This is a genomic window from Micromonospora sp. PTRAS2 (genome assembly GCF_054052245.1).
The window spans coordinates 1-57,671 of sequence record NZ_JBSWBU010000005.1 but is presented as its reverse complement, the minus strand read 5'-3'; the positions used below and the strand labels follow the sequence as shown (position 1 = coordinate 57,671).

The 57,671-nt window shown below is 75.6% G+C and carries 17 protein-coding genes (1 of these 17 running past the window's edge); 6 read left to right on the top strand and 11 right to left on the bottom strand.

Annotated features, from left to right (window positions below; all coding sequences use genetic code 11):
* From ACVMYR_RS18390 to ACVMYR_RS18370, 5 genes are all read right to left on the bottom strand, one after another.
* On the bottom strand, positions 1-4,666 hold the 5' portion of the coding sequence (locus ACVMYR_RS18390) for a type I polyketide synthase (RefSeq protein ID WP_457122317.1). It extends 10,238 nt beyond the left edge of the window; 4,666 of the gene's 14,904 nt are visible here — the first part of the coding sequence; the start codon lies at positions 4,664-4,666; the stop codon falls past the left edge of the window.
* A gap of 42 nt (positions 4,667-4,708) precedes the next feature.
* Complete coding sequence (locus tag ACVMYR_RS18385) at positions 4,709-15,115, bottom strand: type I polyketide synthase (protein WP_457122316.1); 10,407 nt, start codon at positions 15,113-15,115, stop codon at positions 4,709-4,711.
* A 228-nt stretch (positions 15,116-15,343) separates the two neighbouring features.
* Entirely contained in the window at positions 15,344-16,567 is a 1,224-nt protein-coding gene (locus ACVMYR_RS18380; protein WP_457122315.1) for a helix-turn-helix domain-containing protein, read from the bottom strand.
* Positions 16,554-16,859 (bottom strand): hypothetical protein, encoded by a 306-nt coding sequence (locus ACVMYR_RS18375; RefSeq protein ID WP_457122314.1) that lies wholly within the window; start codon positions 16,857-16,859, stop codon positions 16,554-16,556. The genes ACVMYR_RS18380 and ACVMYR_RS18375 overlap by 14 nt, the downstream gene beginning before the upstream one ends.
* Positions 16,852-17,268 (bottom strand): DivIVA domain-containing protein, encoded by a 417-nt coding sequence (locus ACVMYR_RS18370; RefSeq protein WP_457122313.1) that lies wholly within the window; start codon positions 17,266-17,268, stop codon positions 16,852-16,854. Before ACVMYR_RS18370 ends, ACVMYR_RS18375 begins: the two co-directional genes overlap by 8 nt.
* A gap of 197 nt (positions 17,269-17,465) precedes the next feature.
* Here ACVMYR_RS18370 and ACVMYR_RS18365 point away from each other — a divergent pair, with 197 nt between their 5' ends.
* From ACVMYR_RS18365 to ACVMYR_RS18355, 3 genes are read left to right on the top strand one after another with little or no spacing between them, the layout of a single operon-like run.
* Positions 17,466-18,344: a helix-turn-helix domain-containing protein gene (locus tag ACVMYR_RS18365; RefSeq protein ID WP_228986966.1), complete on the top strand. Its 879-nt coding sequence runs from the start codon at positions 17,466-17,468 to the stop codon at positions 18,342-18,344.
* Complete coding sequence (locus tag ACVMYR_RS18360; RefSeq protein ID WP_457122312.1) at positions 18,341-18,610, top strand: DUF397 domain-containing protein; 270 nt, start codon at positions 18,341-18,343, stop codon at positions 18,608-18,610. The genes ACVMYR_RS18365 and ACVMYR_RS18360 overlap by 4 nt, the downstream gene beginning before the upstream one ends.
* Before the next feature lie 19 nt (positions 18,611-18,629).
* Positions 18,630-18,830: a DUF397 domain-containing protein gene (locus ACVMYR_RS18355; RefSeq protein ID WP_457122311.1), complete on the top strand. Its 201-nt coding sequence runs from the start codon at positions 18,630-18,632 to the stop codon at positions 18,828-18,830.
* Positions 18,831-18,956: 126 nt separating this feature from the next.
* Here ACVMYR_RS18355 and ACVMYR_RS18350 read toward each other — a convergent pair whose 3' ends face one another.
* The 3 genes from ACVMYR_RS18350 to ACVMYR_RS18340 all read right to left on the bottom strand — a co-directional run bounded on the left by ACVMYR_RS18350 (position 18,957) and on the right by ACVMYR_RS18340 (position 21,031).
* Positions 18,957-19,592: a hypothetical protein gene (locus ACVMYR_RS18350; RefSeq protein ID WP_457122310.1), complete on the bottom strand. Its 636-nt coding sequence runs from the start codon at positions 19,590-19,592 to the stop codon at positions 18,957-18,959.
* Between the two features lie 173 nt (positions 19,593-19,765).
* Positions 19,766-20,161: a hypothetical protein gene (locus ACVMYR_RS18345; RefSeq protein WP_457122396.1), complete on the bottom strand. Its 396-nt coding sequence runs from the start codon at positions 20,159-20,161 to the stop codon at positions 19,766-19,768.
* An 81-nt stretch (positions 20,162-20,242) separates the two neighbouring features.
* Entirely contained in the window at positions 20,243-21,031 is a 789-nt protein-coding gene (locus tag ACVMYR_RS18340) for a class I SAM-dependent methyltransferase (RefSeq protein ID WP_457122309.1), read from the bottom strand.
* A 61-nt stretch (positions 21,032-21,092) separates the two neighbouring features.
* Here ACVMYR_RS18340 and ACVMYR_RS18335 point away from each other — a divergent pair, with 61 nt between their 5' ends.
* The 3 genes from ACVMYR_RS18335 (at position 21,093) to ACVMYR_RS18325 (ending at position 21,789) form a co-directional block, all read left to right on the top strand.
* Positions 21,093-21,254: a hypothetical protein gene (locus ACVMYR_RS18335; RefSeq protein WP_457122308.1), complete on the top strand. Its 162-nt coding sequence runs from the start codon at positions 21,093-21,095 to the stop codon at positions 21,252-21,254.
* Positions 21,255-21,275: 21 nt separating this feature from the next.
* The gene (locus ACVMYR_RS18330) at positions 21,276-21,485 is read left to right on the top strand and encodes a DUF397 domain-containing protein (RefSeq protein WP_077937020.1); all 210 of its coding nucleotides are present in this window, start codon (positions 21,276-21,278) and stop codon (positions 21,483-21,485) included.
* A gap of 79 nt (positions 21,486-21,564) precedes the next feature.
* Positions 21,565-21,789, top strand: a complete 225-nt coding sequence (locus tag ACVMYR_RS18325) for a GntR family transcriptional regulator (RefSeq protein WP_457122307.1) — start codon at positions 21,565-21,567, stop codon at positions 21,787-21,789.
* Between the two features lie 84 nt (positions 21,790-21,873).
* On the opposite strand, the gene ACVMYR_RS18320 is transcribed toward ACVMYR_RS18325, so the two are convergent.
* The 3 genes from ACVMYR_RS18320 to ACVMYR_RS18310 form a co-directional block, all read right to left on the bottom strand.
* Positions 21,874-22,974, bottom strand: a complete 1,101-nt coding sequence (locus tag ACVMYR_RS18320; protein WP_077937018.1) for a hypothetical protein — start codon at positions 22,972-22,974, stop codon at positions 21,874-21,876.
* A gap of 117 nt (positions 22,975-23,091) precedes the next feature.
* Positions 23,092-53,112, bottom strand: a complete 30,021-nt coding sequence (locus ACVMYR_RS18315; RefSeq protein ID WP_457122306.1) for a type I polyketide synthase — start codon at positions 53,110-53,112, stop codon at positions 23,092-23,094.
* A gap of 25 nt (positions 53,113-53,137) precedes the next feature.
* A partial coding sequence (locus tag ACVMYR_RS18310) for a type I polyketide synthase (RefSeq protein WP_457122305.1) occupies positions 53,138-57,671 on the bottom strand: 4,534 nt, incomplete at its 5' end.

Here is a 57,671-nt window from a genome sequence, read left to right as displayed (position 1 = left end):
AGGAGTACACGACGAACAGGTCGAGGTCCCGCCCGGCGGTCGCCTCGTGCAGGTGCCACGCGGCGGCGGCCTTCGGGGCGAGCACCCCGGCCAGCCGCTCGGGGCTGATCGCGGTGACCACGCCGTCGTCGAGCACGCCGGCGGTGTGCACGACGCCGGCCAGCCGGCCGCCGACCCCGGCGACGAGGGCGGCCACCCGGTCGGGGTCGGTGACGTCGGCGGCGACCACCTCGACGCGGGCGCCCAGGCCGGTGAGCCGCTGCGCCAGCGCGTCCGCGCCGGGGGCGGCCGGGCCCTGCCGGGAGACCAGCAGCAGCGACCGGGCCCCGTACGCGGTGACCAGGTGCTCGGCGACGAGCGCGCCGAGCGCGCCGGTGCCGCCGGTGACCAGGACGGTGCCGTCGCCGAGGGCGGGGGCGGCCGGGGCGGCGGCCGGGGCGGCGGCGCGCACGAGGCGCGGGGTGAGCACGGCGTCGCCGCGCAGCGCCACCTGCCCGCCGGTGGCGGCGGGGTCGTCGGCCACCCGGGCGAGCACCGCCAGGGCGGTGGCGTCGACACCGGCGGCGTCGGGGTCGGCGGCGGTCGGATCGGCGGCCAGGTCGGCGAGGACGATCCGGTCGGGGTGCTCGGACTGCGCCGAGCGCAGCAGGCCCCACACGGCGGCCCCGGCGAGGTCGGTGACGGGGTCGTCGTCGCGGGTGGCCACCGCGCCCCGGGTCAGCACGACCAGCCGGGTGTCGGCCAGCGCGTCGGCGGCCAGCCACGCCTGGACCACGCCGAGCACGTCGGCCGCGACGGCCCGCACGACGTCGGGCAGGCCGGCTGCGGGAGAGGCGGCGGGCGCGGGGAGGACCGGGAGCACGAGGGCGCGGGGCAGCCCCTCCCCCGCCTCGCCGGCGGCGGCCAGCACCGCCGCCACGTCCGCGAAGACGGGCAGGTCGAGGGCCCACACCGGGCGGGAGGGGGTCAGCAGCGCCCAGCCGGTGGGCTCCTCGGCGGGCGGCACCTCCTCGGCCTGCCAGGCGACCTCGAACAGCGAGCGGGCGGCGACGCCGGGGGCGGTCAGGCCCGTCATCTCCCGCAACGCGAGGGCGTCCACCGACACCACGGGGGTGCCCGCGCCGTCGGTGGCGACGAGCCGCACCGCCGAGCCGTCGCGGGTCAGCCGCACCCGCAGCGCCGTCGCCCCGGACGCGTGCACCTGCACGCCGGAGAACGCGAACGGCACCCGGGGGCCGCCGTCGGTGTCGGCGAGCAGCGCCCCCACGGGGTGCAGGGCGGCGTCCAGCAACGCCGGGTGCACGCCGAACGCGGCGGCGGGCCCGGCGGCCTCCTCGGGCAGGGCGACCTCGGCGTACACCTCGCCGTCGCCGGTCCACAGCCGACGCAGCCCCCGGAACGCGGGCCCGTACGCCAGGCCGCGCCCGGCGAGGGCGTCGTACCACTGGGCGAGGTCGACCTCGGTGGCCGCGACGGGCGGCCACACGCCGAGGGCGGGCTCGTCGTCTGCGGCGGGTTCGAGGACGCCCTCGGCGTGCCGGACCCAGCCGCCCTCCGGGTCCTCCTCGGCCTGGGCGTGCACGGTCACCGCGCGGGCGCCGGTGTCGTCGGCCGCGCCGACGCGCACCTGCACGCGGACGCCGCCGGCCTCGGGCAGGGTCAGCGGGGTGGCGACGGTCAACTCCCGCACCCGGGACGCGCCGACCTCGTCGCCGGCCCGCACGACCAGCTCGACCAGGGCCGCGCCGGGCACCACGACGACGCCGGAGACGGCGTGGTCGGCGAGCCAGCCGTGGGTGGCCAGGGACAGCCGGCCGGTGAGCAGCACCATGTCCTCGCCGGCCACGGAGACCGCCGCGCCGAGCAGCGGGTGCCCGGCCGCGCCGAGGCCGGCGCCGGTGACGTCGGCGATCCGGCCGACCGGCTCCAGCCAGTACCGCTCGTGCGCGAACGTGTACGTGGGCAGGTCGACCCGGCGCGCGCCGGCCCCGGCGAGCAGGGCGTCCCAGTCGACGGGCAGGCCGTCGGCGTGCAGCCGGGCCAGGGCCTCCAGCAGGGCGCGCGGCTCGGGGCGGTCCTTGCGGGCCAGCGGCACGAGCACGGCGGTCGGGTCGGTGAGGCAGCTCTGCGCCATCGCGGTGAGCACCCCGTTGGGGCCCAGCTCGACGTACGTGCCGACGCCGGCCTCGGCGAGCCGGTCGACGGCGTCGGCGAAGCGGACGGCCTCGCGGACGTGCCGCACCCAGTAGTCGGGGCTGCACAGCAGCTCCGGCCCGGCGACCCGGCCGGTCAGGTTCGACACGATCGGCACGGTGGGCGGGGAGAACGTCAGCCCGGCGGCGACGGCGGCGAACTCGGCGAGCATCGGGTCCATCAGCTCGCTGTGGAACGCGTGGCTGACCCGCAGCCGGTGGATGGGGGTGCCCCGCTCGGCCCAGTGGGCGGCCACCTCCTCGACGGCGGCGGCGTCGCCGGAGACGACCACGGCGGCGGGGCCGTTGACGGCGGCGACGCCGATGCGGCCGGTCACCCCGGCGAGGGACTCGACCACGGACGCCTCGTCGGCGGCGACGGCGAGCATCGCCCCGCCGGCCGGCAGGGCCTGCATGAGCCGGCCCCGGGCGGCGACCAGCGTCGCGGCGTCGGCGAGGGTGAGCACCCCGGCGACGTGCGCGGCGGCCAGCTCGCCGATGGAGTGGCCGACGAGGTAGTCGGGGGCGAGCCCGAACGACCCGGCGAGCCGGAACAGCGCGACCTCGACGGCGAACAGCCCGGCCTGGGTGAACACGGTCTGGTGCAGCAGGTCGGCCTCGGGCGTGCCGGCGGCGGCGAACAGCACCTCGCGCAGCGGCCGGGGCAGGTGCGGGTCGAGCGCGGCGCACACCTCGTCGAGGGCGGCGGCGAACACGGGGAACGCCTCGGCCAGCTCGCGGCCCATGCCGGGGCGCTGCGCGCCCTGCCCGGAGAAGAGGAACGCGACCCGGCCTCGGGGCGCGGCGGTGCCGGTGACGACCGGCGCGGCCGGCTCGTCGGCGGCGAGGGCGCGCAGCCCGGCGAGCAGCTCGGCGCGGTCGGCGGCGAGGACGACGGCCCGCCGGTGCAGCCCGGCGCGGGCCAGCGAGGACGCGGCGACGTCGAGGGGCCGGGCGTCGGGGTCGGCGTCGAGGTGGTCGGCCCAGCGGCGGGCCAGCGCGGCGAGGGACTCCGGGCTGCGGGCCGACAGCAGGACCGGCGACAGCGGCGGGACGACGGCCGGCGCGGCCGGGTCGGGCTCCTCGGCGGCGGGGGCCTGTTCGAGGATGACGTGGGCGTTGGTGCCGGAGATGCCGAACGACGACACGGCGGCCCGGCGCGGCCGGTCCACCGCCGGCCAGGCCCGGGGCTCGGTGAGCAGCGACACGGCCCCGGCCGACCAGTCGATGTGTTGAGACGGCGCGTCGACGTGCAGGGTGGCGGGGAGCCGGCCGTGCCGCAGCGCCTGCACCATCTTGATCAGCCCGGCGACGCCCGCGGCGGCCTGGGTGTGGCCCAGGTTGGACTTGACCGAGCCGAGCCACAGCGGCTCCGCCCCGGCCCGGTCCTGCCCGTAGGTGGCGAGCAGCGCCTGCGCCTCGATCGGGTCGCCGAGGGTGGTGCCGGTGCCGTGCGCCTCGACGGCGTCCACGTCGGCGGGGGCGAGCCGGGCGTTGGCCAGGGCCTGCCGGATGACCCGCTCCTGGGAGGGGCCGTTGGGCGTGGTGAGGCCGCTGCTGGCTCCGTCCTGGTTGACGGCGCTGCCCCGGATCACCGCGTAGACGCGGCGGCCGTCGCGCTGGGCGTCGGAGAGCCGCTGGAGCAGCAGCACGCCGACGCCCTCGGCCCAGCCGGTGCCGTCGGCGGCGTCGGCGAACGACTTGCACCGCCCGTCGGGGGCGAGGCCGCGCTGCCGGGAGAACTCGGCGAACACGCCGGGGGTGGACAGCACGGTGACGCCGCCGGCCAGGGCCAGGTCGCAGTCGCGCTGGCGCAGCGCCTGCACGGCGAGGTGCACGGCGACCAGCGACGACGAGCAGGCCGTGTCGACGGTGACGGCGGGCCCTTCGAGCCCGTACGTGTAGGCGACCCGGCCGGAGACGAGGCTGCCGGAGTTGCCGGTGCCGAGGTAGCCCTCGACGCCCTCGGGCAGGTCCAGCACCCGGGAGGCGTAGTCGTGGTACATGACCCCGGCGAAGACGCCGGTGCGGCTGCCGCGCAGCCGCTGCGGGTCCAGGTCGGCGGACTCGAACGCCTCCCACGCGCTCTCCAGCAGCAGCCGCTGCTGCGGGTCCATGGCCAGGGCCTCGCGGGGGCTGATGCCGAAGAAGGCCGGGTCGAACTCGGTGGCGTCGTAGAGGAACCCGCCCTGGTCCGTGTAGGAGGTGCCCGGGTTGTCCGGGTCGACGTGGAACAGCCGCTCCAGGTCCCAGCCCCGGTCGGTGGGGAAGTCGCCCAGCCCCTCGCGGCCGGCGTCGACGAGGTCCCACAGGTCGTCCGGGCCGCGTACGCCGCCGGGGAACCGGCAGGCCATGCCGACGACGGCCATCGGCTCGCGGTCCTTCGCCTCCACCTCGCGCACCCGCCGCCGCGCCTCACGCAGGTCGGCCGTGGCACGCCGGAGGTAGTCGAGGAACTCCGCCTCAGTGGGCATCGGGCCACTCCGTATCGGGATCAGACGTCCGGGACATCCGGGTCAGGCCGTTCCGAGCTCGTCGTCGAGCAGGTGGAAGATCTCCTCCGCCGTGGCGGAGGCGAGCCCGCCGTCGCCGGTGCCGTCGTCGTCGGCGTCGGCGTCGGCCTCGGTGTGCGTCCACGCCGACAGCAGTTCCCGCAGCCGGTCGGCGACGGCGGCGCGGTCGGTGTCGTCGGCGGCGACGGCCCGCATGACGGTCTCCAGCTTGCTCAGCTCGCCGAGCACCGACAGCGCGGACGTGCTGCGCTCGGCGAGCAGCGCGCCCCGCAAGTAGCCGACGAGGGCGGTGGTGGTGGGCCGGTCGTAGACGAGGGTCGACGGCAGCCGCAGCCCGGTGGCGGCGGTGAGCCGGTTGCGGAACTCCACCGCCGTCAGCGAGTCGAAGCCCAGCTCCACGAAGCCCTTGTCGGCGTCGATGTCGCGCAGCGACGCGTACCCGAGGACCGCCGCCGCGTGGGTGCGGACCAGGTCGGACAGCACCCGGTCGCGCTCGGCCTCCGCGGTGGCGGCGAGGGTGTCGCGCAGCGCCGCCGCCGCGTCGGCGGCCGGGGCCGCCGCCGGTGCCGCCGCGCCGGCCGGGCGGACCAGGCCGTGCAGCAGCCGGGGCAGCGCCGGCCCGAGCCGGCCGAGCACCCCCAGGTCCAGGGCGACGGGTACGACCACCGGGTCGGCGTGGCGCAGCCCCTCGGTGAACAGCTCCATGCCCTCGTCGGCGTCGAGGGGGCGGAAGCCGACCCGGCTCATCCGCCGCTCGTCGACGTGACCGGGCCGCCCGCCGGGCAGGTCCGGGTTGGCCCACGGCCCCCACGCCATCGACGTGACGGTGAGCCCGCGCGAGCGCCGATGCTGGGCGAGCGCGTCGAGGAAGGCGTTCGCGGCGGCGTGGTTGGCCTGCCCGGGGCCGCCGAACAGCCCGGACGCCGACGAGAACAGCACGAACGCGGCGAGGTCCAGCTTCTCGGTCAGCTCGTGCAGGTGCCAGGCGGCGTCGACCTTCGGCCCGAGGACGGCGTCGAAGCGGGCCGGGGTGAGCGCCGGCAGCACCCCGTCGTCGAGGACCCCGGCGGCGTGCACGACGCCGACGAGGGGCCGGTCGGCGGGTACCTCGTCGAGCAGCACGGCGAGCGCGTCGCGGTCGGTGACGTCGGCGGCGACCACCTGCGCGGCGACGCCGAGGCCGGCAAGCTCGGCGACGAGGTCGGCCGCGCCGGGGGCCTCGGGGCCGCTGCGGCTGACCAGCAGCAGCCCACGTACCCGGTGCCGGGTGGCCAGGTGCCGGGCGACGAGCCGGCCGAGCGCGCCGGTCGCGCCGGTGACCAGGACCGTGCCGGCGGACAGGTCGGGGGCCGCCGCCTCGGCCGGCGGCGGGCCGAGCCGGGCCAGCCGGGGCGCGCGGAGCTGCCCGGCGCGCACGGCGAGCTGCGGCTCCCCGGTGGCCAGGGCCGCCGGCAGCGCCGCCGCCGACCGGGGGTCGTCGTCGAGGTCGAGCAGGACGATCCGGCCCGGGTGCTCCGACTGGGCGGAGCGCACCAGGCCCCACACGGTCGCGGCGGGCAGGTCGGTGAGCCGGTCGTCGGCGGCGACGGCGACCGCGCCCCGGGTGACCACCACCAGCCGGGCCGCCTCCAGCTCCGGCCGGGCCAGCCAGTCCTGCGCCAGGGCGAGGGCCTCGTGGGCGACCAGGTGCGCGGCCCGCGCCGGACCCGGCTCGTCGGCGCGCTGCCCGGTCACGGCGGCGAGCACCGCGTCGGGCCGGGCCGCGCCGCCGGCCACGGCCGCCGCCAGGTCGTCCAGGCTCGGGTACGCGTCGACGCCCGGCCACCCGTCGTTTCCCCCGGAGGCTGCGACGCCCGGCCATCCGTCGCCGAGCGCGGCGAGGGTTACGGGCCGGCCGGCGGCCGGTTCCGGGGTGACCCAGTCGAGGCGGTGCAGGGACCGGTTGGCGGTGCGGCGGGCGGCGCTGAGCTGGTCGGCGGTGATCGGCCGCAGCACGAGGGCGTCGAGGGAGGCGACGGGCACGCCGCCGGTGTCCGTGACGGTGGCCGCCACCGACCCGTCGGCGGCGGTGAGCCGCACGCGCAGCTCCCGGGCCCGGGTGGGCGCGATCGCCACCCCGGTCCAGGAGAACGGCAGCCCCGGCTGCGCGCCGCTGCCCGTGCTGTCGCGGTCGGTGCTGTCGCTGTCGGCCTCGCGGTGGGCGCTGTCGGCCTGGCTGCCGGCGTCGGCGCGGCCGAGGGCGCTCGCGCCGATGGCGTGCAGGGCGGCGTCGAGCAGGGCCGGGTGCACGGTGAACGGCGCCGCGTCGCCCGGCGCGTCGGCGTCGAGGGCGACCTCGGCGAGGAGATCGTCGCCGTGCCGCCAGGCGGCGCGCAACGCACGGAACACCGGACCGTAGTGGTAGCCCTGCTCGGCGAGGTGCGGATACAGGGCGTCGAGGGCGATCGGTTCCGCCCCGGGCGGGGGCCACGCGGCGGCCGGGGCGACGGTCACCGGCCGGGTGGGGGCGAGCAGGCCGTGGGCGTGCCGCTGCCACTGCCGGCCGGCCGCCCCGGGCTGGTCGCCGCCGTCGCCGCCGGACGGGTGGGCCTCGCCGACGGACGAGTGGACGGAGACGGGCCGCAGGCCGTCCTCGCCGGCCGCGCCGACGCGGACCCGCAGGTCGACGCTCCCCTCCTCCGGCACGGCGAGCGGGGCCTCCAGGACCAGCTCGGTGACGTGGGCGGCGTCGAGGTGCCGGCCGCTGAAGGAGGCCAGCTCGACCAGCGCGGTGCCGGGGAGCAGGACGGTGCCGAGCACGGCGTGGTCGGCCAGCCACGGGTGGGTGGCCAGGGAGATCCGGCCGGTGAGCAGCAGGCCCTCGTCGCCCGGCAGGTCGGCCACGGCACTGAGCAGCGGATGGTCGGCGGCGTCGAGGCCGACCGACGGCAGCCCGGCCCGGCTCGCGCCGCTGCCCTGCAACCAGTAGCGGTCCCGCGCGAACGGGTAGGTGGGCAGGTCGACAGTGCCGGTCGCGGCGAGGACCTTCGTCAGGTCGACGGGCAGGCCGATCGCGTGCGCGGTGGCCAGGTTGGTCAGCAGCCGCATCGGGTCGTCGTCACCCCGCCGCAGGCTGCCCAGGGTGTAACCGGTGACCCCGGCGTCGTCGAGGATCGCCGTCACCGGCATCGTCAACACCGGATGCGGACTGATCTCCACGAACGTGGTGTGCCCGGCCGCGACAGCGACCCGCACGGCCGCGTCGAACTGGACGGTCTGCCGCAGGTTGTCATACCAGTAGTCCGCCGTCATGCTCTCCGGCTCAACCCAGTCACCGGTCAGCGTCGACACGAGCCGGATGTGGCCCGGCTGCGGGGCGACGTCGGCCAGATCGGCGCGCAGCCGCTCGGCCACGTCCTGCACGGCGGCGGAATGCGACGCGTAGTCCACCGGAATCAGCCGCGCCCGGATCCCGTCGGCCTGACACGCGTTTACCAGGTCCGCCACGGGCTGCGGCGGACCCGAGACGACCACGGTGGACGGGCCGTTCACGGCGGCCACACCCACACCCGGGAACGCGTGGAGACGCTCGGCCACCGCATCGGCGGACAGGTCCACCGAGGCCATCGCACCGCTACCCCGCAGCACGGCCAGGGCCCGCGACCGCAGGGCAACCGTCTTCGCCGCATCCTCCAGGGACAGGATCCCGGCGACACACGCCGCGCCGATCTCACCCTGGGAGTGGCCGACCACCGCCGCCGGCGAAACGCCCGCGTGCTCCCACACCGCCGCCAGGGCAATGCCCACCGCCCACAGGACCGGCTGCACCACCTCCACCCGCTCCAACCACGACTCGTCCCCACCGGTCAACACCGACACGAGATCCACGTCGAGGAACGGGGCAAGGGCACGCTGACACTCGGCCAGCCGCGCGTCGAACACCGGCGCACGACCCACCAGACCGGCGGCCATCCGTGCCGACTGCGCACCCTGACCCGGGAACACGAACACCGGCCCGGAACCGTGCCCCGACGCCACACCGGCGACCACGTTGCCCGCCGGCAGACCACTCGCCAGGGCGTCCAGACCGGCGAGCAGCTCGGCCACGCCCGACCCGACCACCGACGCGCGCTGGTCGAACGTGGCGCGGGTGGTGGCGAGGGACCAGGCCAGCGCGGCAGGGTCGAGGGCGTCGCGGTCGCGTACGTGGTTGGCCAGGCGGGCGGCCTGGTCGCGGAGCGCCGCCGCCGACCGGGCCGACACCGGCCAGACGAGGACGTCCGCGTCGACCAGTCCCGGCGCGGGGTCCGCGACGGGGGCGTCGGCGGGTTCCTCCGGCTGCTCGACGATGACGTGGGCGTTGGTGCCGGACATGCCGAACGACGACACCGCCGCCCGACGCGGCCGGTCCACCACCGGCCACGGCCGCGCCTCCGTCACCAGGTCCACCGCGCCCGCCGACCAGTCGATGTGCGGCGACGGCTCGTCCACGTGCAACGACGCCGGCACCACACCGTGCCGCATCGCCTGCACCACCTTGATCACACCCGCCACACCCGCCGCCGCCTGCGCATGACCGATGTTCGACTTGATCGACCCCAGCAGCAGCGGCGCGGCATCGCCCCGACCCTGCCCGTACGTCGCCAGCAACGCCTGCGCCTCGATCGGGTCACCCAACGTCGTGCCCGTGCCGTGCGCCTCCACCACGTCCACATCCGACGTGGACAGGCGCGCATTCGCCAGCGCCTGCCGGATCACCCGCTGCTGCGACGGACCATTCGGCGCGGTCAGACCGTTCGATGCGCCGTCCTGGTTCACCGCGCTGCCCCGCACCACGGCGAGGACCCGGTGCCCGTTGCGGCGGGCGTCGGAGAGCCGTTCGACGAGGAGCATGCCGACGCCCTCGGACCAGCCCGTCCCGTCGGCCGACGCCGCGAACGACTTGCACCGGCCGTCGGCGGCGAGGCCCTGCTGGCGGGAGAACTCGGCGAACGTGCCGGGGGTGGCCATCACGGTGACGCCGCCGGCCAGGGCCAGGTCGCACTCGCCCCGGCGCAGCGCCTCGCCGGCCAGGTGCAGCGCGACGAGGGACGACGAGCAGGCGGTGTCGACGGTGACGGCCGGCCCTTCGAGGCCGAGCGTGTACGCGACCCGCCCGGAGATGATGCTGTGCGCGGCGCCGGTCATCAGGTATCCCTCGGTGCCCTCGGGCACCTCGGTGAGTCCTGTCCCGTAGCCGGAGGTGGACGCGCCGACGAACACGCCGGTGCGGCTGCCCTTCAGGCTGCCGGGTTCGAGCCCGGCGCGTTCCAGGACCTCCCAGGACGCTTCCAGGGTGAGCCGCTGTTGCGGGTCCATGGCGAGGGCCTCACGCGGCGAGATGCCGAAGAACGCGGGGTCGAAGGCGGGGACGTCGTAGAGGAAGCCGCCGGCCGGGGCGTAGCCGCTGTCCGGGGTGGGGGTGTCCCAGCCCCGGTCGGTGGGGAAGTCGCCGATGGCGTCGACGCCGTCGGTGACGAGCCGCCACAGCTCCTCGGGGCTGCGGGCGTCGCCGGGATAGCGGCAGGCCATGCCGACGATGGCGACGGGCTCGTCGGTGCCGGCGGCGACGCGGGCCTCGGCGGGTGCGGCGGCGGTGCCGCCGAACGCGGTCTCGCGCAGGTGCCGGGCCAGGTCGGCGGGGGTCGGGTGGTCGAAGACGAGGGTGGACGGCAGGCGCAGCCCGGTGACCTCGTTGAGCCGGGTACGCAGGTCCACGGCGGTGAGCGAGTCGAAGCCGAGGTCGGCGAACGGCCGGCCGCGCAGGTCGTCGGCGGTGGCGTGGCCGAGGACGCGGGCGGTCTGCGCGTTGACGATGGCGAGCAGTTCGCGTTCCTGCTCGGCCTCGGGCAGGTCGGCGAGGTGGCGCAGGGCGTCGGCGACGCCGGCCGGCGCGGCGGCGGCCTCGGCGTCGGCTTCGGCGAGGGCCCGCACCTGGGGCAGCTCGGACAGCAGCGGGCTGGGCCGGGTGAGGGTGAACGCCGGGTGGAAGCGTCCCCAGTCGACGTCGGCGACGGTGACGCAGGGGGTGGGTCGGCGCACCGCCCGGTCGAGGGCGACGAGGGCGTGCTGCGGGTCGATGGTGGGCAGGCCCATCCGGTGCAGCGCCTCGGTGGCGGTGTTCTTGGCGGCCATGCCGTCGGCCCCGCCCCATGCGGTCCAGGACACGGCGGTGGCGGCGAGGCCCCGGTCGCGGCGGTGCACGGCGAGCGCGTCGAGCAGCGAGTTGCCGGCCCCGTACGCGCACTGGCCGGCGCTGCCCCACACGCCGGAGATGGAGGAGAACAGCAGGAACGCGGTGAGCGGCCGGTCGGCGAGGCAGTCGTGCAGGTGCAGCGCTCCGAGCACCTTGCCGGCGACGACGTGGGAGAACTCGTCGAGGGTGGTGCCGGTGAGCGGGGTCAGCTGGTCGGTGCCGGCGGCGTGCACCACGGCGGTCAGGTCGGGCAGCGTGTCCAGCAGCGCGGCGACGGCGGCCCGGTCGGTCACGTCGCAGGCGGCTGCGGTGACCCGCCCGTCGTCGGCGTACCCGTCGAGGAGGCCGGGGGTGGCGGCGCCGCGCCGGCCGACGAGGACGACCCGGCGGGCCCCCTTGTCGAGCAGCCAGCGGGTGACGTGGCCGCCGAGCGCGCCGGTGCCGCCGGTGACCAGGACGGTGCCGTCGGCCCACCAGTCGGCGGCGGGCCGGTCGGGGGCGGCGGCCGGGGCGAGGCGGCGGCCCCAGACGCCGCCGGGGCGCACGGCGACCTGGTCCTCGCCGCTGCCGCCGGCCAGGACGGCGGCGAGCCGGCGCAGCACGCTCTCGTCGGGGTTGGCCGGCACGTCGACGAGGCCGCCCCAGCGGTGCGGCTGCTCGACGGCGGCGGCCCGGCCGAGGCCCCACACGAGGGTCTGGAGGGGGTGGTCGACCCGGTCGGCGGGGCCGGCCTTGACGGCCCCGCTGGTGACGCACCAGACGGGTGCGGCGACGTCGAGGTCGGTGAGGGCCTGGAGCAGCACGAGGGTGGTGGCGGCGGCGACGCTCGTGCCGGGGTGGGCGGGCAGCAGCGCGTCCTGGCCGGCGACGAGGTGCAGCACCCCGGCGACGGGCTCGTCGCCGACGGCGGCGCGCAGCCGGTCGGCGAGCGCGGCCCGGTCGAGGTCGTCGGCTCCGACGCGCAGGGTCGCCGGTTCGTCGCCGCCGGCCCGCAGCAGGCCGGCGAGGCCGTCGGCCCAGGCGGGCGCGGCGTCGGCGGGCAGCACGAGCAGCCAGCGGCCCGCCGGCCGGTCACCCTCGGCGACCGGCACGGGCTTCCACACCACCTGGTACGACCAGCCGTCCGCCACGCCCGAGTCGTGCCGGTCGCGTCGCCAGGCGGCGAGGACGGGCAGCGCGGGCAGCAGGGCGTCCACGGGGTCGGTGTCGCCGGCCGGGGCGGTGCCGAGCTGGTCGCGCAGCGCGTCGACGTCGGCCCGTTCGACGGCCGCCCAGAACGCGGCGTCGGCGGTGGACTCCGTGCCGGCGGGGGCGGGCAGGGCCGTCAGGTCGGGCCAGTAGCGCTCGCGGTGGAACGCGTACCCGGGCAGCCGGACCCGGCGGGGGTCGGCGCCGGCGAACAGTTCCCGCCAGCCGACGGGCACGCCGGCGACGTGCAGCTCGGCGAGCGCGGTGAGCAGGGACGCCGGCTCGGGGCGGTCGCGGCGCAGCAGCGCCACGGCGGCGGCGGGGTCGGCGTCGGGCCCGAGGATCTCCCGGGTCAGCGCGGTGAGCACCCCGCTGGGGCCGACCTCGAGGTACGTGCCGACGCCGTGGGCGCGCAGCCGCTCGACGCCGTCGGCGAAGCGGACCGCCTCGCGGACGTGCCGCACCCAGTAGTCGGTGCTGCGGATCGCCTCCGGGTCGGCCAGGTCACCGGTCAGGTTGGACACGATCGGCAGGGCCGGCGCGCGCAGGTCGAGCCCGGCGACGACGGCCGCGAACCCGGCCAGCATCGGCTCCATCAACGGGCTGTGGAACGCGTGGCTGACGGTCAGCCGCTTGGTCTTCACCCCACGCACGGCCCACAGGTCGGCGAGTTCGTCGACGGCGGCCTCGGCACCGGAGACGACCACGGCGGCCGGGCCGTTGACGGCGGCGATCCCCACCCGGCCGGCGTGCTCCTCCAGGCTCGCCGCCACCTCGCCCTCGGGCGCGGCGACGGCCAGCATCGCCCCGCCGGCCGGCAGCGCCTGCATCAGCCGCCCCCGGGCGGCGACCAGCGTCGCAGCGTCGGCGAGGCTGAACACGCCGGCGACGTGGGCGGCGGTGATCTCGCCGATCGAGTGGCCGATCAGCACGTCGGGGGTGACGCCCCAGGATTCCAGCAGCCGGTGCAGCGCCACCTCGACGGCGAACAGCCCGGCCTGGGTGAACACGGTCTGGTCGAGCAGCGCGGCCTCGGGCGTGCCGGCGGCGGCGAACAGGACGGTCTTCAGCGGCTTCGACAGCCGGGGGTCGAGGTGCCCGCACACCTCGTCGAGCGCGTCGGCGAACACCGGGAACGCCGCGGCCAGCTCGCGGCCCATGCCGGGGCGCTGGGCACCCTGCCCGGAGAACAGGAACGCCACCTGCCCGCCGCGCGGGGAGCCCGTGACGAGGCCGGGGGCGGTGTCGCCGGCGGCGAGCGTACGCAGGTCGCGCAGCAGGTCGGCGCGGTCGGCGGCGAGGACGACGGCCCGGTGTTCCAGCGCGCCCCGGGTGGTGACCGACGACCAGCCGAGGTCGGCCAGCCGCGCCCCGGCGTCGGTCCCGGTGCCGGCGGCTTCGGTGCTGGCGTCGGGGTCGGCGGCAGCGCCAGGGTCGGCTTCGGTGGCGAGCCAGTCGGCCCAGCGGGTGGCCTGGGCGGCGAGGCCGGCGGCGTCCCGGGCGGACAGCAGCACCGGGACCAGGCCGGCGGTCGCCACCGGGGCGGGGCCGGCCGGTCGGGTCGCCGGGGTGGCCTCGGCGGGCGGGGTCCCGGGGGCCGCCGGGGCGGCGTCCGGCGGCTCCGCCGGAGCCTCCTCGATGATCACGTGGGCGTTGGTGCCGCTCATCCCGAACGAGGAGACGCCCGCGCGGCGGGGCCGCTCCCCCGCCGGCCAGGGCTGTGCCTCGGTGAGCAGGGACACCGCGCCGGCCGTCCAGTCGACGTGCGGGGTGGGCTCGTCGACGTGCAGGGTGGCGGGAAGCTGGCCGTGGCGCAGGGCCAGCACCATCTTGATGACCCCGGCGACACCGGCGGCGGCCTGCGTGTGGCCGATGTTCGACTTGACCGACCCGAGCCGCAGCGGCCGATCCGCCGGGCGACCCTGCCCGTACGTGGCGAGCAGGGCGGTGGCCTCGATCGGGTCGCCGAGGCTGGTGCCGGTGCCGTGGGCCTCGACGGCGTCCACGTCGGCGGGGGTGAGCCGCGCGCCGGCCAGCGCCTGGAGCACCACCCGCTGCTGGGCGGGGCCGTTCGGGGCGGTCAGCCCGTTGGACGCGCCGTCCTGGTTGACGGCGGAGCCCCGCACGACGGCGAGGACGGGGTGACCGTTGCGGCGGGCGTCGGACAGCCGCTCGACGAGCAGCACGCCGACGCCCTCGCCCCAGGCGGTGCCGTCGGCGGCCCCCGCGAACGCCTTGACGCGGCCGTCGAAGGCGAGGCCGCGCTGCCGGGAGAAGCCGATGAACGCGGCCGGGGTGGACATGACGGTCGCGCCGCCGGCCAGCGCGAGGGTGCACTCCCCCTGCCGCAGGGCGTGGCAGGCCAGGTGCAGCGCCACCAGCGACGACGAGCAGGCGGTGTCGACGGAGACGGCGGGTCCCTCCACGCCGAGCACGTACGAGATGCGGCCGGAGACGACGCTGGCGGCGGTGCCGGTGAGGACGTACCCCTCGACGCCGGGCGGGGGCGACTGGAGCAGCGCCGCGTAGTCCTGGCCGGTGGTGCTGGCGAACACGCCGACCTGGTGGCCGCGCAGCGTCGCCGGGTCGATGCCGGCGTGCTCGAACGCCTCCCAGGAGGTCTCCAGCAGCAGCCGCTGCTGCGGGTCCATGCCCAGCGCCTCGCGCGGGGAGATGCCGAAGAAGCCGGCGTCGAACTCGGTGGCCGAGTCGAGGAAGCCGCCCTGCCCCACGTACGAGGTGCCGGGGTGGTCGGGGTCGGGGTGGACGAGCCGGTCGACGTCCCAGCCCCGGTCGGCGGGGAAGTCGGAGATGGCGTCGCGGCCGTCGGCGACGAGCCGCCACAGGTCCTCGGGGGACCGCACGCCGCCCGGGAACCGGCAGCCGATGCCGACGATGGCGATGGGCTCCCGGTGGGCCGCCTCCAGCTCCCCGAGTTTCCTCTTCGTCTGGTGGAGATCCGCGGTAACCCATTTCAGGTATTCCCGGAGAGTGTCCTCAGTCGCCATTGCCGCCACCTCTTCGGGCCGGAAAAACCAGGCGGCCCAATACCGTCGACAGACGCCTCAAGCCGCAAAAACCAGAGCCCACGAACCGACCAGAAATTGCCAGACAAACACCACTGCAACACAGACCAGGTCCTACGTACCGGAGGAAGGTATTTGGCCCCGGACGGCGCTGCCAACCCCTAGCGGGCCCCTACCACGGCCCCTGGGCCGGACCTCGCCGTCCGGCCGTCACCCGAGCCCGAGGGCCGCGGCGAGCCGGGCCACGTCCGCCGGGACCGGCTCGCGGCGCGTCAGGTCGGTGAGCAGCGTACGGGCCACCGGCCGTAACCGGACCTCGGCCGGCGCGGTCCGGTCCGCGTCGACCAGGGCGCGCCCGGCGGCGAGCGGATCGCCGGCCCGGAGGTGCCCGCGGCCGGCGTCGAGCAGGTACGCCGCCCGGTGCTCGGCGGGCAACCGTCGCCAGTGGTCAGCGCCGACGACCCGTTCGTGCAGGCCCACCGCCTCGCCGCCGTTGCCCAGCTCGACGGCGGCGGCGACCCGGGCCATCCGCACCGCCGTGGGGCCGAAGCCGGTCCAGTGCCGGTCGTGCTCCTCGCCGGTCTCGCCTGTCTCGTCGGCGATCCGGGCCGCCTGGTCGACCAGTTCCTCTGCGCCGCGTTCGTCGCCGGCTCCGGCGGCGGCCAGGGCGGCTTGGACCAGCAGCGTTCCGTGCAGCGACAGGCTCGGGGACGGGCCGTCGCGCCGCGCCTCGGGGGCGATGCGGTGCGCGGCGGCGATCGTGACGGCCAGGGCCGGCCGGGGGCGGTGCAGGGCGCGCAGCGCCTGCCCCAGCGGCACGGCGGCCGCCGCCGCCAGCAGCGGGTCGCCGGCGGCCACGGACATGGCCCGGTCGGCTGCCAGCCAGCCGAGGTCACCCGCGCCGAGCTTCACCAACACCGACGACGTGATCCGGTACGCCTGCACCAGCAGCTCCGCAGCCCCGTCCCCGGTGTTCGCCGCGTGGGCGGCGTGGGCGTGTTGGGTGTCGCCGAGCAGCTCCGGCAGCATCCGCAGCAGTTGGGGATAGTCGGCATGCTGGTAGGTCAGCCAGGCGTGCCGTACCCGCTGGTCCAGCTCGCCGACCGGCGGTGCCGCCTGCCGCGCCTGCGGCCCGGACACGGCGGTGTCGTAGCGGTCGAGGGCGGCGCGTACCCCGTCGATGCCCTGCGCGGCGGCGCGGGCGGCTTGCGACGGCAGGGCATCGCGGCCGAGCAGCGCCACCGGGTCGACGCGCAGCACGGCGGCGAGTTCCTCAATCACGGTGTAGCGGTCGAGGGCGCGGACCCCCCGCTCGACCTTGTCGACCCAGCTCTTCGACTTGCCGAGCCGGTCGGCGAGCATCTGCTGCGTCATCCGCCGCCGGGTCCGCAGCCGGGCGACCCGGCGTCCTATCGGCAGCTCACGGCTGGTCACGACGCCACCCCAGATCGGGTGCAGCCCGGGTGTTCTCCTCGACCGCCCACATCTCCAACGGCCTGGCGCACCAGCCGACGATGAGGCCAGCTATGTCGGCGCTGCTCAAGCCGGTGATCTCCGCCTGGGCGTCCGGGAGGTACGAGGTCAGGTAGCGGACGAGGGTCCGCACGTTGCACCGGCACAGCTCCTTGAGCTGGCGCTTACGGGTCAGGCACGGCCACGGCTCGCCGCAGACCAGGCAGTTCCAGTCCGGCCGCGACGGGCCGTGCAGCGCCGGATAGTCAGTCATCGCCCGGCCCCTCCCCCGGCCGGCGGTGGCAGCCCTGCCGGCGGGGTGGGTAGGGCGGCCACAGGGGCGGGCGGCGGTACTCGTTTCGGGGCCGCCGCGCCGAGGGGTCGGGCCGCCAGCGCTGCGCGCGGAGTTCGGCTGCGGCTGCCTGGTGGCGGCGGGCCTCGTCCTGCGCGGCGACGAGTTCCCGGTAGAGGGCGTCGAGGTCGGCCTCCAACCGGCGCAGGAACCTGCGGACCGCCTCTGGGTCGAAGCCGCGCCGGCCGAACCGGGTCAACGGGAACTCCTGCCACCGGACGTCGGCTGGCGTCAGCAGGCCTCGGCGGGACCGGTAGACCGCGCCACCTTCGCGGGGGCCGCTGCACTCGGTAGAAGGACCATCCCCCACCGCGTCTGTGCTGGGCTCCATGTGCCTCCTTCTGCCTTCACTTGGGCAGCAGCGCCACCGACGAGCTCTCGCCGTGTCGTGCTCTCAGCTATCTTGCGCCCACACACAGTGAGAACGCAAGACTTGCGTTTGCACGGACGGCGATCAGTTGCCCTGTCGGGATGGCGCGCCCACGAGACCGGCAGACTTGAGAGAGACCGGAGCGAAGGAGATGGAACTTGGCAACACGCCGTCAGCCACCAACCGTTCGGCTTCGACGCCTGGCCGGCGAGCTGCGCAGCCTCCGCCAAGCTTCCGGTCTGACCCGCGAGGACGCGGCTGCGCAGACGAACATCAACAGCGCCACGCTGTACCGCATCGAGACGGCCAAGGCCCGTCCGCAGCGGCGCACGCTGCTGACGTTGCTGGACAAGTACGGGGTCGGTGACCCAGAGCGCCGCGCCGCCCTGGTCGAGCTGTCCAAGCAGGCAACACAACTGGGGTGGTTGCAGGCGTACGAGTCGGAACTGCCCGAGGAGTACACGACCTACATCAGCTTCGAGAGCGAGGCGCGCAGCGTCCGCAACTACGAGTCGCTGTTCGTGCCCGGCCTACTCCAAACGCAGGGCTACACCCGCGCCGTGGTCACGGCCAGCCTGCCCCACGCCAGTGACGACGAAATCCAAAAGCGCGTCGAAACCCGCGCCCAGCGGCAGGCATTCATCACCAGAGATGATCCGCTCAAGCTGTCTGCCATCGTCGACGAGGCCGTGCTGCACCGCGAGGTCGGTGGCGCGGAGGTCATGGCCGAACAGCTTCGACACCTGCTCGACCTGACTGAACGGCCACACATCACGCTCCAGGTGCTGCCCTACAAGGTCGGCGCACATCCGGGTATGCACGGAGCGTTCGCCGTGATGGACTTTCCGGACGCCGCCGACCCCGAACTTGTCTACATCGAGAACATGGCAGGCGCGCTTTACCTGGAGAAGGAGGCCGACATCCGGCGGTATGCCGAGATGTTCGACCAGCTTCGGTCGGCAGCGCTGAACGTGGCCGACTCGCGGAAGTTCCTCGACCGCTTGATCGACAGTGAGGGTGAGGGAAGGCGAAAGTGAGCGTTCTGGATTTGGGGGCCGCGACGTGGCGGACCAGCACTCGTAGCGGCGCAAATGGCAACTGCGTGGAAGTCGCCCAGCTCACCAGCGCTGTTGCGCTGCGTGACAGCAAGGACCGCTCGGGCCCAGCGTTGGTGTTCACAGCCCGGGAGTGGGCGGCTTTCATCGAGGGCACCAAGGATGGGGAGTTCGATCAAGACCGACCAACCCGCCGTAGGCGGGGATCAGGGGCGAAGCGTTCTCCCCTAATGCAGTCACTAACCTGATCAAGGAGGCAGCGCAGACATGGACGTGACCAACGCCAAGTGGCGCAAGAGCATCCGCAGCGGCTCCAACGGCGGTTCGTGCGTCGAGGTCGCCGACAACTTGCCAGGCATCGTCCTGGTCCGGGACACGAAGGACCACGAAGGCGGCACCCTCGGCTTCACACCGGGCCACTGGCAGTCATTCGTCAACCTGGCCAAGCAGATCGGGCCCGTCGCCTGACCAGCACGTCAAGGAGTTGTCATCGAACGTCAGTGACGCGGCACGGACGAGCCTCGGCCATGGGCATTGATCAGGAGGCAGCACCGTTGAGGGTGCCGCCTCCGCTACCCGCACCGGAGGGCGACTTCAGACGCCGACGGGCAACTCGGGCTGGGGCAACATGCGCAGTTCCGCGGCCAAGACGGTGTCCTGCGGTCCGATGACCATGACCAGCGAGGTTCCGATGTGGCCTCCGCAGGCGGCGAGCGGCGCTCCCGTGGCCATGTCCGGGCAGGCGAGGTAGACCCACGCTGTGGCGTCCCCGCCGTCCACGGACAGTGTGCGCGTTCCGGCGGGTTCCGGCGGGTTGTTGGTGTCGAGCCGGTCGACGTACTGCGGTGGTGGTGGGCCGCTGCCCCACGGAGGCGTGCCTCGACGCCCTGCCAGTGCGAGCTGGTAGTTGATCAGGCTGGTCCACAGGTGGTACACCACGGAGGCACCGCCGGTGTCGTCGCGGACTGTGGTGACATCGATGGTGGCGCCGTCGTCGAGTTCGTGGCCGATGCTGACCTCGACGGGCCTCGGTCGGCCCACGTCGCGGGCGACTCCGTGCGCGTCGGCGTGGGTGGTCTCCTTGTGCCAGCCGACCATGTGGGCGCGGTGGTGAGGGGCCTCCAGCATGGCGAACCGGACGCCGAGCCAGCCGTAGATCTCTTCCGCCGTGGGCGGTGTCAACACGCCGCGAGGATCGTGCGGACATGACTGTCCGGAAGTGTGCGCCATGCTGGAGGCTCCCTCACCTTTCCATGGTGCGTCGAGGCTGCCTGTGCGTTTGGCGCATGCTGAACTGCCGTCGCGCTGGCTCGGCGGCTCGGCGGGGGCGCGCCTCCGTCGACGTGAGTATCACCGCTTGCCAACGCAAGTCTTCAAGCTGGCCGGCCGGCTCATGCCCCTGATCAGCGCATCGAGATGAGTGCCTGCTCGATGTGCTCGAAGATGTCCGAGTCCGTCTCCTGCTGCCACTCTGGCATCTCCGACCAGTCGGCCACGTAGGAGGCTTTCGGGTTTGAAAAGTGCCTGAAGATCTGTGCAGTCCAGCACAGGGCGACGAAGCGGCCCTTCTGTTCACGGGTCAGCTTTGCGGTTGCACCCTCGGCCACCTCGATGAACTGGTGAACCTGCTCGTACACTGCGGCGGCGCTTGCCCGTTCCCATTCGGGCGTGGCCTCCCAGGGCGCGACATAGCCCGGCTTCGGTTCGCCGGGATAGTGCTTACGAACTCCGGCGATCCACGCCTCGCGGAACGCACGCCCCGGATCTTCGACCTGCACGCTGGACCTCCCTGTGGTCACATCAATCCCCTTGCCCTCGCCATGGCATTGATCTGGCTGTTGAGATTCGTGGAACACCTCTCGCCGATGGTGGTGCGGCATTCAAGCGGGTGTGCCGAACTGCAGCCAGACGCGGACCCGCTCGGTGACCTTGTCGCGCCCCCCGAGAGCGTCGCGGACCTCGGCGGCAAACGTTGCTCGGCCCTGCCTGGAGGGTAGTCGGTCAGCCGATATGGCAGAGAAGACGCCGCCAACCATGTCGTCGATGGTAAGCGGGGCGTCGTACTGCACCAACGACTCCGTGTATCGGTAGCCGGCGCGAACGAGGGCGTTCTGGTTACGTAGACGGCCGGCCTCGTCGGTCTGGCACGTCGCTGTGGCGGGGTGCCCGAGCAGCCGTTCCAGGCATTCACGCAGTGTGCCGGACCACTCGGCGTCCTGTAGCCAGAGCGGTGCGCCGTTGGTGACCACGGCGACGCCGCCGCCTGGGCGCAGCAGCGGTCGGACGGCCCTGAACAACGCGTCGCGGTCCATGAAGTGGATAGCGACGGCAACGGTCAGCGCGCCGATCGTCCGGTCGCCGAGCAGCCGGCCCAGCGCGGGCAGGTCGCTGTCATCGCCGAGCAGCCACGTGGCGTTGGGCCTTGCAGCGTTGAGGGCCGCCTGACGGGCCAAGGCCAGCATGTCCGGCTCCGGGTCCACGCCGACGACGGCTCCGACCCGGGCGGCGAGCGGGAGGCTCAACTGGCCGGTGCCGCAGCCGAGGTCGACCACCGTGTCTTCGGGGCTGAGGCCGAACGCTTCGACGAGGCCGTCGAGCACCTCGGGCGGGTAACCGCGTCGGTGCCTCGCGTAGTACGTCGCCACCTCACCGCTGAAGCTCGCTTTCATCTCGACAGCGTGCCGACAGCACAGATCGGGAAGCGAGCGATTCTGCTTAGGGCATGGTCAGGTGTTGCTCCTTGCGCAACGCCACGGCGAGATCGAAGAGCGCATAGCGGCATGGCTCAACCGAAGCTCCACCCTCAGCGACAAGCCCGTGCAACTCGTCGCCGTCGTCGACGTGATGGCACTGCTCCGGCCCATGAAGAGCCACCCCGCCGCGATGAAATAGCAGCTCGCCCACCTCGCTGAGATGGCCGAGCTAGCACACGGCGACGCCAGGTGGCGCAAGAGCAGCCGCAGCGGCTCCAACGGCGGTTCGTGCGTCGAGGTCGCCGACAACCTGCCGGGCATCGTCCTGGTCCGGGACACAAAGGACCGCGAAGGTGGCACCCTCGGCTTCACGCCGGGCGACTGGCAGTCGTTCGTCAACCTGGCCAAGCAGATCGGGCCGGTCGCCTGACCAGCACGTCAGGAAGGGTCAGACCTTGACATTGCGATCTCGTGGTAAGTGAGGACCTTGCCGACCTTAACTTCCCTTCGTGCCATACGAGCAGGCTGAGTACCGCCGCATCGCTGACGGCATCGCCGGGCAGATCAAGTCCGGAGAGCTGAAGGCACACGACAAGCTGCCCTCCACCGCCGAACTCGCAGAGAAGAACCACGTCTCGCTTGCAACGGTGAATCGGGCCTTCGGCCTGCTACACGATCGCTGCCTGGTGTACGGCAAGCAGAGCAAGGGCGTTTTCGTGGCTGAGGCTGAGTAGCCACAACGGCGGCCGAACGGACCAAGACGCACGCAAAGGCCATCTTCCCGAGCCAGGCCCGCTCGGGTCCGACACCAGGCTGGACTAACCGTCCGCACTAAGCTGTTCCAGATAGCTTCTGAACGATTCCGTGCCGGCGCGGTACTCTTCCAGCCATGCCTCGGCCTCATCCTCTCGCACCGGCCGCCCGCACAACATCTCTAGATGGTCCAGAAGCACCTTGCGGTCGTCGGTGGCGTTAAAGGTGACCTTGGCGTGGTTCAGCTGACTTCTTCTGACGATGTCCAGGCGCTGGCTCTGGTAGAAGAATGAGTCTGGTCCAAACCTGTACGACTCGCCCATGTCGCGGCCGACAGAGGAGTCACCTCGCAGCCACGTTAGGTAGATTGCGTCGTCCGTCATTATGAAGCGAAACACCGAAGTGTCGTCATGGTAGAGGATTTCGACTGGGCAGCGAGTTCGCCACTCAAACAACGCCACGACCGTCCGAAGTAGATCTGTCCTCAGGGTCTCCTCGATCGCGGCTCGGGTCATCCCCTGCGCCCATGGCGCCTCGGACTGGTCCGATGCCACTTGAGCGACTGCAGCTCTGTTGCGGGGATCAAGTATGCATATTGCGATGCGGGCAACCCTAGTCATGGTCGTGACCTGCAGCCGGGCCGGCACGAACCAGGCGGTCGGGCCGTAGAAAGTGATCTGACCGGTTCGGTGCAGGCTTCTGGTCAGGTCACAGTTGAAAGCGTCACCGTATCCGGTGTTCGTGTCTAAAGCCGCGTAGGACGCCAGCGGAAGAAACAGCGCATTGGTCTGCGATAGATGGGACATCAGCCGCGTAGACAGTTCGCTGAAGCTCTCCTCGACGTTCTCCTCGATCGCCCTGTTCTGGACCTGGCCGGAGACTGCCGAGAAGGTGACCGCAAAGATTACGCTCGCGATCAGGTTCAAACCAACCGCCGAGAAGATCTCGTTGCGTGTAAGCGTGGTGTCGCGGCCGATCAGGACAACACCAAGCAGCAGCATGAGCAGGGTGGCGACCGCAAAGGCGTAGACCGTGACGACTCGACGCCAATCGCGCTTCTCCCTGGCCATCTGCACTCCACGCTCCCAGCGGGTACGCGCCCAGCGCATAGTAGCCCGCCGCTCAAGCGAGTAGGTATCGCGCCAGGGGTCGACGACGAGGGTCACGTAACCTGAGTGGCGACGATGACGCTGGCCAGGTCGGTCACCCCGAGCGCGACAGCGGCGGTGAAATGCCGCCCGACGACAGCATCGCGGAAGGGCTTCACAGGCGGTCGAATCGGTTCAGAAGGCCCCACCCAGGTTGCCGTCGGGGCCGCCCAGCTCCCGGTGGATGAAGTCGAACAGCTCGGCGTCGCTGGCCCCATCGAGCGTCGGCGCAACAGGCGAGTCGACGGGTGCGGGCCGGTCGTCGCCCCAGCGGGCCAGGAACGCCTGCATCTGCACCAGCAGCTTCTGCCGGGTGAGCTGGTCGGGGGCGCTGGCGGCGAACAGCCCGTCCAACTTCTCCAGCTCGGACAGCAGCCCTTCGGTGGCCGTGGCCCCGTCGGCCACGACGAGCGTACGCAGGTGGCGGGCCAGGGCCAGCGGCGTCGGGTAGTCGAAGACGACGCTGGCCGGCAGGGTGGCCCCGGTGGCCGCCCGGAGCCGGTTGCGCAGCTCCACGGCGGTCATCGAGTCGAAGCCGACCTCCCGGAACGCCCGCCCCGGGCCGAGGTCACCGGCGTCGGGCAGGCCGAGCACCGCCGCCGCCTGGGCGGCCACGAGGTCGACGAGCACGGCGTCGCGTTCGGCGTCGGTGAGCGGGCGCAGCCGGTCCCGCAGCGCGTCGGCGGCCCCGTCGTCGGCCGGCTCGGCGCTGTGCAGGCCGCGCAGCGCCTCCCGGGCCTCGGGGACCTCCCCGAACAGCGGGCGGGCCCGCACGGCGGCGATGGCCGGCACGAACCGGTCCCACCGTACGTCGGCCACCACGACCTGCGCGCCGTCGGCGACGGCCTGCCGCAGCGCGGCGGTGGCCAGGTCGGGGGCCATACCGGGCAGGCCGCGGCGGCTGAGCTGGTCGAGGTCGGCGTCGGCGAGGCCGTCGGCCCAGGGGCCGAACGCCACCGACGCCACCGGCAGCCCGGCCCGCCGCCGGTTCTCGGCGAGCACCTGGAGCAGGGCGTCGCCGGCCGCCTGACCGGACCGCCCGCCGGAGCCCCACACCCCGGAGGTGGAGGAGCAGAGCACCAGCGCGCCGAGGGCCGCGCCCTCCAGCTCGTCGGCGTAGCGGGGGATGTCGCCGACGGTGGCGGCGAGGTCGGCGGCGAGGCCGGCGAGGGTCAGCTCCGCCAGCGGCACGGTGCCGGTGTCGGCAGGCACGTGCAACAGGGCCGTCACTGGGCGCCCGTCGGCGGCGAGCTGCGCCATCCGGTCGGTGAGCTTCCCGCCGGCCGGCTGGTCCAGCGGCACCACGGCGGCGCCCTGCCGGCCCAGCCAGGCCGTGGCGTGGCCGGCGACGGTGCCCGCCCCGCCGGTGACGAGGACGGTGCCGTGCGGCGTCCAGCCGCCGCCCGTACCGTCGGCCGGGTCGGTGGCCCGGACCAGCCGCCGCGCGTACGCGCCCGAGGTGCGGACGGCGAGCTGGTCCTCCCCCTCGCTGTTGGTGAGCGCGGCGACCAGCCCGGCAGCGAGGTCGGCGGTGACCGTGCCGGGCAGGTCGACGAGGCCGCCGACGTGCCGGGGGTGTTCCAGGGCGGCGGCCAGGCCGAGGCCCCAGGTGGTGGCCTGCCACGGCCGGGCAGCCGGCGCGTCGTCGGTGGCGACGGCACCGGCGGTGGCCAGCCACAGCGGCAGCGGCACCTCGGCCGAAAGGCCGGTGTGCGCCTGCAGGAGCAGCAGGTTCGCCGCGAGGCCGGCGGGCAGGGTGTCCTGCCCGGGGTGCGGGGCCTCGTCTAGGGCGAGCAGGGACAGCAGCCCGGTCGGCTGGTGCGTGGCGCAGGCCAGGGCCAGGTCGGCGGCGAGGCCGTCCCGGTCGAGGGTCGCCGGGTCCACGGTGAGCAGGTGCACGGCCGCCCCACCCGCGCGCAGCGCGTCGGCGACCGCGTCGGCGGCCTCCCGGGGCGGCGCGACGACCAGCCAGGTGCCCGGGTCCCCGGCGGTGAGCCGCTGGGGCCGCCAGGTGACCCGGTACCGCCAGCCGCCGATCGTGTCGTCCTCGTGCTGGCGGCGTCGCCACGACTCCAGCTCCGGCAGCAGGTCACGCAGCGGCTGACTGGTGTCGATGCCGAGCCGGTCCAGGTCGCCGTCGGTGACCGCCCGCCAGAACGCGGCGTCGGCCCGGTCCGCCCCGCCGGCCGGCGAGGCGGTGAGGGTGGGCCAGTAGCGCTGCGGCTGGAACGCGTACGTGGGCAGCTCCGGCAGGTCACGCGGGACGGGCCGGGGACCGGCGAGCGGGGCGAGCAGCGCCGCCCAGTCGAGGTCCCGGCCGGTCGCGTAGCGGGTGGCGAGGGCGGTGAGCAGCGCCGCCGGCTCCGGCACGCCGGCACGCAGGGCGGCCACGGCGGTGGCGCCGTCGGGCAGCAGCTCCGCGTTCATCGCGGTGAGCACGGCGGCGGGGCCGATTTCGAGGTACGTGTCGACGCCCGCCCCGCGCAGCGCGGCGACCCCGTCGGCGTAGCGGACGGCCTCCCGGACGTGCCGCACCCAGTAGTCCGCGGTGCGCAGGTCGTCGCCGGTGGCGAGCGCCCCGGTCAGGTTCGACACGACCGGCACCAGCGGCGCGGCGAAGGTGAGCGTCTCCAGGGTCGCCCGGAACTCGGCCAGCATCGGCTCCATCAACGGGCTGTGGAACGCGTGACTCACCGTCAACCGGCGCGTCCGGACGCCCCGGTCCCGCCAGGCCCGCTCGATCTCGTCGAGGGCCCCGACGGCCCCGGAGACGACCACCGACGTGGGCCCGTTGACGGCGGCGATCCCGACGTCGGCGCGACCGGCGATCGAGGCGAACACGTCGGCCTCGGCCGCGTTGACCGCCAGCATCCCGCCGCCGGCCGGCAACGCCTGCATCAGGCGACCCCGCGCGGCGACAAGGGCGCACGCGTCGGCCAGGGACAACACCCCCGCCACGTGCGCGGCGGTGATCTCACCGACCGAGTGGCCCCCGACGAAGTCCGGCACCACCCCGAACGACTCCACCAAACGGAACAGGGCCACCTCAACCGCGAACAGCCCCGCCTGCGTGAACACCGTCTGGTCCAGTAGACCCGCCTCGTCGGAGCCCGTCGAAGCGAACAGCACCGGCTTGAGCGGCTGCGGCAGCAGCGGATCCAGGTGGGCGCACACCTCGTCCAGCGCGGCGGCGAACACCGGGAATGCCGCGTACAACTCCCGGCCCATGCCGGCACGCTGCGCGCCCTGACCGGAGAACAGGACGGCGGTGCCGCCCGTCGCCGTCGGGGCGGGCCCGACGAGGGCGGGGTGGGTGCCGCCGGCGGCGAGGGCCCGCAGCGCCGCGAGCCGGGTCTCCGGGTCGGCGGCGACGATCGTCGCCCGGTGGGTCAGGTGCGCCCGGCCCTCGGCCAGCGCCCAGGCCACCGCCCCGGCGTCGGCCGCGTCGACACCGACCGTGCCGGCGTCGGCCGTACCGTCGCCCGGGGTTGCCGGGTCGGAGCCGGCCGGGGTTGCCGGGGCGGCGAGCCGGCGGGCCAGCCGGTCGGCCTGGTCGCGCAGCCCGGCGGCCGTGGCGGCGGAGACCGGCCAGGGCAGCGCCGCGCCGCCCGCCGCCGACCGCCCGGCGAGGCCGGCGGACCCGGCGGGGTCGACGGGCTCGACGGACGCAGCGGGGTCGACCGGCTCCTCCGGCGGTGCCTGTTCGAGGATCACGTGGGCGTTGGTGCCGGAGATGCCGAACGACGACACGCCGGCCCGGCGGGGGCGGCCGTCGGCGTCCCACGGGCGGGCCTCGGTGAGCAGCGCCAGCGGGGACGCCGCCCAGTCCACGTGCGGCGACGGCTCGTCGGCGTGCAGGGTCGCCGGCAGCGTCCCGTGCCGCAGGGCGAGCACCATCTTGATCAGGCTGGCCGCGCCGGCCGCCGCCTGGGTGTGCCCGATGTTCGACTTCACCGAGCCCAGCCACAGGGGACGGTCGGCGGGTCGGTCCGGCCCGTACGCGGCCGTCAGCGCCTGCGCCTCGATCGGGTCGCCGAGGGTGGTGCCGGTGCCGTGCGCCTCGATGGCGTCGACGTCCGCCGGGGTGAGCCCGGCGTTGGCGAGGGCCTGCCGGATGACCCGCTGCTGCGCCGGCCCGTTCGGGGCGGTGAGCCCGTTGGACGCGCCGTCCTGGTTGACGGCGGAGCCGCGTACCACGGCCAGGATCCGGCGGCCGTCGCGGCGGGCGTCGGAGAGGCGCTGCAGGAGCAGGACGCCGACGCCCTCGCCCCAGCCGGTGCCGTCGGCGTCCGCGCCGAACGCCTTGACCCGCCCGTCGGCGGCGAGGCCGCGCTGCCGGGAGAACTCCAGGAACGCCCCCGGCGTCGACATGACGGTCACGCCGCCCGCGAGGGCCAGGTCGCACTCACCGGAGCGCAGCGCCTGCGCGGCCAGGTGCAGGGCGACCAGCGACGACGAGCACGCCGTGTCGACGGTGACCGCCGGCCCGTGCAGCCCGAACGAGTACGCCAGCCGGCCGGACACCACGGACGCGCCGTTGCCGGTGGCCTGGTAGCCCTCCACCTCGGAGCGGGCGCCCAGCAGCAGGGTCGCGTAGTCCTGCCCGTTGGTGCCCATGAAGACGCCGGTGGCGGAGCCGCGTACCCGGTGCGGGTCGATGCCGGCCCGCTCGAACGTCTCCCAGGTGGTGTGCAGCAGCAGCCGCTGCTGCGGGTCCATGGCCAGGGCCTCGCGGGGGTTGATGCCGAAGAACGCGGCGTCGAAGTCGGCCACGCCGTCGAGGAAGCCGCCGCTGCGGGCGTAGCTGGTGCCCACCCGGTCCGGGTCGGAGTCGAACAGGGCGGCGAGGTCCCAGCCCCGGTCGGTGGGCATCGGCCCGATCGCGTCGCCGCCGTCGAGCAGCAGCTCCCACAGCTCCTGCGGCGACGACACCCCGCCGGGGAAGCGACAGGCCATGGAGACGATGGCGATGGGTTCGTCGGCCGCCGGCCGGGCCGCGACCGCCCCGACCGCCGGGCCGCCGTCGGCCGCGCCGGCCACCAGTTCGGTACGCAGGAACCGGGCCAGCTCCGCCGCCGACGGATGGTCGAAGACGACGGTCGACGGCAGGGTCAGCCCGGTGGCCCGGCCCAGCCGGTCCCGCAGTTGCACGGCGGCGAGGCTGTCGAAGCCGAGTTCCCGGAACGCCCGGCCGGCGGGCACCTGGTCGGTGGAGTCGTGCCCGAGCACCGCCGCCGCCTCGGCGCGTACCAGGTCGACCAGCAGGTTCTCCTGGCCGGTGGCCGGCAGCGCGGCGAGCCGCGCCCGCAGGCCACTGGTGGCGGCGTCGGCCTCCGGCCGCTGCGCCTCCGGGGCGGGGGCCGGGGCGACCCGGTCGAACAGGTGGCTCGGCCGGGCCGCGGTGAACGCGGCGACGAACCGGGCCCAGTCCACCTCGGCGACGACCGGCGCGGGCTCGGGGGCGTTGACCCAGCGGCCCAGCGCCGCGACGGCGGCCTCGGGCGCGAGCGGGGTGAAGCCGCGGCGGCGCAGGCCCTCGGCGGTCTCCCCGGCGGCCATGCCGTCGGCCGCCCACGGCCCGTAGGCGAGGGCGGTGGCGGGCAGCCCCTCGGCCCGGCGGGCGGCGACGAGGGCGTCGAGCAGGGCGTTGCCGGCGGCGTAGCCGGCCTGGCCGCCGCCGCCGCCCCAGACGCCGGCGACGGAGGAGAACACGACGAACGCGTCGAGGTCCCGGCCCCGGCAGGCGGCGTCGAGGTGCAGGGCCCCGAGCACCTTCCCGGCGAGGGTCGCCGACAGGTCGGCGGCGGTCACCTCGTACGCCGGGGTGGTCCCGCCGGACGCGCCTGCGGTGTGCACGACGGCGGTGAGCGCGGGCAGGCCGGCGACGAGGGCATCGACGGCGGCGGCGTCGGTGACGTCGCAGGCGACGACCCGCACCGCCCCGGCCAGCTCCTCGGTCAGCTCGGCGGCACCGGGGGCGTCCGGGCCACGCCGGGACGCCAGCACCACCTCGGCCGCCCCGTTGGCCAGCAGCCATCGGGCCGTGTGCCGACCCAACGCACCCGTACCACCGGTCACCAGCACCGTTCCCGACGGACGCCACCCCGACCCCACCGGCGGCGCGGCGGGCACGAGCCGCCGGCCGAAGACGCCGTTGCGGCGTACCGCCACCTGGTCCAGGGTGCCGTCGGCGAGCACCGCGACGAGCGCGGCGCGGGTGCTGCGGTCGGCGCGGGCGGGCAGGTCGACCAGCCCGCCCCAGCGGTCGGGCTGTTCCAGGGCGACGGCGCGGCCGAGGCCCCAGGCGAGCGCCGCCCAGGCGTCGGCGGCCCGCTCGCCGGCCGTGACCGGCATGGCGGCGCGGCTGAGCGCCCACACCCGGCCGGGCAGGCCCGTGTCGGTCAGCGCCTGGACGAGCGCGAGCAGCGCCGCCGTGCCGGCCGGCACGCCTGGCGCGTCCGGGAGGGACTCGTCCTGACGGGGCAGCACGCACAGCACGCCCGCCCAGCCGTCGACGCCGGTGCGGCGCAGCCGCTCGCCCAGCTCCGCCCGGTCGAGGGACGGCGGGGCGGTCAGCGTGTCGACGGTCGCGCCGGCCTCGGTGAGCGTCTTCGCGACGCCCGCGTCGGTGCCGCCGCCGACGGTGACGACGAGCCACCGGCCGGTCAGCCCGGTGGCCGGCGCGGGCCGCACGGGCTCCCACCCGATGCGGTACGACCAGCCGTCGAGCGCGGTGTCGCGGGTGCGCGCCTGCCGCCAGTGCGACAGCGCGGGCAGGGCCGAGCTGAGCGCGTCGAGGGCGGCGTCGTCGCCGAGTTGGGCGGCGAGGGCGGTGAGGTCGCCGCGTTCGACGGCGGCCCAGAACTCGGCGTCCCCGCCGTCGGTGTCCTTGCGGGTGGGCGGCAGCGCTTCGGGCCAGAACCGTTGGTGCTGGAACGCGTACGTCGGCAGGTCCACCCGGGACGCGCCGCTGCCGGCGAACCACTGTCGCCACGTCACCGGCACCCCGTTGACGTGCAGCTCGGCCAGGGCGGCGAGCAGCGCGGTCGCCTCGGGCCGGTCCCGGCGTTGGGCCGCGACGGTCAGCACACCCTCGTCGCCGGGCAGCACGTCGGCGGCCAGGGCCGTCAGCACGCTCTGCGGCCCGACCTCCAGGAACGTGCCCACCCCGGCGGCCCGCAGCGCGGCGACCCCGTCGGCGAACCGCACGGCCTCCCGCACGTGCCGCACCCAGTAGTCGGCGGTGCGGATCTCGTCGGCGTCGGCGAGCGCCCCGGTCAGGTTCGACACCACCGGCACCAGCGGCGCGGCGAAGTCGAGCCCGTCGAGGACGGCTCGGAACTCGGCGAGCATCGGCTCCATCAACGGGCTGTGGAACGCGTGGCTGACGGTCAGCCGGCGGACGCGCACGCCCCGGCCCTGCCAGAGCTGCTCGACCTCGTCCAGCGCCGCGACCGCACCGGAGACCACGACGGCCGACGGGCCGTTGACGGCGGCGATCCCGACGTCGGCGCGACCGGCGATCGACTCCGCCACCGCCTCCTCGGCCGCGGCCACCGCCAGCATCCCGCCCCCGGCCGGCAACGCCTGCATCAGGCGACCCCGCGCGGCGACAAGTGCGCACGCGTCGGCCAACGACAGCACCCCGGCTACATGCGCGGCCGTGATCTCACCGACCGAATGCCCACCGACGAAGTCCGGCACTACCCCGAACGACTCGATAAGCCGGAACAACGCCACCTCGACCGCGAACAGGCCCGCCTGCGTAAAGACGGTGTGGTCCAGCAACGCCGCCTCGGCGGAACCCTCCGCCGCGAACAGCACCCCCTTGAGCGGCTGCGGCAGCAGCGGGTCCAGCCCGGCGCACACCTCGTCCAACGCCGACGCGAACACCGGGAACGCCTCCGCCAACTCCCGACCCATCCCGGCGCGCTGCGCGCCCTGGCCCGAGAAGAGGACCGCGAGCTGGCCGCGTTCGGTGGCCGTGCCGGTGACGATCGCCCCGGAGGGGTCGCCGCCGTCGAGCGCCCGTAGCGCGGCGAGCAGGCCGTCCCGGTCGGCGACCAGGGCGACGGCCCGCTGCTCCAGGGCCGGGCGCGTCGTCACCGACGACCACGCCACGTCCACCACGGAAAGCGACTCGTCACAGGCCAGCCAGCGGGCCCACCGAGCGGCCTGACCCGCCAGGGCCCCATCGGTGCGGGCGGACAGCAGCACCGGCACCACCGGCGGCACCACCCGCTCCACCACCACACCCTCGACGACCTCCGCCGGAGGCTGCTCGATGATCACGTGCGCGTTCGTGCCGGAGATCCCGAACGACGACACCGCAGCCCGGCGCGGCCGGTTGACGGCCGGCCACGGCGTCGCCTCCGTGGCCAGCGCAACCGCCCCCGCGGTCCAGTCGATGTGCGGCGACGGCTCGTCCACGTGCAGGGTCGGCGGGACGAGGCCGTGCCGCATCGCCATGACCATCTTGATGATCCCGGCGACACCGGCCGCCGCCTGCGTGTGCCCGATGTTCGACTTGATCGACCCCAGCAACAGCGGCATCTCCCGCCCCTGGCCGTACGTGGCGAGCAGCGCCTGCGCCTCGATCGGGTCACCCAGCGTCGTGCCCGTGCCGTGCGCCTCGACGGCGTCCACGTCCGCCGGGGTCAGCCGCGCGTTGGCGAGGGCCTGCCGGATGACGCGCTGCTGCGACGGACCGTTCGGCGCCGTCAGACCGTTGGACGCCCCGTCCTGGTTGACGGCCGTCCCCCGCACCACGGCGAGGACCCGATGCCCGTTACGGCGGGCGTCCGACAACCGCTCGACGAGCAGCATGCCGACGCCCTCGGACCAGCCCGTCCCGTCGGCGGCGGCGGCGAACGACTTGCACCGCCCGTCCTGCGACAGCCCGCGCTGCCGGGAGAACTCGATGAACGTGCCCGGGGTGGCCATGACGGTCACGCCGCCGGCCAGGGCCAGGTCGCACTCCCCCGACCGCAGCGCCTGCGCCGCCAGGTGCAGCGCGACCAGGGAGGACGAACACGCCGTGTCCACGGTCACCGCCGGCCCCTCCAGGCCGAACGTGTACGCCACCCGCCCCGACAGCACACTGCCCGACGTGCCCGTACCCACGTAGCCCTCGACCTCGGCGGGCAGGTCCATGAGGCGCGTCGCCCAGTCGTGGTACATGACGCCCGCGAAGACGCCGGTGCGGCTGCCCCGCAGCCGGACCGGGTCGACCCCGGCGGACTCGAACGTCTCCCACGACGCCTCCAGCAGCAACCGCTGCTGCGGGTCCATGGCCAGGGCCTCACGCGGCGAGATGCCGAAGAACCCGGGGTCGAACTCCGCCGCTCCGTAGAGGAAGCCGCCGTTGCGGGTGTAGGAGGTGCCGCTGTTGTTCGGGTCAGGGTCGAAGAGGGACGCCAGGTCCCAGCCCCGGTCGGCGGGGAACTCGGAGATCCCGTCCCCGCCGTCGGCCAGCAGCGCCCACAGGTCGTCGGGGCTGGCGACTCCGCCCGGGTAGCGGCAGGCCATGCCCACGATCGCGATCGGCTCGTCGGTGTCCTTGGTCGCGCTGGCCACGAGGTCGGTCGCCGACTGGCGTACGCCGGCCAGCTCGGACCACAGGTGCTCGGCGAGCACGGCGGGGGTCGGGTAGTCGAACACCAGCGTCGAGCCGAGCCGCAGCCCCGTGGCCGCGTTGACCCGGTTACGCAGGTCCACCGCCGTCAACGAGTCGAAACCCAACTCCCGGAACGCCCGATCCGCCGGCACCGCCTCCGCACCACCATGCCCCAACACCTGCGCCACCAGGCCCCGGACCAGGAGCACGAGTTGCGCCCGGCCTTCGTCTTCGGTGAGGGCGGCGAGCCGATCGGCCCACCCCCCGCCACCGCCCTGCCCCGCCTGGCGGCGGCTGGTGGTGGCTCCGACGAGGGTGCGCAGCATGGGCGGCACCAGGCCGCCGGAGGCGGCGGCCCGCAGGGCGGGCACGTCGATGGTCGCCGGCACCAGGGCAGCCCGGTCCGCCGCGAGGGCCGCGTCGAACAGTTCGAGGCCCGTGGCCGCGCTCATCGGCGTCAGACCCGCCCGCGCCGAACGCGCCCGGTCCGCGTCACCGATCGACGCCGCCATCCCCTCGGTATCCCACATACCCCACGCCAACGACACCGCCGGCAACCCGGCCTCCCGGCGATACGCCGCAAGACCATCCAGGAACGCATTCCCCGCCGCATACGCACCCTGACCCGGCGAACCCAGCACCCCCGCGATCGACGAGAACACCACGAACAGATCCAGATCAAGACCGGCCGTCGCCTCGTGCAGGTGCCACGCCGCGTCCACCTTCGGCGCGAGGACGGCCGTCAGGCGATCCACGGTGAGCCCCTCGACGAGCCCGTCGTCGAGGACACCCGCCGTGTGCACCACCCCGGCCAGGCGGCGGCCGTCGGCGGTGAGCCGGCCCACGAGGGAGCGCACGGATTCGGCATCGGTCACGTCACACGCCGCCACCTCCACCGATGCGCCCAGGCCCGACAACCGCTCCACCAGCTCGTCCGCGCCCGCAGCGGCGGCACCCCGACGCGACACGAGCACCAACGACCGCGCCCCGTGCGCCGACACCAGATGCTCCGCGACCAGAGCGCCCAACGCGCCCGTACCACCGGTCACCAGCACCGCACCGTCGCCGAGCGGGGCAACCGCCGGGACGTCAGGCACCGACGCGCGCACCAGTCGCGGCACCCACAGCCCACCCGAACGCACCGCCACCTGACCACCGACGACGGCATCGTCGAGGGCGCCGGCCAGCACGGCCGGCAGTTCGGTTGCGCCGTCGCCGTCGTCGTCCAGGTCTGCGAGGACGATGCGGCCGGGGTGCTCCGACTGCGCCGAGCGGAGCAGGCCCCACACGGCCGCGCCGGCCAGGTCGGTCACCCGGTCACCGTCGCGCGCCACGACTGCGCCCCGGGTGACGACGACGAGCCGCGTGTCGGCGAGCGCGTCGGCGGCCAGCCACGCCTGCGCCGCGCGCAACGCCTCCGACGCCACCGCCCGCACCACCTCGGGGGCCGGGTGGGCGGCGGCGACCGGCAGCACGAGGGCGCGCGGGGCGTCGGCCCCTGCGGCCACCGCCGCCAGCAGGGCCGCCACGTCGGGGTACGCCGCCAAGCGGCCCCCGCCCGTCGGCGCGTGGAGGAACCCGGTCGTGGTGGTGTCCTCGGGGGCGAGCAGCGCCCAGCCGGACAGCTCACCGGTCGGGGCGACGTCGGCAGCCTGCCACACCACCTCGAACAACGACCGCGACGCCGCACCACTGGCACCGACGCCGGTCAACTCCCGCAGCGTCAGCGAGTCCACCGACACCACCGGCGCACCCGACTCGTCCACCGCGACGAGACGGATCCCGGAACCAGCCTGGGTCAGCCGCACCCGCAGCACCCGCGCACCCGACGCGTGCACTTGCACACCCGAGAACGCGAACGGCACCCGCGCCGCCGACGCCTCTTCACCAAGCAGCAACCCGATCGGATGCAACGCCGCATCCAGCAACGCCGGATGCACCCCGAACGCTGCCGCGCCCTCGACCTCATCGGGCAGGGCCACCTCGGCGAACACCTCGCCGTCGCCGGCCCACACCCGACGCAGCCCGCGGAACACCGGCCCGTACGCCAGACCCAGCCCCGCCAGGCCCGCATACCAACCCGACAGATCCACCTCCGACACACCCACCGGCGGCCACGCCGCGACCACCGGCTCCTCAGCGGAGGCCCCCTCCAGCACACCCTCGGCGTGCCGAACCCACCCGGCGTCACCGTCGCGTCGGGAGTAGATGGTCACCGGCCGCTCCGGCGCGTCGGCGGGGCCGTCGACGCGTACCTGGATGCGCACGCTCCCGGCGTCGGGCACGACCAGCGGCGCGGCCATGGTCAGCTCCCGGAGCCGGGGCAGCCCCGCCTCGTCGCCGGCCCGGACGGCCAGCTCCACGAGCGCCGTGCCCGGCACGAGCGTCGCGCCGGAGACCGCGTGATCCGCCAGCCAGGGGTACGCGGCGAGGGACAGCCGGCCGGTGAGCACCACCTCGTCGTTGCCGGCCAGGTCGACGGACGCGCCGAGCAGCGGGTGCCCCGCGTCGCCCAGCCCGGCCCCCGACACGTCGCCGGTGCGGGGCCGGCCGGCGTTCGGCCAGTACCGCTGGTGCTGGAACGCGTACGTCGGCAGGTCCACCCGGGACGCGCCCGTGCCGGCGAACCACTGCCGCCACGTCACCGGCACCCCGTTGACGTGCAGCTCGGCCAAGGCGGCGAGCAGGGCCACGGCCTCGGGCCGGTCCCGGCGCTGGGCCGCGACGGTCAGCACGCCCTCGTCGCCGGGCAGCACGTCGGCGGCCATGGCGGTCAACACGCTCTGCGGCCCCACCTCCAGGAACGTGCCCACCCCGGCGGCCCGCAGCGCGGCGACCCCGTCGGCGAACCGCACGGCCTCGCGGACGTGCCGCACCCAGTAGTCGGCGCTGCGGATCTCCTCGGCGTCGGCGAGCGCCCCGGTCAGGTTCGACACCACGGGCAGCAGCGGCGCAGCGAACGTGAGCGATTCCAGGATCACGCGGAACTCGGCCAGCATCGGCTCCATCAGCGGACTGTGGAACGCGTGACTGACGGCGAGCCTACGGGTGCGCACGCCCCGGCCCTGCCAGAGCTGCTCGATCTCGTCCAGAGCTTCCACGGCCCCGGAGACCACCACGGCCGACGGCCCGTTGACCGCAGCGATCCCGATGTCGGCGCGACCGGCGATCGATTCGGTTACGTCGGCCTCGGCGGCGGCCACCGCCAGCATCCCGCCGCCGGCCGGCAACGCCTGCATCAGGCGACCCCGCGCCGCAACCAGGGCACACGCGTCGGCCAGGGACAACACCCCCGCCACGTGCGCGGCCGTGATCTCACCGACCGAGTGGCCGCCCACGAAGTCCGGCACCACCCCGAACGACTCCACCAAACGGAACAGGGCCACCTCAACGGCGAACAGGCCCGCCTGCGTGAACATGGTCTGGTCCAACAGAGCGGCGTCGGCAGAACCCTCATCGGCGAACAGCACCGGCCGCAGCGGCTGCGGCAGCAGCGCATCCAGGTGACCACACACCTCGTCCAGCGCGGCGGCGAACACCGGGAACGCGTCCGCCAACTCCCGACCCATCCCGGCACGCTGCGCGCCCTGACCGGAGAACAGCAGCGCCAGGTGTCCGCGCTGCTCCGGGGCGCCCACGACCACGGCCCCGGACGGCTCACCCTCGGCCAGGGCCCGTAGCGCGGCGAGCAGGCCGTCCCGATCGGCGACCAGGGCGACGGCCCGCTGCTCCAGGGCGGGACGCGTCGTCACCGACGACCACGCCACATCGACGGCGGCAAGCGACTCGTCACCCGCCAGCCACCGGGCCCACCGAGCGGCCTGACCCGCCAACGCGGCATCCGTGCGAGCCGACAACACCACCGGCACCACCGGCGGCACCACCCGCTCCACCACCACACCCTCGACAACCTCCACCGGAGGCTGCTCCACGATCACGTGCGCGTTCGTCCCCGAGATCCCGAACGACGACACCGCCGCCCGACGCGGCCGACCCACCACCGGCCACGGCGTCGCCTCGGTAGCCAGGGAAACCGCCCCCGCAGCCCAATCGACATGCGGCGACGGCTCGTCCACGTGCAGGGTCGGCGGGACGAGGCCGTGCCGCATCGCCATGACCATCTTGATCACACCCGCCACACCGGCCGCCGCCTGCGAGTGCCCGATGTTCGACTTGATCGACCCGAGCAACAGCGGCCGGTCGCCGGGCCGTTCCTGCCCGTACGTCGCCAGCAGCGCCTGCGCCTCGATCGGGTCACCCAGCGTCGTGCCCGTGCCGTGCGCCTCCACCGCGTCCACGTCCGCCGGCGCCAGCCGCGCATTCGCCAGCGCCTGCCGGATCACCCGCTGCTGCGACGGACCATTCGGCGCCGTCAGGCCATTCGACGCCCCGTCCTGGTTCACCGCCGTCCCCCGCACCACCGCAAGAATCCGACGCCCCTCCCGCCGCGCATCCGAGAGCCGCTGCACCAGCAGCATGCCCACACCCTCCGACCAGCCCGTCCCATCCGCCGACGCCGCAAACGACTTGCACCGCCCGTCGGGGGACAGCCCGCGCTGCCGCGAGAACTCCACGAACGTCCCCGGCGTCGCCATCACGGTCACACCGCCGGCCAGGGCCAGGTCGCACTCGCCGGAACGCAGCGCCTGCGCCGCCAGGTGCAGCGCGACCAGCGACGACGAACACGCCGTGTCCACGGTGACGGCCGGCCCCTCCAGGCCGAACGTGTACGCCACCCGCCCCGACAGCACACTGCCCGACGTGCCCGTGCCCACGTAGCCCTCGGTGTCCGGCGGCAGGTCGGCCAGTCGGGAGGCGTAGTCGTGGTACATGACGCCGGCGAACACGCCGGTGCGGCTGCCCCGCACCCCCGCCGGGTCCACTCCGGCGGACTCGAACGTCTCCCACGACGCCTCCAGCAGCAACCGCTGCTGCGGATCCATTGCGATCGCCTCACGCGGCGAGATACCGAAGAAGGCGGGGTCGAAGTCGGCCGCCCCGGCGAGGAAACCCCCGTGCCGGGTGTACGAGGTGCCGCTACGGTCCGGGTCGGGGTCGAACAGGGTGTCGAGGTCCCAGCCCCGGTCGGCGGGGAACTCGGAGATCCCGTCCCCGCCGTCGGCCAGCAGCGCCCACAGGTCGTCGGGGCTGGCCACCCCACCCGGATAACGGCAGGCCATCCCCACGATCGCGATCGGCTCGTCGGTGCCGGCGACGGCGCGGGTCACCGCCCGGCGGGCGGTGAGCTGGCCGGAGACCTGCTCGTAGAGGTGCTCGGCGAGCACGGCGGGGGTCGGGTAGTCGAACACCAGCGTCGAGCCGAGCCGCAGCCCCGTGGCCGCGTTGACCCGGTTACGCAGGTCCACCGCCGTCAACGAGTCGAAACCCAACTCCCGGAACGCCCGATCCGCCGGCACCGCCTCCGCACCACCATGCCCCAACACCTGCGCCACCAGGCCCCGCACCAGCACGTCGATCTGGGCGCGGGCCTCGTCGGGGTCCAGGTTTGCGAGCTGGTCGGCCCAGTCTCCGCCGCCCTGGCCGGCCTGCCGGCGGGTGGTCGTGGTGCCGACGAGGGCGCGCAGCACCGCCGGGACCGGGCCGCCCGCGCCGAGGGCGGCCCGCATGGCCGGTACGTCGAGCACGGCCGGCACCAGGGCGGGCCGTCCCGCCGCGAGGGCCGCGTCGAACAGTTCGAGGCCGGTGGCCGCGCTCATCGGCGTCAGACCCGCCCGCGCCGAACGCGCCCGGTCCGCGTCACCGATCGATGCCGCCATCCCCTCGGTGTCCCACATACCCCACGCCAGGGACACCGCCGGCAGACCAGCCTCCCGGCGATACGCCGCAAGACCGTCCAGGAACGCATTCCCCGCCGCATACGCACCCTGACCCGGCGAACCCAGCACCCCCGCGATCGACGAGAACACCACGAACAAGTCCAGATCAAGACCAGCCGTCGCCTCGTGCAGATGCCACGCCGCGTCGACCTTCGGCGCGAGGACCCGGGCCAGCCGGTCGGCGTCGATGCCGGTGACCACCGCGTCGTCGAGAACACCCGCCGTGTGCACCACCCCGGCGAGCCGACCACCGTCGGCGGTGAGCCGGCCGACCAGGGCACGCACGGCGTCGGCGTCCGTCACGTCACAGGCCGACACCTCAACCGACGCGCCCAGGCCCGCCAGCCGCTCGACCACGGCGTCCGCGCCGGCAGCGGCCCGGCCCCGGCGCGACACGAGCACCAGCGACCGGACTCCGTGCGCCGACACCAGATGCTCCGCGACCAGAGCGCCCAACGCGCCCGTACCACCGGTCACGAGCACCGCGCCGTCGCCGACGGTCACCGGCGTCTCCGACGTGGACGCGCGCACCAGGCGGGGCACCCGCACCCCGCCCGAACGCACCGCCACCTGACCGCCCACGACGGCGTCGTCGGCGGCCCGGGTGAGCAGGCCCAGGGCGTGCCCGTCGAGGTCGCCGTCGATGTCGGCGAGGACGATCCGGCCCGGGTGCTCGGTCTGCGCCGAGCGGAGCAGGCCCCATACGGCGGAGCCGGCGAGGTCCGCTGCCGGATCCGCCGGCCCGGCGGCCATGGCGCCCCGGGTGACGACGACGAGCCGCGTGTCGGCGAGCGCGTCGGCGGCCAGCAACGCCTGGGTGGCCGCGAGGACGCCGGTGGTGACCGCGCGTACCGCCTCGGGGAGGGGGGCGGCGTCGGGGGCGGCGGCGACCGGCAGCACGAGGGCGCGCGGGGCGTCGGCCCCTGCGGCCACCGCCGCCAGCAGGGCCGCCACGTCGGGGTACGCCGGCAGGCCGGGCAGTGTCGCCGGCAGGTCCCCGCCGGTCAGCAGCGCCCAGCCGGACACCTCATCGATCGGGGCGACCTCGGCGGCCTGCCACACCACCTCGAACAGCGACCGGGACGCCGCACCCGCGACACCAACGCCGGTCAGCTCCCGCAACACGATCGAGTCGACCGACACCACCGGCGCGCCCGACTCGTCCACCGCGACGAGACGGATCTCAGAGCCCGACCGCGTCAACCGCGCCCGCAGCACCCGCGCACCCGACGCGTGCACCTGCACACCCGAGAACGTGAACGGCACCCGTGCCGCTGCCGGCCCCTCGTCGGCCAGCAACAGCCCGATCGGGTGCAACGCCGCATCCAGCAACGCCGGATGCACCCCGAACGCCGCCGCGCCCTCGACCTCATCGGGCAGGGCCACCTCGGCGAACACCTCGCCGTCGCCGGCCCACACCCGACGCAGCCCGCGGAACACCGGCCCGTAGACCAGACCGAGACCCGCAAGAGCCTCATACCAACCCGACAGATCCACCTCCGGCACTCCCGCCGGCGGCCACGCCCCCACCACCGGCTCCTCGGCCGCCACCGGCTCCAGCACGCCCTCGGCGTGCCGGACCCATCCGGAGTCACCGTCGGTCTCGGCGTGCACCGCGACGGGTCGGGCGCCGGTCGGGTCGGGCGCGCCGACGCGCACCTGGACGCGTACGCCGCCGGTGGCGGGCAGCACGAGTGGCGCGGCGATGGTCAGTTCCCGGAGGCGGGAGACGCCCGCCTCGTCGCCGGCCCGGACGGCCAGCTCCACGAGGGCGGTGCCGGGGACGACGACCGTGTCGGAGACGGTGTGCTCGGCGAGCCACGGGTGGGTGGCGACGGAGAGGCGGCCGGTGAGCACGACCATGTCCTCGCCGGCCACGGTGACGGCCGCGCCGAGCAGGGGGTGCCCGGCCGCGCCGAGGCCGGCGCCGGTGACGTCGCCCGCGCGGGCGCGGCCGATGCCAAGCCAGTACCGCTCGTGCTGGAAGGCGTACGTGGGCAGGTCGACGCGCTGCGGTTCGGTGCCGGCGTACCACTGGGTCCAGGTGACGGGCACGCCGTGGACGTGCAGTTCGCCCAGCGCGGCGAGCAGCGCCCGCGCGGCGGGCCGGTCGCGGCGCTGGGCGGCGACGGTCAGCACGCCCTCGTCGCCGGGCAGCACGTCGGCGGCCAGAGCCGTCAACACGCTCTGCGGCCCGACCTCCAGGATCGTGCCCACCCCGGCGGCGCGCAGCGCGGTGACCCCGTCGGCGAAGCGCACCGCCTCGCGGACGTGCCGCACCCAGTAGTCGGCCCGGGTCAGCTCCTGCGGTTCGGCGAGCGCCCCGGTCAGGTTGGACACGACCGGCACGAGCGGCGTCCGGAACGACAGCCCGTCGAGGACGGCCCGGAACTCGGCCAGCATCGGTTCCATCAGCGGGCTGTGGAACGCGTGACTGACGGCGAGCCGGCGGGTGCGCACGCCCCGGTCCCGCCACGCCTCCCCGATCTCGTCCAGGGCCTCGACGGCACCCGAGACGACCACGGCCGACGGCCCGTTGACGGCAGCGATCCCGACGTCGGCCCGACCGGCGATCGACTCCGCCACCGCCACCTCGGCCGCGGCCACCGCCAGCATCCCGCCACCGGCCGGCAACGCCTGCATCAACCGACCCCGCGCCGCCACCAGCGCACACGCGTCGGCCAGCGACAACACCCCCGCCACATGCGCGGCCGTGATCTCACCGACCGAGTGGCCGCCCACGAAGTCCGGCACCACCCCGAACGACTCCACCAAACGGAACAGGGCCACCTCAACGGCGAACAGGCCCGCCTGCGTGAACACGGTCTGATCCAGCAGCCCGGCCTCGGCGGAGTCCTCCGGCGCGAACAGCACCTCCCGCAGCGGCTGCGGCAGCAACGGATCCAGGTGACCGCACACCTCGTCAAGCGCGGCGGCGAACACCGGGAACGCGGCAGACAACTCCCGACCCATGCCAGCGCGCTGCGCGCCCTGACCGGAGAAGAGGACCGCGAGCTGACCGCCGGGGGTGCCGGCGGCGGCGGTGACGACGGCGCCGGACGGTTCGCTGGCGGCGAGGGCGCGCAGCCCGGCGAGGAGTTCGTCGCGGTCGGCCGCCGCGAGCACGGCGCGGTGTTCCAGGGTGGCCCGGGTGGCGACGGACGACCAGCCCACGTCGGCGGGGCGGGGGGTCGGGTCGGCGGCGAGCCAGCGGGCCCAGCGGTCGGCCTGGGCGGCGAGGGCCGCCTCGGTGCGGGCCGACAGCAGCACGGCCGCCGGGACGGACGCGTCGCCGAACCGAACGGACGCATCTCCGGCCTGGGCCGGCGCGTCGCCGCTGCGGGCGGGTCGGGGGTCGGCGGGCGGCTGCTCGATGACGACGTGCGCGTTGGTGCCGCTGACTCCGAACGAGGAGATGGCGGCGCGGCGGGGGCGGCCCGTCTCGGGCCACGGCCGGGCCTCGGTGGCCAGTTCGACGGCGCCGGCCGTCCAGTCGATGTGCGGGGACGGCTCGTCGACGTGCAGGGTGCGGGGCACCACGCCGTGCCGCATCGCCATGATCATCTTGATGATGCCGGCGGCCCCGGCGGCGGCCTGGGTGTGCCCGATGTTCGACTTGATCGACCCCAGCAGCAGCGGGGTCGCCCGGTCCTGCCCGTAGGTGGCGAGCAGCGCCTGCGCCTCGATCGGGTCGCCCAGGGTCGTGCCGGTGCCGTGCGCCTCGACGGCGTCCACGTCGGCCGGGGTGAGCCGGGCGTTGGCCAGGGCCTGCCGGATCACCCGCTGCTGCGAGGGACCGTTCGGCGCGGTCAGGCCGTTCGACGCCCCGTCCTGGTTGACGGCCGTGCCCCGCACCACGGCGAGGATCCGCCGGCCGTCGCGGCGGGCGTCGGAGAGCCGCTGCACCAGCAGCATGCCCACACCCTCCGACCAGCCCGTCCCGTCCGCCGACGCGGCGAACGACTTGCACCTACCGTCGGCCGACAAGCCCCGCTGCCGCGAGAACTCCACGAACGTCCCCGGCGTCGCCATCACCGTCACACCCCCGGCCAGGGCTAGGTCGCACTCCCCCGACCGCAGCGCCTGCACGGCGAGGTGCAGCGCGACCAGCGACGACGAGCACGCCGTGTCGACGGTGACGGCCGGCCCCTCCAGGCCGAACGTGTAGGCGACGCGTCCGGAGACGACGCTGCCCGAGTTGCCGGTGCCGATGTAGCCCTCCAGGCCCTCCGGCAGTTCCTGCACCTGCGAGGCGTAGTCGTGGTACATCAGGCCGGCGAAGACGCCGGTGCGGCTGCCCCGCACCCGCGCCGGGTCGACCCCGGCGGACTCGAACGTCTCCCACGACGCCTCCAGCAGCAACCGCTGCTGCGGATCCATCGCGATCGCCTCACGCGGCGAAATCCCGAAGAAGGCGGGGTCGAACTCCGCCGCCCCGGCGAGGAAGCCGCCGTGCCGGGCGTAGGAGGTGCCGGGGTGGTCGGGGTCGGGGTGGAAGAGGGACTCCAGGTCCCAGCCCCGGTCGGCGGGGAACTCGGAGATCCCGTCCCCGCCGGACGCGAGCAACGCCCACAGGTCGTCGGGGCTGGCCACCCCACCCGGGTAACGGCAGGCCATCCCCACGATCGCGATCGGCTCGTCGCCGCCGCCGGTGGCGGCGACCGCCTCGGGCCGGTCGGCGGTCACGCCGGTGAGCTGCTCGTGCACGTGCGCGGCGAGGGCCGCCGGGGTCGGGTAGTCGAACACCAGCGTCGAGGCCAGCCGCAGCCCCGTGGCCGCGTTGACCCGGTTACGCAGGTCCACCGCCGTCAACGAGTCGAAACCCAACTCCCGGAACGCCCGATCCGCCGGCACCGCCTCCGCACCACCATGCCCCAACACCTGCGCCACCAGGCCCCGCACCAGCACGTCGATCTGGGCGCGGGCCTCGTCGGGGGCGAGCGCGGCGAGGCGCTGCGCCCAGCCGCCGGCCGCGCCGCCGCCGGCCTGCCGCCGGGCGGTCGCGGTGCCGACGAGGGCGCGCAACATCGGCGGTACGCCGGTGGCGGTGGCCGCCGCGCGCAGCGCCGGCACGTCGACGACGGCGGGGACGAGCGCGGCGGCGTCGGTGGCGACGGCGGCGTCGAACAGGGCGACGCCGACGGGCCCGCTGATCAGGCCGAGGCCGGAGCGGGTGACCCGGGACCGGTCGGCGGCGCTGAGGGTGGCGGCCATGCCGTCGGTGTCCCACATGCCCCAGGCCAGGGAGTGCGCGGTCAGGCCCCGGGCGCGGCGGTGGGCGGCGAGCGCGTCGAGGAAGTGGTTGGCGGCGGCGTACGCGCCCTGGCCCGGGGAGCCGAGGACCCCGGCGATGGACGAGAACACCACGAACAGATCCAGGTCGAGGCCGGCCGTCGCCTCGTGCAGGTGCCACGCCGCGTCGACCTTCGGCGCGAGGACCCGGGCCAGCCGGTCGGCGTCGATGCCGCTGACCACCGCGTCGTCGAGAACACCCGCCGTGTGCACCACCCCGGCGAGCCGACCACCATCGGCGGTGAGCCGCCCGACCAGGGCACGCACGGCGTCGGGGTCGGTGACGTCGCAGGCGAGCACGTCGACCCGCGCGCCGAGGCCGGTCAGCTCGGCGGCGAGGTCGGCCGCACCGTCGGCGGCGGGGCCGCGCCGGCTGACCAGGGCGAGGGAGTCCACACACCGGTCGGTGACGAGGTGCCGGGCCAGCAGCGCGCCGAGCGCGCCGGTGCCGCCGGTGACCAGGACGGTGCCGCCGAGGGGACGTCGGGCGGGCGCGGGTGGGGTGTCGGCGCGTACCAGACGGGGGGTGTAGGTCGTGTCGGCGCGGACGGCGAGCTGCGCGGCGGCCGGGTCGTCGGCGGCGGCCGCGAGCAGCGCGACGGCGGGCGCGTCGAGGTCCCGGTCGAGGTCGGCCAGGACGATCCGGCCGGGGTGCTCGGACTGGGCGGCGCGCAGCAGGCCCCACACGGCCGCACCGGTCAGCTCGTCGGCGGGGTCGGCGTCGGTGGCCCGGACCGCGCCCCGGGTGACCACCGCGAGGCGGGTGTCGGCGAGGGCGTCGGCGGCGAGCCACGCCTGGACGGCGGCGAGCACGGCGGCGGTGCCGGCCCGCACGGCGGCGGGCAGCGCGTCGGCGGGCAGGCCGGCGGGCGTGGCGGGCACGGGCAGCAGGACCAGCGGGGGTACGTCGGCGGCGGCCAGTTCGGCGACGCCCGGGTACGCGGGGACGTCGGGCAGCGCGGGCGTGGCGGGGCCGAGCAGGGCGGCGCGGGGCGTGTCGGCGGGGGCGAGCGGCTCGGCCCGCCAGTCGACGCGGAACAGCGACCGGGCGGCGAGGGTGGCCGCCGACGGGTCGCCGCCGGTCATCTCGCGCAGGACGAGGGAGTCGACGGTGACCACGGGCCGGTCGGTGTCGTCGACGGCGAGCAGCCGCACGGCGGTGCCGGCGCGGGTGAGCCGGACGCGGAGGGTGTCCGCGCCGACGGCGTGCACCTGGACGCCCGCGAACGCGAACGGGGCCTTGGGGCCGGTGGTGCCGTCGCCGGGCAGCAGGGCGGTGGGGTGCAGGGCGGCGTCGAGCAGGGCGGGGTGCACGCCGAAGCCGGCGCTGCCGTCGGCGGTGGCGGCGGGCAGGGTCACCTCGGCGTAGACGGTGTCGTCGCCGGCCGTCCAGGCGCGGCGCAGGCCCTGGAACACCGGCCCGTACGTCATGCCGTGGCCGGCGAGGGCGTCGTACCAGCCGGCGAGGTCCGCCTCGACTGCGGCGGGGGGCCACGCGCCGAGGCCGGCGTCGGCGGTGGGTTCGACGGCGGTGAGCAGGCCCTCGGCGTGCCGCACCCAGTCGCCGTCGGGGTCGTGGTCGGGCTGGGAGTGCACGGTGACGGCCCGTCCGCCGAGGCCGTCGCGGGGGCCGACGCGGACCTGGACGCGCACCGCGCCCTGGGCGGGGAGCACCAGCGGGGTGGCGATGGTCAGCTCCCCCACCCGGCAGGGGCCGAACTCGTCGCCGGCGCGCAGCGCCAGTTCGACGAGCGCGGTGCCGGGGACGACGACCGCGCCGGCGACCACGTGGTCGGCCAGCCACGGCTGGGCGGCGACGGAGAGCCGGCCGGTGAGCACGGCCGCGTCCTCGCCGGCCAGCCGGACGGCGGCGGCGAGCAGCGGGTGCCCGGCCGCGCCAAGGCCCGCCCCGGAGACGTCGGAGGCGCGGCCGGCGGGCCGCAGCCAGAAGCGTTCCCGCGCGAACGCGTACGTGGGCAGGTCGACCCGGGTCGGTGCGGCGTCGGCGAGCAGGGGGGCCCAGTCGACGCGTGCTCCGGCGGCGTACAGCTCGGCGAGGGCGGCGAGCAGGGCGCGGGGCTCGGCGCGGTCGCGGCGCTGGGCCGGGACGGCGAGCAGCTCGTCGTCGGTCAGGGTCTCGCGGACCAGGGCGGTGAGCACCGCGCCGGGGCCGATCTCGACGAACGTGTCCGCCCCGGCGGCCCGCAGCGCGGCGACCCCGTCGGCGAACCGGACGGCCTCCCGCACGTGCCGCACCCAGTAGTCGGCGGTGCGCAGGTCGTCGCCGGCGGCGAGCGCCCCGGTCAGGTTCGACACCACCGGCACCAGCGGCGCGGCGAAGGTCAGCGTCTCCAGGACCGCCCGGAAGTCGGCGAGCATCGGCTCCATCAACGGGCTGTGGAACGCGTGACTCACGGTCAACCGACGGGTGCGGACGGCCCGGCCCCGCCAGAGCTGCTCGACCTCGTCCAGGGCCTCGACCGCGCCGGAGACCACCACGGAGGTGGGCCCGTTCACGGCGGCGATCCCGACGTCGGCCCGACCGGCGATCGACTCCACCACCTCGGCCTCGGCCGCGTTGACCGCGAGCATCCCGCCCCCGGCCGGCAACGCCTGCATCAGCCGACCCCGGGCGGCCACGAGCCGACACGCGTCGGCCAGGGACAGCACCCCGGCCACGTGCGCGGCGGTGATCTCACCGACCGAGTGGCCGCCCACGAAGTCCGGCACCACCCCGAACGACTCGACAAGCCGGAACAACGCCACCTCGACCGCGAACAGACCGGCCTGCGTGAAGACGGTCTGGTCCAACAGAGCGGCGTCGGCGGAACCCTCCGCAGCGAACAGCACCCCCTTGAGCGGCTGCGGCAGCAGCGGATCCAGGTGGGCGCACACCTCGTCCAACGCCGACGCGAACACCGGGAACGCGGCGGACAACTCCCGACCCATGCCGGCGCGCTGCGCGCCCTGGCCGGAGAAGAGCAGGGCGACGGGTCCCCGGTCGGCGGCGCGGCCGGTGACGACGGCGTCGGTGGGCTCGCCGTCGGCGAGGGCGGTCAGGGCGGCGGCCAGCTCGGCGTGGTCGGCGGCGAGGAGCACCGCGCGGTGTTCCAGGGCGGTGCGGGCGACGAGCGACGTCCAGCCGACGTCGACCAGCCGGGGCAGGTCGCCGCCGGTGGTCCGGTCGGCCCAGCGCCGGGCCCAGCGGGTGGCCTGGCGGGTCAGGCCACCCTCGCCCCGGGCGGAGAGCAGCACCGGCACCAGCGGCGGGGCGGGCCGGTCGGCGGCGTCGCCGTGCGGCCGGTCGGCGGTCGCGCCGTCCTGCTGCTGCGCGGTCGCGCCGGCCGGCTGTTCGGCGGTCGCGCCGTCGGCCACCGGCGTGGGCGGCTGCTCGATGATGACGTGGGCGTTGGTGCCGCTGACCCCGAACGACGACACGGCGGCGCGGCGCGGCCGGTCCACCTGCGGCCACGGCCGGGCCTCGGTGAGCAGCTCGACCGCGCCGGCCGTCCAGTCGACGTGCGGGGTGGGCTCGTCGACGTGCAGGGTCGCCGGCAGGGTGCCGTGCCGCAGCGCCTGCACCATCTTGATCACCCCGGCGACGCCGGCGGCGGCCTGGGTGTGGCCGATGTTCGACTTGATCGACCCCAGCCACAGCGGCTGGTCGGCGGGGCGGTCCTGCCCGTACGTGGCGAGCAGCGCCTGCGCCTCGATGGGGTCGCCGAGGGTGGTGGCGGTGCCGTGGGCCTCGACGGCGTCCACGTCGGCGGCGGTGAGCCCGGCGTTGGCCAGGGCCTGCCGGATGACCCGCTGCTGCGACGGCCCGTTCGGGGCGGTCAGCCCGTTGGACGCGCCGTCCTGGTTGACGGCGGAGCCGCGCACGACGGCGAGGATGCGGTGGCCGCGCCGCTGGGCGTCGCTGAGGCGTTCGACGAGGAGCACGCCGACGCCCTCGCCCCAGCCGGTGCCGTCGGCGGCGGCGGCGAAGGAACGGCACCGCCCGTCGGCGGCGAGGCCGCCCTGCCGGGTGAACTCGACGAACGCGCCGGGGGTGACCATGACGGTCACGCCGCCGGCCACGGCGAGGTCGCACTCGCCCTGCCGCAGCGACTGCACGGCCAGGTGCAGTGCCACGAGCGACGACGAGCAGGCGGTGTCGACGGTGACGGCCGGGCCCTCCAGGCCGAACGTGTAGGAGACGCGGCCGGAGATGACGCTGTGCGCGCCGCCGGTGAGCCGGTAGCCGTCCAGGTCGGGGGTTTCGTCACCGGTGCCGTAGCCGGACGGGGACGCGCCGACGAACACGCCGGTGGGGGTGCCGTGCAGGCTGTCGGGGGTGACGCCGGCCTGCTCGAACGCCTCCCAGGTGGCCTCCAGCAGCAGCCGCTGCTGCGGGTCCATGGCCAGGGCCTCGCGGGGGGAGATGCCGAAGAAGACGGGGTCGAAGTCGGTGGCCCCGTCGAGGAAGCCGCCGTGCCGGGTGTAGGAGCGGCCGGGCGCGTCGGGGTCGGCGGCGAGGAGCCGGTCGAGGTCCCAGTGCCGGTCGGGGGCGAACTCGGTGATGCCGTCGCGGCCGGAGGCGACGAGGTCCCACAGCCCGTCGGGGTCGCTGACGCCGCCCGGGTAGCGGCAGCTCATGCCGACGATGGCGATGGGTTCGTCGGCGGCGGCCGGGCCGGTGCCGGTCCCCGGGGTCCCGGCGGCGGGCGCGGCGTCGTCGAGCCGCAGCAGGGCGGCCAGGTGCCCGGCGAGGGCGGCCGGGTTGGGGTAGTCGAAGATGAGCGTGGTGGGCAGGGCCAGCCCGGTCGCCGCGGTGAGCTGGTTGCGCAGCTCCACGGCGGTCAGCGAGTCGAAGCCCAGCTCCTTGAACGCCCGCTTCGGCTTGACCGCGTCGGTGCCGGGGTGGCCGAGGACGGCGGCGGCGTGGCCGCGCACCAGGTCGGTGAGCTGCCGGTCGCGTTCGGCGCGGGTCACGGCGGCCAGGTCGCGGCGCAGGGCGGCGGCGTGGTCGGTGATGCCGTCGGCGGGGCGGGCGGCGAGGGCGTCGCGGGCCTCGGCGATGTCGTCGAGCAGCGGGCGGGGCCGGGCGGACGCGTACGCGGGGGCGAAGTGTTCCCAGGCGACGTCGGCGACGACGAGGCAGGTCTCGCCGTGCTCGACGGCGCGGCGCAGGGCGAGCAGCGCGGCAGCCGGCTGCATCGGGTTGAGGCCGCGCCGGCTGAGCAGCCGCTGCGCCTCCTCGGTGGTGGCCATGCCGCCCTCGGCCCAGGCGCCCCAGGACACGGAGGTGGCGGCGAGTCCCCGGGCGCGGCGCTGCTCGGCGAGCGCGTCGAGGTACGCGTTCGCGGCCGCGTACGCGCCCTGGCCGCCGCTGCCCCACACGCCGGAGATGGAGGCGAACGTGACGAACGCGTCGAGCTGCCGGTCGCCGAGCAGCTCGTCGAGGTGCACCGCCCCGGCGACCTTGCCGGCCATGACGTGGTCGAGGACGTCGAGGTCGGTGTCGACGAGGGCGGTGAGCTGGGTGATGCCGGCGGCGTGCAGCACGGCGGTGAGCGGGGCGACGTCGTCGAGGCCGGCGACGAGGGCGGCGACCTGCTCGCGGTCGGCCATGTCGCAGGCGGCGACGGTGACCCGTACGCCGGTGGCGGTCAGCTCGTCGGCCAGCTCGGCCGCGCCGGCGGCGGCGAGGCCCCGGCGGCTGGTGAGCACCAGGTGTTCGGCGCCGTTGGCGGCGAGCCAGCGGGCGGCCTGCGCGCCGATCGCGCCGGTGCCGCCGGTGACGAGGATCGTGCCACGCGGCTGCCACGCCGTGACCCGCCCGGCGGTGCGGGCGGTGGCGCGGGCGAGGCGGCGCACGAACGTGCCGTAGGGGCGGACCGCGAACTGGTCCTCGTCGCCGCCGCCGACGAGGATGCGGGCGACCTCGGCCCAGCAGGCGGCGTCGGGCGTGGTCGGCAGGTCGACGAGGCCGCCCCACTGGCCGGGGTGTTCCAGGCCGACGACCCGGGCGAGGCCCCACAGGGCGTGCTGGGCGGCGCTGGCCACCGGCTCGGCCGGGTCGGTGCCGACGCCGCCGACGGTGAGGCACCACAGCGGGGCGGACACGTCGGCGTCGCGCAGCGCCTGCACGAGGCGGGTCGTGGCGACCAGGCCGGCGGGGATGCCGGGGTGGCCCGGGTACTGGTCGTCAGCGAGGCCGAGCAGCGACACCACGCCGGCCAGGGGCGCGTCCCGGTGCCCGGTGAGGGCGGCGGCCAGTTCCTCGCGGGTGCCCCCGGCGGGGTCGACGGCGACGCGCCGCACCCGGCGGCCGTCGGGGGCGCCGTCGACTGCGGACTGGAGGGCGTCCACCCAGCCGGCCACGGTGGGGTCGCCGGCCGGCAGGACCACGAGCAGGTCACCGGCCACCGTCGGGCCGGCGGGCGGGCCGGCGGGCTTCCAGACGATCCGGTACGACCAGCCGTCGAGCACGGCGCGCTGCAGCCGGGACTTGCGCCAGGACGACAGCACGGGCAGCGCCGGGGCGAGCGCCTCCAGGTCGGCGGGCGCGCCGTCGAGCTGGGCGGCGAGGGCGGCCACGTCTGCGCGTTCGACGGCCGACCAGAACTCGACGTCGACGACGTCGGGGCTGACCGGTCCGGCGGCGGTGGCGGCGGCCGTCCGCTCGGGCCAGTAGCGCTGCCGCTGGAACGCGTACGTGGGCAGGTCGACCAGGGCGTCGGCGGGGGCGAGGACGCGGCGCAGGTCGACGGCGAGGCCGTGGGCGTGGGCGGCGGCGAGGCTGGTGAGCAGCCGCGCGGCGGCGTCCTCGCCGCGGCGCAGGGTGGCCAGGGCCCGGCCGGTGGTGCCGGTGTCGTCGAGGATCGCGGCGAGCGACATGCTCAGCACCGGGTGCGGGGACACCTCGACGAAGTCGGTGTGTCCGGCGTCGACGGCGGTGCGCACGGCGGTGTCGAACAGCACCGGCCGGCGCAGGTTCTCCGCCCAGTAGTCGGCGTCGAGGGCCGCGCCGTCGATCCAGGTGCCGGTGACGGTGGAGAGGATCCGCACGTCGGCGTCGCGGGGCACGACGCCGGCCAGGTCGGCGCGCATCCGGTCGGCGACGGGCTGCACGGCCGGCGAGTGGGAGGCGTAGTCGATGTCGATGATCCGGGCGCGCACGCCCTCGGCGGCGTACGCGGCGGCCAGGTCGGCGACGGCCTGCGGCGGGCCGGAGACGACGGTGGCGGTGGGCCCGTTGACGACGGAGACGCTCAGCCCGTCGGGGAGCCGGCCGGCGACCTCGGCGGCGGGCAGGTCGACCGCGACCATCGCGCCGGTGCCGGCGATGCCGGCGAGGGCGCGGGCCCGCAGGGCGAGGATCTTGACGGCGTCGGCGAGGGTCAGCGCCCCGGCGACGTGGGCGGCGACGATCTCGCCCTGGGAGTGGCCGACGACGGCGCGGGGGGTGAGGCCGGCGTGCCGCCACACCCGGGCCAGGCCGACGCTGACGGCGAACAGGGCCGGCTGGACGACCTCGGTGCGGGTCAGCCACGACTCGTCGGCGCCGGTGAGGACGGCGACCAGGTCGACGTCGAGCCAGCGGTCGAACTCGGCCTGGCACTCGGCGAGGGCCTCGTCGAAGACGGGGCAGGCGCCGATCAGGCCGGCGGCCATCGAGACGTACTGGGCGCCCTGGCCGGGGAAGACCCAGACGGGCCCCTCGCCGGGTTCGCCGGCCACGCCGGTGACGACGGTCCCGGCGGGGGTGCCGGCGGCGAGGGCGTCGAGGCCGGCGAGGAGCTGCGCCGGGTCGGCGGCGACGACGGCGGCCCGGTGCTCGAACTCGGAGCGGGTGGCGGCGAGGGACCAGGCGAGCCGGGCCGGGTCGAGGCCGGCGCGGGCGCGGACGTGGCGGGCGAGGCGGGCGGCCTGGGCGCGCAGGGCCGCCGTGGACCGGGCGGACAGCGCCCACACGGTGGCGGCGGGCGCGGCGAGCAGGCCGGGCCGGTCCTCGGGTACGCCGGGGGCAGGCGCGGCGTCGGCCTGTTCGAGGATGACGTGAGCGTTGGTGCCGGAGATGCCGAACGACGACACGGCGGCCCGGCGCGGCCGGTCCACCTGCGGCCAGGGGCGGGGCTCGGTGAGCAGCGACACGGCCCCGGCCGACCAGTCGATGTGCGGCGACGGGGTGTCGACGTGCAGGGTGGCCGGCAGCAGCCCGTGCCGCATCGCCATGACCATCTTGATGATCCCGGCGATGCCGGCGGCGGACTGGCTGTGCCCGATGTTCGACTTGATCGAGCCGAGCCACAGCGGGTCGTGCCCGTCGCGGTCCCGCCCGTAGGTGGCCAGCAGCGCCTGCGCCTCGATCGGGTCGCCGAGGGTGGTACCGGTGCCGTGCGCCTCGACGGCGTCCACGTCGGCGGGGGCGAGCCGGGCGTTGCTGAGCGCCTGCCGGATGACCCGCTGCTGCGCCGGCCCGTTGGGGGCGGTGAGCCCGTTGGACGCGCCGTCCTGGTTGATCGCGGAGCCGCGCACCACGGCGAGGACGCGGTGGCCGTTGCGCTGGGCGTCGGAGAGCCGTTCGACGAGGAGCAGGCCGACGCCCTCGGCCCAGCCGGTGCCGTCGGCGGCGGCGGCGAACGACTTGCACCGCCCGTCGGAGGCGAGGCCGCGCTGCCGGGAGAACCCGACGAACGCGCTGGGGGTGGCCATCACGGTCACGCCGCCCGCGAGGGCCAGGTCGAACTCGCCGGAGCGCAGCGCCTGGCAGGCCAGGTGCAGGGCGACCAGCGACGACGAGCAGGCGGTGTCCACGGTGACGGCCGGCCCCTCCAGGCCCAGCGCGTACGCGATGCGGCCGGAGACGACGCTGGTGGCGGTGCCGGTGAGCAGGTAGCCCTCGTCGGCGCCGTCCGCGCCGCCGTCCTGGCCGACGCCGTAGCCGTTGGCGGCGGTGCCGACGAACACGCCGACCTTCTGCCCGCGCACCGACGACGGGGCGATGCCGGCCGACTCGAACGCCTCCCACGACGTTTCCAGCAGCAGCCGCTGCTGCGGGTCCATGGCCAGGGCCTCGCGGGGGCTGATGCCGAAGAAGTCGGCGTCGAACTCGGCCGCCTCGTAGAGGAACCCGCCCTGCTGGGTGGTGGAGCGGCCGACGCGGCCGGCCTCCGGGTCGTACAGGTTGTCCAGGTCCCAGCCCCGGTCGGCGGGGAAGCCGCCGATGGCGTCGCCGCCCGCGGCCACCAGGTCCCACAGCTCGTCCGGCGACGACACCCCGCCCGGGTAGCGGCAGGACATCGCCACGATGGCGATCGGCTCCCGGGCGGCCGCCGTCAGCTGCTGGTTGAGCTGCTTGAGCCGGCTGGTCTCCTTGAGCGAAGCCCGAAGCGCCTCGACGACCTTATCTGCAGACGTGGACATCAGTTACTCCGTACGTGGGGCAAGGTCAGGACTCGGAGCCGTCGAGCGCCAGCCTGATGAGGGTGTCGGCGTCCATCTCGTCGATGTCGACGTCCCCACCGGGTGCGGGGTCGGTGTCGTCGCCGTCGGTGAGCTTGAGCAGCAGGTCGAGGAGCCCGGCTTCGCGGATGCGGGCCAGCGGGATGGTGGCCAGGGCCTGGCGGACCGCCGTCTCGGCCGGGTCGGCCGCCTCCTCCCGGTGCGCCTCGGGGACCAGCGCGGTGAGCAGGTGGTCGGCCACGGCGGCCGGGTCGGGGTGGTCGAAGACGAGTGTGGTGGGCAGGGGCAGCCCGGTGGCCCGGGTGAGCCGGTTGCGCAGCTCCACGGCGGTCAGCGAGTCGAAGCCGAGGTCCTTGAACGCCCGCCGCGGCTTGACCCGCTCCGGGCCGGGGTGGCCGAGGACGGCGGCGGCCTCGGCGCGGACCAGGTCGGTGAGGTGCCGGTCCTGCTCGTCGCGGGGCAGGGCGCGCAGCCGGTCCCGCAGGGCCTGCCCGCCGTCGGCCGGCGCGGCGTCGTCGTCGGGGCGCTCGGCGGGCCGGGCCTCGGGCAGGTCGGCCAGCAGCGGCCGGGGCCGCACCGACGCGTACGCCGGGGCGAACGTCGCCCAGTCGACGTCGGCGACGGTGAGGCAGGCCCGCCCGCGCCCGACGGCGACCCGCAGGGCGTGCACGGCGTCGGCCGGGGACATCGCCCGCAGCCCACGCCTGGCCAGTTCCCGCTGGGCGTCGTCGGTGGCCATCCCGCCGTCGGCCCACGGTCCCCACGCCACGGAGGTGGCGGCGAGTCCCCGGGCGCGGCGGCGCTCGGCGAGGGCGTCGAGGTAGGCGTTGCCGGCCGCGTAGCCGGCCTGCCCGCCGCTGCCCCAGATCCCGGCGATGGACGCGAACAGCACGAACGCGTCGAGCGGCCGGTCGCCGAGCAGCTCGTCGAGGTGCACCGCTCCGGCGGCCTTGCCGGTCAGCACCCCGGCGAGCCGGCCGAGGTCGGTGTCGACGAGCGGCGCCACGTCGTTGAGGCCGGCGGCGTGCACCACGGCGGTCAGCGGGGCCGGGTCGGCGTCGACGCGGGCGAGCAGCGCGGCGACCGCGTCCCGGTCGGCCACGTCGCAGGCGGCGACGGTGACCCGTACGCCGAGGGCGGTCAGCTCGTCGCGCAGCTCCGCCGCGCCCGGCGCGTCCTCGCCGCGCCGGCTGGTCAGCACCAGGTGTTCGGCCCCGTTGCCGGCGGCCCAGCGGGCCACGTGCGCGCCGAGCGCGCCGGTGCCGCCGGTGACGAGCACGGTGCCGGAGGGCCACCACCGGTCGGCCGCCGCCGCGTCGGCGGGGACGGCCCGGGTCAGCCGGCGCGCGTACACGCCGGTGGGCCGCACGGCGAGCTGGTCCTCGTCGCCGGCGGCGGTGAGGGCCGCCGCGAGCCGGGCGGGGTCGACACGGGCGGCGGGAGCGACGCCAGTGGCGGGGTCGGCGTCGGCGGCGGGCAGGTCGAGCAGGCCGACCCGCAGTTGCGGCAGTTCCAGGCCGGCGACCCGGCCGAGGCCCCACAGGCCGCCCTGGGCGGCGCTGTGGACGGCGTCGCCGTCGCCGGTGCCGACCGCGCCCCGCGTCACGCACCACAGGGTCGTGCCCGCCCCGGCGTCGTGCAGGGCCTGCGCCAGCGCCAGCGTGGCCGCCGTGCCGACGGGCACGGCCGGGTGCTGCGGGTGCGGGTCGTCGGCCAGGCCGAGCAGGGAGACGACGCCGGTGACGGGCCCGTCGGCGAGCGCGGCGGTGAGCCGCCGGGCCAGGCCGCCCCGGGTGGCGCCGGCCGGATCGGCGGGCAGCCGCCGCACGTCCGCGCCGGCCGAGGCGAGCGCGGCGGCGATGTCGTCGGCGGTGTCGCCGTCGGGCCCGACGAGCAGCCAGCCGCCGGCCGCCACCGGCGGGTCAGCCGGGTCGATCGGCCGCCACCCGACCTGGTACGACCAGCCGTTCACCGCCGCGTCCCGGGTGCGGGCCCGCCGCCAGGTGGTGAGGGCGGGCAGGGCCGGGGCGAGGGCGTCGAGGGCGGTGTCGTCGCCGATCTGGGCGGCGAGGGCGGTCAGGTCGCCGCGTTCGACGGCGGCCCAGAACTCGGCGTCCCCACCACCGTCGGTGTCCTTGCGGGTGGGCGGCAGCGCTTCGGGCCAGAACCGCTGGTGCTGGAACGCGTACGTCGGCAGGTCCACCCTGGACGCGCCGCTGCCGGCGAACCACTGCCGCCACGACACCGGCACACCGTTGACGTGCAGCTCCGCCAGGGCGGCCAGCAGGGCGGCCGCCTCGGGCCGATCCCGGCGCTGGGCCGCGACGGTCAGCACACCCTCGTCGCCGGGCAGCACGTCGGCGGCCAGAGCCGTCAACACGCTCTGCGGCCCGACCTCCAGGAACGTGTCCACCCCGGCCTTGCGCAGCACGGTCACGCCGTCGGCGAACCGCACCGCCTCGCGGACGTGCCGCACCCAGTAGTCGGCGCTGCGGATCTCGTCGGCGTCAGCGAGCGCCCCGGTCAGGTTCGACACGACGGGCAACAACGGTGCCGCGAAGCTGAGCGTGGCGAGGACAGCCCGGAACTCGGCCAGCATCGGCTCCATCAGCGGGCTGTGGAACGCGTGGCTGACGGTCAGCCGGCGGACGCGCACGCCCCGGCCCTGCCAGAGCTGCTCGACCTCGCCCAGCGCCGCGACCGCACCGGAGACCACGACGGCCGACGGCCCGTTGACGGCGGCGATCCCGACGTCGGCCCGACCGGCGATCGACTCCGCCACCGCCTCCTCGGCGGCGGCCACCGCCAGCATCCCGCCCCCGGCAGGCAACGCCTGCATCAGGCGACCCCGCGCGGCCACGAGCTGGCACGCGTCGGCCAGGGACAACACCCCCGCCACGTACGCAGCCGTGATCTCACCGACCGAATGCCCACCGACGAAGTCCGGCACCACCCCGAACGACTCCACCAAACGGAACAGGGCCACCTCAACGGCGAACAGGCCCGCCTGCGTGAAGACGGTCTGGTCCAACAGGTTGGCCTCGGCGGAACCCTCCGCCGCGAACAGCACCCCCTTGAGCGGCTGCGGGAGCAGCGGGTCCAGCCCGGCGCACACCTCGTCCAGCGCGGCGGCGAACACCGGGAACGCCTCCGCCAACTCCCGACCCATCCCGGCACGCTGCGCGCCCTGGCCCGAGAAGAGGACCGCGAGCTGGCCGCGCTGCTCCGGGGTGCCGACCACCACGGCACCGGACGGCTGACCGGTGGCCAGAGCCCGCAGGGCAGCCAGCAGATCGTCCCGGCCCTCGGCGACGACCACCGCCCGCTGTTCCAACGCCGGACGCGTCGTCACCGACGACCACGCCACATCGACCGCGGAAAGCGACTCGTCACCGGCCAACCACCGGGCCCACCGAGCGGCCTGACCCGCAAGCGCCCCATCGGTGCGGGCCGACAGCAGCACCGGCACCACCGGCGGCACCACCCGCTCCACCACCACACCCTCGACAACCTCCACCGGAGGCTGCTCGATGATCACATGCGCGTTCGTGCCGGAGATCCCGAACGACGACACCGCCGCCCGACGCGGCCGGTCCACGGCCGGCCACGGCGTCGCCTCGGTGGCCAGGGAAACCGCCCCGGCGGTCCAGTCGATGTGCGGCGACGGCTCGTCCACGTGCAGGGTCGGCGGGACGAGGCCGTGCCGCATCGCCATGACCATCTTGATGATCCCGGCGACACCGGCCGCCGCCTGCGTGTGCCCGATGTTCGACTTGATCGACCCCAGCAACAGCGGCATCTCCCGCCCCTGGCCGTAGGTGGCCAGCAGCGCCTGCGCCTCGATCGGATCGCCCAGTGTCGTGCCCGTGCCGTGCGCCTCCACGGCGTCCACGTCCGCCGGGGTCAGCCGCGCATTCGCCAGGGCCTGCCGGATCACCCGCTGCTGCGACGGACCATTCGGCGCCGTCAGACCGTTGGACGCCCCGTCCTGGTTCACCGCCGTCCCCCGCACCACCGCGAGGATCCGACGCCCCTCCCGCTGCGCGTCGGAGAGCCGCTGCACCAGCAGCATGCCCACACCCTCCGACCAGCCCGTCCCGTCCGCCGACGCGGCGAACGACTTGCACCGCCCGTCGGGGGACAGCCCGCGCTGCCGGGAGAAGCCGACGAATGCGCTCGGCGTGGCCATGACGGTGACGCCGCCAGCCAGGGCCAGGTCGCACTCGCCGGAGCGCAGCGCCTGCGCCGCCAGGTGCAGCGCGACCAGCGACGACGAACACGCCGTGTCCACGGTCACCGCCGGCCCCTCCAGGCCGAAGACGTACGCGACGCGACCGGAGGCGACGCTGCCGGCGGTGCCGTTGACGAGGTACCCCTCCAACTCCTCCGATGCCGCCAGGCGGCCCGCGTAGTCGTGGTGGATCAGGCCGGCGAAGACGCCGGTGGTGGCCTTCGTGTCGCGCGGGTCGATGCCGGCGTGTTCGAACGCCTCCCACGACGTCTCCAGCAGCAGCCGCTGC

Coding starts and splice junctions, on each gene's coding strand:
- ACVMYR_RS18350 (WP_457122310.1), bottom strand. CDS start 19,592: ATGGCGCACACTTCCGGACAGTCATGTCCGCACGATCCTCGCGGCGTG.
- ACVMYR_RS18375 (WP_457122314.1), bottom strand. CDS start 16,859: ATGACTGACTATCCGGCGCTGCACGGCCCGTCGCGGCCGGACTGGAAC.
- ACVMYR_RS18385 (WP_457122316.1), bottom strand. CDS start 15,115: ATGGCGACTGAGGACACTCTCCGGGAATACCTGAAATGGGTTACCGCG.
- ACVMYR_RS18330 (WP_077937020.1), top strand. CDS start 21,276: ATGGCCGAGCTAGCACACGGCGACGCCAGGTGGCGCAAGAGCAGCCGC.
- ACVMYR_RS18315 (WP_457122306.1), bottom strand. CDS start 53,112: ATGTCCACGTCTGCAGATAAGGTCGTCGAGGCGCTTCGGGCTTCGCTC.
- ACVMYR_RS18370 (WP_457122313.1), bottom strand. CDS start 17,268: ATGGAGCCCAGCACAGACGCGGTGGGGGATGGTCCTTCTACCGAGTGC.
- ACVMYR_RS18355 (WP_457122311.1), top strand. CDS start 18,630: ATGGACGTGACCAACGCCAAGTGGCGCAAGAGCATCCGCAGCGGCTCC.
- ACVMYR_RS18340 (WP_457122309.1), bottom strand. CDS start 21,031: ATGAAAGCGAGCTTCAGCGGTGAGGTGGCGACGTACTACGCGAGGCAC.